Genomic DNA, 57,671 nt, shown 5'->3' with positions numbered 1-57,671 from the left:
GGGGCGCTGCACCACTGGGTACGCGCCGACGGCGAGATCTACGACTGGCTCAAGCCGGACAGCAAGTACGGCTTCACCTATCCGCCCTTCGCGGCGCTGGTGATGCTGCCGCTGGCGTACCTGAGCTGGCCGGTGGCCATGGTGATCAGCGTCATCCTGACCGTGCTGACCAGCGCGGTGCTGATCTGGTGGCTGGTCGACCCGATCGCCCGCCGGACGGGCTGGACCCGGTGGTTCGCCCTGGCCGTCGCGCTCTGCCTGGCGGCGGCTTTCGAGCCGATGCGCGAGACGGTCAACTTCGGCCAGGTGAACATGCTGCTGCTCTTCCTGGTCGGTGCCGACCTGCTCTGGCTGGTCGCCCCGGTGACCCCGTTCGGGCGCCGGCTGCCGCAGCGCTACCGCCGCTTCGCCGGGATCGGTGTCGGGCTGGCCACCGCGATCAAGCTGACCCCGGGCATCTTCATCGTCTATCTGCTGGTCACCGGGCGCTGGCGGGCGGCGCTGGTGGCCAGTGGCACCGCGACCGCGGTCACCCTGCTGGCCGCCGGGATCGCCCCGGACGCGTCCCGGGAGTTCTGGACCACCGCGCTGTGGGACACCGACCGGGTCGGGTCGCTGTCGTTCATCTCGAACCAGTCGTGGCAGGGCGTGGTCGCCCGGCTCGATCCGGACCATCCGAGCACGCTGCTCTGGCTGGTGCTGGTGGCGGCGACGGTGGGGGTCTGGATCTGGCGGGTCCGGGCGACGGCGGCGGTCGGCGACGAGGCGACCGGGCTGGCGCTGACCGGTGTGGTGATGAGCCTGGTCAGCCCGGTGACCTGGGTACACCACCTGGTCTGGCTGATCCCCGCGCTGATCCTGCTGGTCGACAACGCGTACGCCGCTCCGGCCGGCAGCCGGCGGCGGCGCTGGCTGCTGGGGTTCGCGGTCTTCGCGTACCTGGTGCTGATCAGTCGACTGGTCTGGATCTGGGAACGCCGCTTCGACGGCCTGCTCGGCTTCCTGGGCAGCAACGCCTATGTCTGGATCGGGGTCGCGCTGCTGTTCGTGCTACCGGTCCGGGGCCCCGGCCAGCTCGCCGAGTCGGGCGGCGTAGCGGAGTTCGACCAGCCCAAGCGCCGGCCGTCCCCCCGACCGTTGCAGTTCGTAGGTCGACCGCTCACCATCCGCGACTAGTCCGGCCCGTTCGTAGAACCGGCGGGCCCGGAGGTTGTCGGCGAGTACCCAGAGCCGCAGCTCGGTCCAGCCGAGAGAGGTCAGTTCGGCGACCGAGGCGGCCAGCAGTCGCCGCCCCACCCCGGTGCTCCACTGTTCGGGCCGGACGTAGAGGCCGAGGATCTCGGCGTACCGGTGGTCGAGGCGGTCCGGGTCCTGGTCGATCCGGTACGGCCCGACGGTGCAGAAGCCGAGCACGGTCTCGTCGTCGCCGCGGGCCACCAGGGTCCGGAACGGGTGGTCGGGCTCGGCGGTGCCGAGGTCCCGCCGGCGCTGTGCCCAGGCGGCGACGTTCAGCCGTTCCAGCACCTCGGCCGGCATGATCTCGGCGTACCCCGCCTGCCAGCCCCGGACGTGCACCTCGGCGATGGCCAGGGCGTCGTCGGGGACCTCGGGGTCGATGGCTCGCATCACGATGGTTTTATCCCGTTTCGCTGGTCAGGTCCAGGTCCCGCGTGTCGTGTCGGACCCGTCGGCTAGGGTCCGGGGCGATGGCCGTACCTGAATCGTTGTCGCTGTCCCAGGCCCGCCGGGTCGCGCTGGCCGCCCAGGGCTTCGCCGACCCCGCACCCGGCGCCGTGCCGACCCGTCGACACCTGCGCCGGGTGCTCGACCGGCTCGGCCTGCTCCAGATGGACTCGGTCAACGTCCTGCAACGGGCGCACTACCTGCCGCTCTACAGCCGGCTCGGGCCCTATCCGGCCGAGCTGCTCGACCGGGCCGCCTACCGGCGCCCCCGGGACGTCTTCGAATACTGGGGGCACGAGGCGTCGTTGGTCCGGGTCGACCTGCAACCGGCGCTGCGCTGGCGAATGGCCGCCGCGCAGACCGACGCCTGGGGCGGGATGCGCCGGATCGCCGTCGAGCAGCCGGCGCTGGTCGCCCGGGTCCTCGACGAGGTACGCGACAGCGGCCCGATGACCGCCGCCGAGATCGAGCACGACGCGCCCCGGGAGACCGGCAACTGGGGCTGGAACTGGTCGGCCGTCAAACGGGCCTGCGAGTACCTCTTCTGGGCCGGTGAGCTGACCGCCGCCTCCCGGAACAGCTCCTTCGCCCGGGTCTACGACATACCGGAGCGGGTGCTGCCGCCCGACGTACTGGCCACGCCGACCCCGGAGCCGGCGGAGGCATACCGCACGCTGGTCGAGATCGCCGCCCGGGCGCTCGGGGTGGCGGCCGAGCCGGAGCTGCGGGACTACTTCCGGCTGCCGGTCGCCGCCGCCCGCACCGCCCTCGCCGAGCTGGTCGAGGCGGGCGAGCTGCGCCCGGTCACGGTGCAGGGCTGGCGGCTGCCCGGCTATCTGCACCGGGACGCCCGGCTGCCCCGGTGGATCCGGGCCAGCACCCTGGTCAGCCCCTTCGACCCGCTGATCTGGGAACGGTCCCGCACCGAACGCCTCTTCGGGTTCAGCTACCGGATCGAGATCTACGTGCCGGCGCCGCAGCGGGTGCACGGCTACTACGTGCTGCCGTTCCTGCTCGGCGACCGGTTCGTCGCCCGGGTCGACCTGAAGGCCGACCGCAAGGCCGGCACGCTGCTGGTGCCGGCGGCCTGGGCCGAGCCCGGCACCGACCCGGTCGAGACCGCCCAGGCACTCGCCGCCGAGCTGCACCGGCTGGCCGGCTGGCTCGGCCTGGGCGCGGTGGCGGCCCCCGCCGGGGGAGACCTCGCCGGGCCGCTCGCCACCGCACTCGCCGGCATGCTCGCGGTACGGTGAGACGAGCCGGCCGGCGACCGTCGGGCCGGCGGGCGACGCGTCGCGAGCGGTGGCGAGCGACGGCGGGGCCATGGCGGACGCGATCGGCGACGGGTGGGGCGGAATGACGAGCGTTGACGAGAACCGATCCGGCGGACCCGGCCCGACACCGGCCAACGCCTATCCGGGCTATCCGGTGCCGCCCTACCAGGCTCCCGAGCCCGACCGGCTCACCCGGTTCGTCAACCGGATCCAGGCCCGGGCACCGCGCTGGCTCGCCCCGGTGGCGGCGTTGGGCTGCCTGGCCGGCGCGGTCGGCTACACCCTGCTGACCGATCCGACCCGCAGCGCGCCCGACGCGGCACCGTCCTGCATCCTCAAGCTCACCACCGGGCTGGACTGCCCGGGCTGCGGCGGCACCCGCGCGTTCTGGTACCTCCTGCACGGCGACCTGCCGGCGGCGGCCCGGCACCACCTGCTCTTCGTCTTCGCCGTGCCGTTCCTGCTCTACCTCTACGTCGCCTGGGCCGGGCGGCAGGTCTTCGGCTGGCGACTGCCGCAGTTGGAGATCACCCCGAAGATGATCGGCATCTTCCTCGCCGCCTGGGGAGTCTTCTCGGTGCTGCGTAACCTGCCGTGGGCACCCTTCGACCTGTTCTACGTCTGAGGCCCGGTCCTAGGATGTTGCGGTACGGCCGCGACGGCCGCCGCCGGTCAGAGTCCGTCCGGCTACGTCTGCGGGGTCTGGCCCGGGGAGCCGATCCGGTGCAGTGTGCCGTCCGGGTCGACGAAGGTGAACTCGCGCAGGCCGTAGGGGGTGTCCTGCACCTCGCCCAGTCGGCCCTCGACGCCTGATCCCGCCCAGGCGACGTGCAGGGCGTCCGCGTCCGAGACGTAGAGATAGACCGTCGACGCCGTCCGGCCGGGATCGTGCTCGGCCCACTCGGTGACGTGCAGGGACACGCGACCGCGCTCGACGAAGCCGTATCCCTCCGCGCCGGCCACACTGAAGCCCAGCCGTTGGTAGCGGTCGAGCGCGGCACCCAGGTCGCGTACGGGCACCACCGGGGCGACCCGGTCGAAGGTGACTTCCTCGGCCATCCGGTCCTCCACGTCGTCGAGTCGCCATCGTGGGTCGACGGGTGCGACGTCTGGGACCGTACCTCGGCCAGCCGACATGTTCGCTAACCCGCACGCGTCCCGCGGCCCCCGACCTTCCGGACCGGACGCGCCCGGTTCAGGGCATCCGGCTCTGCCGAGGTTACCGGGCAGTTGTCGGGGTGCTCGGTGGCTCCAGCAGGCCGGCACGTTGGGCGAGCATGGCGGCCTGGACCCGGTTCTCACAGCCGAGCTTGGCGAACACCCGGTACACGTGGGTCTTGACGGTTCCTTCGGAGACGAACAGGTGCTGACCGATCTCGGCGTTGGAGAGTCCCTGGGCCAGCAGGATCAGGACGTCGCGTTCCCGGCCGCTGAGCATGCTGACCTTGGCGAGGTCCTCCTCGGGTCGAACGGTCACGGTGGGCAGCCGGTTGAGAACCTGCCGGGTGATCTTCGGCGAGAGGTAGGCGTTGCCCGCCGCGGCGGCGCGGATCGCGTAGGCGAGTTCGTCGGCCGCCGATTCCTTGATCAGGAAACCGGCCGCCCCGGCGGCGAGGGCCTGCGCGACGTAGTCGTCCTGGCCGAAGGTGGTCAGCACCACGGTCTGGACCGCAGGGACAAGGCGACGAATCTCCCGCAGTGCCGCCAGGCCGTCGAGGACCGGCATCTGGATGTCCAGCAACGCGACGTCCGGCCGGTGCCGTACGGCCAGGTCGACCGCGGCCCGTCCGTCGGCGGCCTGCGCGATCAGGTCGATGTCGGCCTCCGGATGCAGGATCGCGTTGATCGCGGTACGGATCAGGGAGTCGTCGTCGGCCAGCAGGACCCGCAGGGGATCGGTCATGGCGTCGTCCTTCGCTGGCGTCGTGGGGTCATGGCCGCCGCTCGTGAATTTCCTGTTTGTCGATCAGGATGCCGTCGCGGAAGCAGAACCGGTAGATGTCGCGGCCGGCACCGGGGTCGGGCCCCACCTGGTCCAGGATCGACGCCGGGTAGTCGACGCAGGTGGCGTCGGGCACCGGTCGGCCGCCGGTGACACCGGTGACCGCGGCGTCGGCGTCGGGCAGCAGGGCGCGTACCTCGTCTTCCGGCTGGCCGATGTGGATGGCGTCGTAGGTGTTCCGGTCCACCACGACGAAGGCCATCATCAGCCAGACCCCGGCCAGGCACAGCGCCAGGAAGCCGGCGATGGACAGCGTGGTGGCCGCGAGGACGAGCCGGGAGCGGCGGCGGTCACGGTCCATCAGGGCCGCGAAGTCAGCCTGGGCCTCGGTGGCCGGCGGTGGGCGATGCTCCGGTGGGCGATGCTCGGCGGTGGACGTGGCGTGTTCGTCGCCCGAACAGGGCAGTGTTGCGGCCAGCCGGAAGCCTCCGTCGGGTGTCGGGCCGTGGTAGAGCACGCCGTTGGCGATCCGGACGCGTTCGGTCAACCCCAGCAGCCCCTGCCCGGACGTGGACCGCACGATGCGTTGCCCGGCGGTGTTGGTCACGCCGGCGACCAACGCGTCCGGTTCGAACCGCAGCAGCAGCACGACCGCGCCGCCGTGGGCGTGCCGCAGCGCGTTGGTCAGGCCCTCCTGAATCACCCGGTACGCCGCGTGTTCGGTCAGCGCCGCCAGCGGCCGTGGCTCCCCCTCCCGGACGACCTCCACCTGGGCGCCGGAGGCACGCGCCTGCTCGGCCAGTTCGTCCAAGCCGGACAGCGGCCGCACCGAGGACTGGCCGTCACCCTCACCGAGAATGCCGAGGATCTGACGCAGCTCGGTCATCGCCGCCGAGGACGTCTGCCGCACCAGGTCGGCGGCCTCGGACCGCCGATCCTCGTCGGCAGTACGCACCATCCCGGCGTACAGGGAGATCAGGGTCAGCTTGTGCCCCAGCGAATCATGCAGGTCCCGCGCGATGCGGGCCCGCTCTCGCGTCTGTGCCTGCCGGGCAACCTCACCCTGCTGACTGTGCAGTTGCACATTGCGTTGGTGCATTGCCGCCAGCAGCGTCCGCCGCCGCCGAACCAGCCTCGCCACGCCGGCCGGTAGCACCGCCAGCAACGCGAACATCGCCGAGAGCACGACGGCCATCTCCACGCTCAGCGGTTCTTCCCAGACGATCGACGCCACGTAGCAGGCCCACGCCACGGCCAGCGCGGCGGTGACCTGCCACCACCGGGCGACGCGGTAACTGAGCGACGCGCTCAACAGCACCAGCAGGAGACTGTTCTGCCCACCGGTGCCCAGGCCGACCAGCGCCGCGGTGAGGTACGCCACCAGCGGGTACGTCAGCCGCAGCGCGATCAGGATCGGCGTGGAGAGCCCGACCAGCCACGGCGCCCACGGATACCAGCCGGCGACGGCCGCCGCGACCACCGCCACGATGGTCACCAGCACCACCAGGCAGATCTCGTGGACCAGACGCCACGCCCCCGCCCGGCGGGCCTGGTCACGCCATCGGGCCGCCCACCTGACCGTCACCACTGGACCCGCCGACCGCCGTCCCGCACTGCCGCAGCGGCGGCAAGGCGGGAAATCTGCCTGAGACCGGCCGTGATCATCGGAGTAGTCCTCACTCTTCAGTGCCATCGCGGGCGATTCGGCTGACCGCTTCGTGCGCCTCCAGCAGCCCAGCACCGGTCCGCTTCCGGTAGATCTTGACCGATGCTATCCAGCCATCCCTGTCGAGGGTGTCCATCACCTCCGCGTGCAGCGCCACCCGCCCCGCCACGCCACGATCTGTCATCCTCAACGCCCGGCGACGCAGATACTGCGCGACGATGAGCATCACGCCTCCGACCACACCGATGACGAGGGCAGTTATCACTGTCATGCCCGACAGTGTGGTTGCGGCCGGGCCAGGTGCGCGTCCGGCGGACGACGGAATCGCGCCGAGGATGCCGTCACACTTTCGTTGACACGTACCCGCACGCGATGCCGCCCGGGTAGCGAACACCCGGGCGGCATGAATCGCGCGAGACGACTTCCACGAGCCGTCGGTGTCACTCGGGAATCGTGATGGCGCTCTTCTCCGCAAGTGCACCGTTGACGAAACAGAACCGCCACAGATCCGGACCGCTGTCCTCGATCGGCTTGATCGTGTAGTAGATGCACGAGGCATCGGCCGGCATGCCGTGCCTGCCAGGATCGCCGCGGTAGAGATCCTTGTCGTTCATGCTGCTCAGCGGCTCGGGCAGTGCGGCACGCACGTCCGCCTCCGGCGTACCCTCCTTTTGCGCGTCGAACTGTTCCCGGGTTACGCCGGCCCCGAGTATCTCCTTACCCAGGGCGAACGTCTGGTAGCCCGCCCATCCGAGGCCACCGCACAGGACGACGACCAGTACGGCGACTACGATTCCAACTTTTCGCATGACACTTCCTTCGTCGTGATGGGAGGTGTTCAGCTTCCCGGTAATCGACGGGTGAGTCGTCAGTGGTCCGTTGGATCGTGGAGTTCACGCGGTACGACGATAGTCAGCGCCAAGGTTCATGCTCACGACAGATGATCCGTGCGGTGTGTAACGAGAGGCTGTCCGGCATGACGACGACGCTTCCCGACGCGCAGACCCCCACCCCGACTGTCGCACCGATTCCCTATCACCGGCTCGCCCGCACCGACCGGCACCGCTGGTGGCGGCCCATTCTCGGCACCTTGCTGATCTTGGCTGGGCTGCCGGTGATGCTGGTGGGCGGGTTCGGGGCGGCAAGCGCGGTCGTGTCGATCCTGGACGGACCGGAGGACTTTCTGGCCGGCGGCCCAGAAGCCGAACTGGCGGTCGCCATGGTCTCGCTCGGCCTGCTGATTCCGCTGACATTGATCGCCGCCTGGTGGGTACAGCGTCGCCCAGCCGGCACGGTGTCATCGGTGGCAGGCCGGTTGCGCTGGCGCTGGCTGGCGATGTGCCTCCTGCTCGCCGTACCGGCGCTGGGGCTGAATCTCGGGGTGTTGAGCCTCCTGCCCGGCGACAGCCCGGAGAGCAACTCGGTGGGCTGGGAGCGACTCGCGCTCGGCCTGGCCGTGGTGGTGCTGCTGGTGCCGCTACAGGCGGCCGGCGAGGAGTATCTGTTCCGTGGATGGCTGATCCAGGCGTTCGGGTCCTGGATCCGGTCGCCCTGGCCAGGGATCGTGGTGTCGGCGGTGTTGTTCGGACTGGCACACGGCTACGGCACCATCTGGGGCATGACCAGCCTGATCTTCCTCGGCGTGGTGACGGCGGTGGTGACGATCCGGACCGGCGGGCTGGAGGCCGCGATCGCGCTACATGTGGTCAACAACGTGGCCGCGATCGGGCTGGCGGTCATCACGGGCACGCTGGAGGCACAGCAGACGGCGACCGACGTGCACGCGCTCACCGCGGTCGTCGACATGTCCATGGTGGCGTTGTACGGAGGTGCGGTGCTGTGGCTGGCCCGCCGCCGCCGCGTCCAGAACGGCTCCGGCGACGATGCGGTCAGGACCGACACCGTGATCGACATCGCCGCCATTCCGCTGTGGCTCCTCGGCGCCTACCTCGCGGTGGTCACGGTCACGCCGGTCATGTCCCCGCTACCGTGCTGCACGGCTTAGGGGCTGTCTCGCGGATCTCTGGCGGGCCGGCCACCGCACCCGTACGCCCGCTAACCGATCTTGTACGCCCGGATCACCGTCTGGGTCACCGTGTTCCCGGCGGTGTCGGTGGCGCTGGCCCGCAGCGAGACGTACCCCGGCTCGGCCGGATGCCGCAGCACCGCCTGCCCCGCCGTCACCTCCGCCGGAGCCCAACTGACCCCGTCGTCGTACGACACCTCCACCACCAGGTTCTCGTTGGCGCCGGCTCCCGACTCCGGCTGGGCCGTGACGGTCACCGGGACGGTGCCGGTCTGCCCGGCCGGGGTGCTGTTGTCGTTGTCCACCCGGGGCGAGAAGCGCACCGTGGAGATCGGCAGCCGGGCCGGCGTCTCCCCGTCGACGTGCTCGGAGCGGAAGGTCCAGGTCACGCCGACCCGGGTGGAGAGCGTCGCCGGCCCGCCCCGTTCCGCCGTCATGGTCAGCCGGTAGTCGCCGGCCTCGGGCGGCAGTTCGGTCGTCCCGTTCACACCGTCGAGTTCGGCCAGTACCTTGCCGTCGCGCTCCAGGGTGATCCGGCCGGTGGCGATCGACGAGAAGCCGGCCCGGCCGACGCCGTCGCCGTACAGCGGGGCCTGGACGGTGAGGGTGTCGCCGAGCCGGGTCACCCACTGGTGCTCGTACGGGGGTGCCGCCACCGTCGGCCCGAAGACCCCGCGACTCCACTGCTCCTGGTACGACTGCCCGGGCCGGTACGTCATCGGTGGCGCCACCAGGCTGGTCAGGTACGCCTGCTCGTCCCCGGAGCCGGTCGTCTCGTCGACCGAACGGAACCACTGCGCCCGGCCGTCGGTGTTGTAGTACTCGGTCCGGGTCGACGGCAGCGGGAACGTCATCGCGTGCGCGAACCCGCCCATCACCGACTCCGGCAGTACCGCCCAGGCGAGTTTCCGGCCGCTGCTGCCGGAGGACTCGTGACCGTGGTCGGCCCGGACCGTCGCCAGGTCGGCGGCGGTCACCTGTCGGCTGAAGCCGCTGCCCATCCGCCCCTCGCCGAGCCAGCACAGCAGGTACGCGTATGACTGGTCCGCCGGGTCGGCCGGGGCGAAGGTGGCGGTGGTCCGGGAGACGAACCCGGCGGTCGCCTGGTCCGGGCCGACCCGACCGGTACGCAGCCGCTCGAAGGTGCCGCCGAGGGTGCCGACCTCGACGGTACGGCCGGCGGCCAGCACGCTGGTGGCCAGTTCGGCGAAGACCTGTCGGGCGCCGCTGTTCGGCACGGTCACCGAGAGCGGTCGACCGAGCCGGGCGTCGAGGACCACGCTCCGGTCGCCGCTGACGTCGAGTTCGGGTTGGGCGAGCACGCTGGTCAGATAGGTGCCGTCCAGCGGGCTGGTGATCGCGGTGAGTGCCGAGTAGCGCCCCTTCGGCACCCGGAGGGTGGCCGTGCCGTCGTCGGTGACCGGCATCGAGATCGAGTGTGCGTTGTCCAACCCGGCCAGCATCGTCAGGTAGCCGGTGGTCGGCTCGCCGGCCTGGCCGAGGTGCGACACCTTGACGTCGTAGCTCTCCACCTCACGGTCGACCGCCAGCGGGGTGGGCACACTGCCGCCACCGGCGACCGTCGCGGTGAGATGCCCGGTGAGCTGCCCCAGCGGGCCACCGCTGCCGGCCGTGTCGGCGGTGACGGTCGCCTCGGCGGTGCCGCCGGCCGGCACGGTGACGCTGGTCGGCGTTACCGCGAACATCCCGGTCGGCACGGCGGTGCCGTCCGGCGCGACGGCCCGTACCCCGAGGTGCAGCGTCACCGCCGCGCCGCCCGCGTTGTGGTAGCTGACCGTACGCCGGACCGGGGTGTCGTCGTCGTGCGGCCAGGACTGGCGGCCGAAGCTCAGGCTCGGCGGGTCGGCGGTGACCCGCTGGTCGAGCGCCCGGGCGACGTCCAGCCGGCCGGCGCCCTGGGCGAAGACGCTGAGGTCGGGGTGGGGCCGGGCGGTGGCCATCAGCGCGGCCTTCAGGGTGGCCGCCGGCAGGTCCGGCTGGCGCTGGGCCAGGATCGCGGCGGCCCCGGCGACGTGCGGGGTGGCCATCGAGGTGCCGGACATGCTGATCCCGCTTCCCGCCGGCACGTCCGGCCCGGAGTCGATGCTCCGGGCGGCGACGATGTCCAGGCCGGGCGCGGTCAGGTCGGGCTTGATGGCGCCGTCACCCAGCCGGGGGCCCTGGCTGGAGAAGCCGGCGAGCCCGTCGGACTTGCTGACCGCGCCGACCGCCAGCGCCGCGTCGGCGGTGGCCGGCGAGCCGACGGTACCGGTACCCGGAATGTTGCCGGCGGCGACCACGAAGAGCGTGTCGTGCGCGTCGGTCAACTCGCCGAGCGCCTGCTCGATCGGGTCCACCACCGGGCTGTCCACGCCGGTCAGGCTCATGTTGACCACCCGGGCGCCGGACTCGGCCGCCCACTGCATGCCGGCGATGATCGCCGACTCGGCGCAGCCGCCGGCCGCGCAGACCTTGCCGTCGAGCAGCCGGGTTCCGGGGGCGACACCCTTGAACCGGGCCGCACCGGTACCGGCCACTGTGGAGGCGACGTGCGTGCCGTGTCCGGCGGTGTCCCGGTCGTCCTCGACGCCGTCGGTGAAGTTGCGCTGGCCGGTCACCTGTCCGGCGAGGTCGGGGTGGGTCTCGTCGATCCCGGTGTCCAGCACCGCGACGGTCACCCCGCTGCCGTCGAAGCCGGCGGCCCAGGCGGCCGGCGCACCGACCTGCGGCACGCTCTCGGCCAGGGCGGGCCGGCGCAGCCCGTCGAGCCAGACGGTGCGGACGGTCGCGGCCATGCTGCGCCGGGTCGGCTCCGTCCCGGTCAGCCCGGTCCAGAACCGGGGCAGCCCGGCCCGGTCCACCGCGACGGCCTGCCCGGCGACCGGGGGCAGGTCCCGGACCAGTCGCGCGCCGGCCCCGACGGCCGCGCGCTCTCCTCCCACCCGGGCGTCGGCACCGGCGTACGTCACCAGCAGCGGCAGCTCTGCCCGCCGGTCGTAGCCGAACTCCAGCAGGGCGGTGACGTCGAAGAGCCGTTCGTCCAGCCGCCCGCTGCGGACCAGTGCGAGGGCGTCGGTTGGAATCACGTGCAGCCGGTCGGCGACCCGACGGGTCAGGAACTCGATGCCGGTCCGGCCGGGTCCCGGCTCGACGCTGGCCTTGAAGTCGGTGCCGACGGTGACCCGGTCACCGGTGACCAGGCTGACCGTCCGGGCACCGCCGCCCGCCGGCGGATCGGATCCGGGCGCACCGGGCGGGGCCGACGATTCGGCCGGTACCGCAGGTCCGGCGAGGCCCGGCGGTCCCGCCATGGCGGCCGTGCCTGCCGGCGGTCCCGGTACGGCGAACGCGAGCAGCAGGGCGAGACCCGTTACTCCCCACGTAAGCCTTTTAACTGGATTCATGGTGTGCCTCCCCTGGATACCGGTCATACCGGCACTCCTGCCCATCGACCGAAACACATCGCCGGAGAGGCGGCAACATAGACGTCCATAGATTGGGATGATCGCTGGCCGGATGGGCTAGTCCAGAGTGGAGCGGCCAGCCCGGGTCGACCGGGCCTGACCTGGGCCGACAGCACGGACGGTCGGTGCTGGCGAGGCAGTGCTGGCGGACTGGTGCTGGCGGGGCAGTGCTGGCGGGTGGTGCGGTCAGGGTGGTGCTGTCAGGGTGGTGCGGTCAGAACGCGAAGCAGTGCGGGCCCGACAGGGCGGTCCGTCGGTCGGCCATCGCGGTCAGCATGATCGCGGCGCCTTTCGCGTCCCGGGCTCGGTGGCGAGTGCCGCGCGGAACCGGCGCAGCACCGGGGACGGGTCGTCGGCCCGCCAGGCGACCCCGGAAGTCACCTGCGGCACCGGCTGGCGGATCGGCAGATAGGCGATCCCGTCGGCGCGCAGCAGCCGGGCGGACTCCTGCACCAGGGCGACGCCGACGCCGGCCGCCGCCAGGGTCAACTGGGTGCCGACGCTACCCGCCTCGTGCACCGGCCGGGGTGTGAAGCCGGCCTGCCGGCAGACCTCCAGCACCATGTCGTACCAGTGTGGACAGAGGTCGCGGGCCAGGAAGGCGAAGGACTCCGCCGCCAGGTCGGCGAGATCGATCTCCGGCTTGCCGGCCAGCCGATGGTCGGCCGGAAGCGCCGCCACGAACGCCTCCCGGGAGAGTTGTCGCAGCGCGACGTCGTCGCCCAGCCAGACGCAGTCGAACTCGCCGAGGGTGACCACGAAGGCGACATCGACGGCATCCCCGCGCAGCGGCTCGGCGATCGCGCCGATCGGCAGCTCCGCGAGGCTCAGGTCGACCTCGGGCGCGTCCCGCTGGAATCCGCCGAGGATGTGCAGGAACTGCTGGGACGATGCGGTGGGGGTGTAGCCGATCCGCAGCCGGCCCAACTCGCCGCGCTGGGCGCGCTCGGCCACCGTCCGCGCCACCCGGGCCTGGTCCAGGGTCCGGCGGGCCTCGACCAGGAAGAGCCGGCCGGCCTCGCTGAGTGCCGTCCGGCGGCGCTGCCGGACCAGCAGGTCCGCCCCGAGCGCGGCCTCCAGCCGGAGGATCTGCTGGGAGAGCGCGGGCTGCGCGACGTGCAGTCGGGCGGCGGCCCGGCCGAAGTGCAACTCCTCGGCCACCGCGACGAACGCCTCCAACTGGCGCAGCTCGAAGTTCATGCACTGACGTTATCAACTCATCAAAACTGAGTCTTTGACCGCTATGAAGTGCCGCTCCTAGCGTCGAGGCATGAGTGATCGCGAACTGAGCGGCAAGGTGGCACTGGTGACCGGCGGCACCGGCGGGATCGGCGCGGCCATCGCCCGGGTACTCGCCGGGGCGGGTGCGGCGGTGACGGTGGTCGGCCGCCGCGCCGACCTGGGTACGGCGGTGGCGGCGGAACTGCCCGACGGACTCTTCGTACCGGCCGACCTGAGCCGGCGGCAGAGCCACGACGAGGTACTCCGGGCCACCGTCGACCGGTTCGGCGGGCTGGACATCCTGGTGAACAACGCCGCCGCGTACACGGCCGGACCGACGCACGAGAGCACCGAGGAGGAGTTCGACCGGGTCGTCGGGCTCAACTACCGGGCGACGTACTTCCTGACCCAGGCCGCGCTGCCGCACCTGCTGCGCTCCGGCGCCGGCCGGATCGTCAACATCAGCTCCATCGGTACGACAAGGAGCTGGGCCGGCTCCTCGATCTACAACTCCTCGAAGGCGGCCCTGGACAACCTCACCCGAACCTGGGCTATCGAGTACGGCCCCCAGGGCCTCCGGGTCAACGGCGTCAACCCCGGCATGGTGCTGGACGGGCCGATGTCGTTTTCGGTGCAGGCGGCGGTGGACGTCGAGGCGCACGTGCTGCCGACGATCCCGGCCCGGCGGCTCTGTACCGCGGCCGACGTGGCGGCGGCGACGCTCTTCCTGGCCGGCCCCGGCGCCGACTACCTCGGCGGGGTGACCATCGCGCTGGACGGCGGACTGACCGCGTGACGGCGGAACTGACCGCGTTCGGCGGACTGACCGCGTGACAGCGGAACTCACCGTGTAACGGCGGAACTGACCGCGTGGCGGCAGGCAGTGCCTGGGCGGCATGCAGTGCCTGGGCGGCGGGCAGCGGTGTGCCGGCGGGCAGCTCGGCGCGGCACGGGGGCTCGCTCGTGCTGCTCAGCGGTGGTTTCCCGGCATGCCGCGCCGGGCGCCCCGGGCGTGCCCGGCGAGCTGCCAGACGACCGCGTTGTCCACCCCGAGCACGGCACCCAGGTCGCGCAACTCTGCCTCGGTGGGCACCCGCCGGGCGGTGAGGATCTCGGCCACCACGGCCGCGGTCAGCCCGGTCCGGATGGCCAGCTCGGTGACGGTGCTGCGGCCGAGTTCGGCGTACGCGCACAGATATTGCGCCAGCGCGCGGTGTGCCAGAGCCGCGGTCGGGTCGATGTGCTGGGAGAGCTGCCCGAGCGGGCTGCGTTGCCGCTGTTCCAGGGCTGCCGACAGTTCGGCGGCCCGGTCCGGATGGGTGCCGGGCTCCCGGATCAGCAGCACCTGCACCGTCAGTCGGGCGCAGTCGGCCCGCAGGTCCGCGATGTCGAGCGCGACGTCCCGACCGGGCCAGCCCCGGCCGGCGCCGCGCCCGTACTGCCCCCGGGGCTGGTTGGCGTCCGGCCGGGCGTCGGCGACCGGCGGGGTGTTCGGAGTACGCCAACGCTGGGCCGTGCCGTGCCGGCCGGGGGCGTTCGGTCGGCGTACCGTCCGAAGGGCCGCCGGATCCCGGACCGGGCGACGGTCGACGGAGGTGTCCGGACCGGTGCCGCTGTCCGGACTGACGTTGTCGGAGCCGATCCGACCCGGGCCCGTCCGGTGGGCGGCCTGTCGGGCGGCGGCCCGGTGCAGGGCGGCGGCCTCGGCCCGGATCCGTTCCCGGGGCGCGTGCTCCGGCAGGCACCGGATGATCATCTCGGCAGTACTCCACGGCGGCCCGTGCCGGTACCGGCCGGAGAGGTGCTCGGAGAGGGTCTGCCGGGTGAAACGCGCCGGCAGGATCTCCCGGGCAGCGGCGGTACGCAGGACTTCCGCCTGCCCACCGGCCAGCTCCGGCCCGCCGACCAGGTGCCGGACGTAGAGCGTGTACGCCACCGCCTCGGGACTGGCGCAGCGGGCGCGGATGGTGTCGTCGTCGATGCCGGGAGGTCCGGGGGGCATGTCGGTCGTCCTTGCCGGGTGGGCGTTACCCGACAGCGGCGGTGCCTGTCGGAAACACGGGGGGTAGGGCGGCGGCGCTCTTTTCCGACAGTCGACCGGCCGGCGAGAGTACCTGCGGTTCCTCGCCGGTCCTCCCGGCCGGCGGGTGGGCCGTGGTCCTTCGTACCGGCCGGCCGGCAAGCCCAGGTCGGTGCGGAGGACCACCAGTCAGGAAGATCACTGATCGTGGAAGGTCGATGACAGAATGCCTCATCGTGCCCGACTGTGGGGAACCGGGTTGCTGCTCCTCGGCACCGCCGTGGCGACCGCGACCGCCCGGGCCTGGCTCCGCCGACGCCGTCCACCAGCGGGCCACCTGCGCTGGCCGGACGATCCGACCCGGGGCGGGCGGCTCGGCCGGCCCCTGCCCCGGCACCGCCGCCGGCCCGGCGCTCCCGGCCCGGTAGGGGGTCGTCGGGGATGACGCCGGAGGAGACTAGAGTCCGAGGAATGCCGGAGATGGTGGTCCCCCAGGTCAAGGTCATCGCGTGGACGCACTTCGAGACACCGGAGGACGTACCGTGGTCGACCGACGCGGACGGCGGCCAGGCGCTGGCCGAGTTCGCCGGCCGGGCCTGCTACCAGTCGTGGCGCAAGCCCAACCCGGCCACCGCGACCAATGCGGGCTACCTCGCGCACATCCTGGAGAGCCAGCACCTCTCCGTACTGGAGCACGGCACCGTCACCTTCTACTTCACCGGCGTGTCCCGCTCGTTCACCCACGAACTCGTACGCCACCGGCACTTCTCCTACTCCCAGCTCTCCCAGCGCTATGTGCCGGAGCGGGAGGCCGCGATGGTGGAGCCCTCGGTGATCGCCGAGGACGCCGAGCTGCACAAGCGGTTCGTGGAGGCGAGCGAGGCGAGCCTGCGGGCGTACAACGACCTGCTGGAGGGGCTGGAGCGGCGCTTCGCCGACGTGGAGAATCCGACACTGCGCCGCAAGCAGGCCCGACAGGCCGCCCGGGCGGTGCTGCCGAACGCCACCGAGACCCGGATCGTGGTCACCGGCAACTACCGCGCCTGGCGGCACTTTGTGGCGATGCGGGCCACCGAGGGTGCCGACGTCGAGATTCGTGAGCTGGCCGTCGAGTGTCTGCGGCAGCTCCAGCGCGTCGCGCCGAACGTCTTCGGCGACTTCACCATCAGCGCGCTGCCGGACGGCACCGAGATCGCCACCAGCCCGTACGCCCAGTTGTCCTGAACCCTTCCCCGCCGGTCGGGCGGCGGCAGTCCGATAGGTTGTTCGCATGACCCACCACCACCCTGCCAACGCCGACCGGGCGGCGCCCCGCCCGTTCGGGCGCCTGCTCACCGCGATGGTGACCCCGTTCACCCCGGACGGCTCGCTGGACCTCGACGGCGCGGCCCGCCTCGCGGCCCACCTGGTGGACGAGCAGGGCAACGACGCGCTGGTCGTGAACGGGACCACCGGCGAGTCGCCGACCACCACGGACGCGGAGAAGGAGCGGCTGATCCGCACGGTGGTCGAGGCGGTGGGCGACCGGGCCCGGGTGGTCGCCGGGGTCGGCACGAACGACACCCGGCACACCGTCGAGCTGGCCGGTGCCGCCGAGAAGGCCGGGGCGCACGGGTTGCTGGTGGTCACGCCGTACTACAACAAGCCGCCGCAGGCCGGGCTGGTCCGGCACTTCACCGAGGTGGCCGACGCCACCGCGCTGCCGGTGATGCTCTACGACATCCCGCACCGCAGCGGCGTGCCGATCGCCACCGAGACCCTGCTGCGACTCGCCGACCACGAGCGGATCGTCGCGGTGAAGGACGCCAAGGGCGACCTGGTCGCCAGCTCGACGGTGACCAGCCGGACCGACCTGGCCTACTACTCCGGCGAGGACGCGTTGACGCTCTCCACGCTCGCGATCGGCGGGGTCGGCCTGGTCGGCACCTCGACCCACCTGACCGGGGCGCTGGCCAAGCAGATGATCGAGGCGTACGACCGGGGTGCCACCGCCGAGGCGCTGGCCCTGCACCGGCGGCTGCTGCCGCTGTTCACCGGGATCTTCCGTACCCAGGGCACCATCCTGGTCAAGGCGGCGCTGGCCGCGCGGGGCCTGCCCGCCGGGCCGGTACGCCCGCCGCTGGTGGAGGCCACCTCCGACGAGATCGCCCAGTTGCGGGCGGACTGCGCCGCCGCCGGGCTGGAACTGCCGTGACGAGAGTCGGGGACCGGACGGGAGTCGGAGAGATCGTGCCGGAGCGGGTTCGTGCCGGCGGACGGGGATGCGAGGCGACGGCATGAGCCAGCCGGGAATTGAGCTGGAGCTGCCGCCGCCGCTGCCCGAGGGCGGGCTCCGGATCGTGCCGCTGGGCGGGCTCGGCGCCATCGGGCGGAACATGACCGTCTTCGAATACGACGGCAAGTTGCTGATCGTCGACTGCGGGGTGCTCTTCCCCGACGTCGAGCAGCCCGGTGTCGACCTGATCCTGCCGGACTTCGCGCCGATCCTGGACCGGCTCGCCGACGTACAGGCGATCGTGCTGACGCACGGGCACGAGGATCACATCGGGGCGGTACCGTACCTGCTCGCCCACAAACCGGACATTCCGCTGGTCGGTTCGCAGTTCACCCTCGCCCTGGTCGAGGCGAAGCTGGCCGAGCGGCGGATCGAGCCGTACACGCTGACGGTGCGGGAGGGCGGTCGGGAGCGGCTGGGCCCGTTCGAGTGCGAGTTCTTCGCGGTCAACCACTCGATCCCGGACGCCCTCGCGGTGGCCGTCCGGACCCCGGCCGGGCTGGTGCTGCACACCGGCGACTTCAAGATGGACCAGCTCCCGCTGGACGGCCGGATCACCGATCTGGCCGGGTTCGCCCGGCTCGGCGCGGAAGGCGTCGACCTGCTGCTCTCCGACTCGACAAACGCCGAGATCCCCGGCTTCGTCAGCTCGGAGCGGGAGATCGGGCCGGTACTCGACTCGATCTTCGCCAAGGCGCGCGGCCGGATCATCGTCGCCTCGTTCGCCTCGCACGTGCACCGGGTGCAGCAGGTGCTGGACTCGGCCGCCGAGCACGGCCGCAAGGTCACCTTCATCGGCCGGTCGATGGTCCGCAACATGGGCATCGCCCGCGACCTCGGGCTGCTCCGCATCGAGCCCGGCCTGGTCGTCGGGCTGGACGAGGCGACCGCGCTGCCGCCGGACCAGATCGTGCTGATGTCGACCGGTTCGCAGGGCGAGCCGATGAGCGCGCTGGGCCGGATGGCCACCGGCGACCACCGGCACATCACGGTCGCCCCGGGCGACACGGTGGTGCTGGCCAGCTCGCTGGTGCCGGGCAACGAGACCTCGGTCTACCGGGTGATCAACCAGCTCTCCCGGGCCGGTGCCACCGTGATCCACAAGGACGTGGCCAAGGTGCACGTCTCCGGGCACGCCCCGGCCGGTGAACTGCTCTACCTGCTCAACGTGGTCCGGCCGAGCAACCTCATGCCGGTACACGGCGAGTGGCGGCACCTGCGCGCGCACGCCCGGCTCGGCATCGAGTCCGGGGTCGCCGCCGACCGGGTGGTGCTCTGCGAGGACGGCGACGTCGTGGACCTGGTCGAGGGGCACGCCCGGGTGGTCGGGCACCTCAAGAGCCGGTACGTCTACGTCGACGGACTCGCCGTCGGTGACGTCGGCGAGTCGCTCCTCACCGAGCGGCGCATCCTCGGCGACGGCGGGTTCATCTCGGCGACCGTGGTGGTCGACTCGGTCACCGGCAAGGTGGTCGGCGGTCCCACCGTCTCCGCCAAGGGCTTCTCCGACGACCCGGACGCGTTCAACCCGGTGATCCCGCTGATCACCGAGGCGCTGGGCCGGGCGGCCACCGAGGGCATCACCGATCCGCACCAGTTGCAGCAGATCGTCCGCCGTACGGTGGGCCGCTGGGTGAACGACGCGTACCGGCGGCGTCCGATGATCGTCCCGACCGTGGTCGAGGTCTGACCCGCGCCGCACAGCGTCGACCAGCAGCTTCGAGTCGTCGGGAGACCAGCGGCTTCGAGTTGTCGGGAGAGTTGTCGGGCCACCAGCAGCTTCGAGTTTGTCGGGCCGGGTCCTTCCGCGCGGAAAACGTGCGGAAGGGCCCTTCCGCACAGTCGTCGCCGTTCCGGGTAATACGGACGAGAGCCGCCTCCGGTTCAGCCGATCGGCTGTGAGATTGCCCATCACCGATCCGTTCATCGTCGGCCGGCCGCCGGCCGTACCTTCCCGCGGGCTGCCCGATGGTGAAGGAGGCGATCGATGGATCGCGGACGCGCGACGCGGAGCCGGCGAGGCACGGTCAGTCGGCGGAGTACGGCACAGCGGCGGGGAATCGCGATCGGCGTGACGGTGGCGACCGTCGCCGGTCTGGCGGCGGTGACCTGGCCGGCACTGGCCGGGGAGGACCCGCCGAGATCGGAGCGGACGCCGTCCGGGCCGTCCCGGCAGATCGTCGACGCACTGGCCCGGGACCTGTCGCTGACCGAGGCCCAGGCGCGGGCCCGGCTGGACCGGGAGCAGTGGGCCCGCGGGACCACGCAGCGGCTGCGTACCGAACTCGGGGCCGGTTACGGCGGCACCTGGCTCGCCGCCGACGGCAACCAGTTGATGGTGGCGGTGACCGACCAGGCGGCTGCCGACCGGGTACGCGCCGCCGGAGCCGAACCGAAGGTGGTCACCCGGAACGCCGGACAGCTCGACACGGTCAAGGCGAGTCTGGACCGGATCGCCGACGAGGCCACCCCGGACGTCGCCGGCTGGTACGTCGACGTGTCGAACAACCGCGTCGTGGTACGCGCCCAGCCCGGTACCGAAGCCGACGTGCGGCGGTTCGTCCGGACCAGTGGTGCCCCGGCGGGCGCGGTCGAGGTGGTCGCCTCGGCGGAGGCCCCGGTGCCGCTGATCGACGTACGCGGCGGTGACCCGTACGTGATCGACGACCGGGCCCGGTGCTCGATCGGCTTCTCGGTCGTCGGCGGATTCGTCACGGCCGGCCACTGTGGAGCGCCGGGTGCCACCACCAGCAGCCCGGACGGGGTCGCCCAGGGTGTCGTCTCGGCCTCCTCGTTCCCCGGCGACGACTGGGGCGTGGTGGAGACCAACGACGACTGGGTACCGCAGCCGGTGGTCAACGACTTCGACGGCGGCACCATCAGCGTCGCCGGTGGGCAGGAGGCACCGGTCGGCAGCTCGATCTGCCGGTTCGGCGCCACCACGGGTGCCCGGTGCGGGGTCGTCGAGGCGCTGAACGCGACGGTCGTCTACCCGGAGGGTACGGTCACCGGGCTGACCCGGACGAACGTCTGCGCCGAGCCGGGCGACTCCGGCGGCTCCTGGATGTCTGGCGACCAGGCCCAGGGGGTCACCTCGGGCGGCTCCGGCGACTGCACCGTCGGCGGCACCACCTTCTTCCAGCCGCTGACCGAGATCCTCGACGTCAACGAGCTCACCCTGGTCACCACGGCGAACGGACCGGGAGCACCCCCGGCCGACCCGCCGGCCGGGACCGAGCCGCCCGCGACCGAACCGCCGGCCGCGACCGAACCGCCCGCGACGGAGCCGCCGGCCGCGACCGAGCCGCCGAGCCCGCCGCCGGGTTCGGAGTGCGCCGAGCACAAGGCGCTGAAGGCCGCCACCCTCGGGGCCGGGAGCCGGCAGGTACAGCCCGCCGGTCGTTACTTCCGGGCCGGGCACGGTCGGCAGGTCGGCTGCCTGGACGGGCCGTCCGGGGCCAACTTCGACCTGGTACTCCAGAAGTGGAGCCGGGGCGGCTGGCGTACCGTCGCTGTCTCCGACGGGCCGACCGCGGACGAGCAGATCTCCTACAGCGGCAGCGCCGGCTTCTACCGCTACCGGGTGGAGGCCCGGCGCGGCTCCGGCGACTACACCCTCGGCTTCTCGGTGCGCTGAGGCAGCCGATCCGAACCGAGGTAGCCGACCTGCACTGAGTAGCCGACCTGGGCTGAGGTAGCCGGGCGCGGCGACGAGTCGAGAGCGCCGGCCGGCGGGCTGAGTATCCGTACCCGGTCCGCCGGCCGCCCGGCTGGGTAGCCTTTGTCCGGGAGGCGGCGATGGGTTACCGGTTGTTGGTCACGCTGGTCCTGACGCTGCACTTCGGCTTCCTGGCCTATCTGGTGCTCGGCGGGTTCCTCGCCTGGCGCTGGCCGAGGACGATCTGGGCGCATCTCGGTGCCGCCGCCTGGGGCGTGCTGGTGACCGCCGCCCAACTGGTCTGCCCGCTGACCTACCTCGAGCACTGGGCGCGGCGTCGGGCCGGCGAATCCGGCGTCGGGCGGGGCTTCATCGACCGCTACATCGAGGGCGTGATCTACCCCGAGCGGTACGCCGCGCTCGCCCAGGCACTGGTCGCCGTGCTGGTCCTGCTCTCCTGGCTCGGCCTGCTCCAGCGACTCAGGCTGCTCCAACGTTTCGGCTTGTTCCAGCGGTTCGGCCTGTTCCAGCGGCTCAGGGCAGGGCGGCCACCGCGGCAGCGTAGGCGGCTCCGCTGGCGAGGGTCGCGTTGACCAGTACGGCGAGTTGACCGGCGGCGACGCCGTGCTCCAGGTCGGTGCTGACGTCGCCGGCCAGCACCAGTTCCCCCGCACCGAGATCGAGGACGTACGCCTTGGGCAGCAGCCGGTCGTGGTTCCAGGCGTTGCAGAACTCGTACGCCTCGGCGAGCCGCTCCGCCGGCAGCCGGCGCCCGGCGGTCACCCGGGCGTGCAGGATCTCGCCCCGCTCACCCAACCGCTGGAACTCGATCAGCGCGTCGCCCCACCGGCCGCCGACCGTGCCCGCCGGACCGAGTACGTGCTGGTCCGCCCGGTCCCGCAGCACGTCCACGATCGCCGCCACGGTCAGCGGCCCGACCACCGCGAGCCCGTCGCCCCGGCCTCGGCACACCAACGGCTCCGGCTCGGCCGCCGTTCGAAAGTCAGCCCTCCTTCGAGGCTCGCTCGCCGGCTCGATCGCGGTCGGCCCGGCCGTCCGCTCCAACTCGACTGCCGTCCTCGGCTCGGCTGGTGGCTTCGCCGTCGTTCTCCGCTCGGTCGCCGTTGTCGGCTTCGCTGTCGCCTTCGCCCCGGCCCCTGGCTCCGGGTTCGCCGCCGGCTCCGGCTCGGTCGCCGGCTCCGGCTCGGTCGCCGGCTCCGGCTCGGTCGCCGGCTCCGGCTCGGAGGCGATTGCTCGCTCCGGCTCGGTCGCCGGCTCCGGCGGTAGGGGTATCGGGCCGGGTAGTGGGCGTTCGGCCAGCCAGGAGGCGATCCGGCCGGACTGGTGGCTCGTCCCGTTGCGGGCGTCGAACCGGCCCGCCAGGTCCTCGGCGCTGGCCGTCAGCTCGCGGCCGAGCGCCGTGACGGTCAGCTCGGCGGCGTGCCGCCCGGCGTACCCGGGTCGGTGGATCGGGTGTCGTGCGAAGCCGGCCGGGCCGGCCAGCCGGCAGAGCAGCGCCCCGGCGGCGGCGAACTCCAGCGCGGACGCCTCGTCGGGTGGGCGGTCCAGCTCGGGCAGGTGCCGGGCGAGGATCTCCAGCCCACGGTCGTGGTGACCGGCGAGCGCGCAGAACCGCAGGTGGTCGGCGAGGAACGGAAAGCCGGCCCGCTCCCGCCGGTGCCGCCGGTAGGCGCGTACGTGTGCGTCGGCGGCCTCGTCGTGACGGCCGAGCCGCAGGTACGCCAACTGGATCGTGCCGAGCGCCCGCTCCGGCTGGTCGGGGCAGCACAGCGTGCCGGCGAGCACCGGCTCGACGATCTCGACCGCCTCGGTCCACCGGCCCCAGCCGGTCAGCAGCCTCGCCTGGTCGGCCGGCTCGCAGGCGAGGCAGCCCCCGAACTCGTCCCGGGGTGCGGCCCGCCACCGCACCAGCCACCGTCGGGCGGTCGACTCGGCACCGACATGATCGGCGATCCGGCAGCGCAGCGCGTACGCCGGCCGCCGGCTCTGCCCGGCCGCCCCGAGTCGCCGCTCCAGGTCGTCGAGGGCGGCACCGGCGCGGGCCAGCCCGATCCGGGAGGTACCGCAGAGCGCGGCCACCGCCTCCCGGTGGTAGCCGGGCAGCCGGGCGGTGTCGGTGGGGTCGAACCTTCCCGGTGCACCGTCGACGACGTCGAGGCACCAGCGCACCGGCGAGAGCATCCGCCACGGTTCGACCTGCCGGTGCACCTCGACCAGGGCCAGCCGGGCCGCGAAGCCGACCCGGACGTCCCGGCCGGCGTCGGCGTACGCGACGATCCGGTCCAGTTCGGCGACCTTGGCCCCGTCGTCCGGCCGGTCCCGGGCGTCCGCCAGCGCGGCGAGCAACTCGTCCCGGGTCACGCGGTCGCCGCGCGGGGTGGGGTCATCGGGTTCCTTCCCGGGGTCGGGGCCGGCTTCCCGGGGCGGGACGGCCGCCGGTGAGTTTACTCAGCGTCGCAGCTCCGCCACGGCGGCACACATCTGCCGGCCGGTCGAGATGCCGCAGTCGAGCAACTGGTCGAGCTGCCGCACCGTGACCCCACGCTCCAGGTCGGTGACCACCTCGCCGCAGACCCGGGCGCTGCCGTCGTCGTTGACCTGCACGAACGCCTTCGGCCAGAGCCGGTCGCGGTTCCAGGCGTTGCAGAACGCGTACAGCGCGGGCACGTCGTCGACCGAGAACCGGCTCGCCGCCATCGCGCGGACCTGGAGTACCTCGCCGGCCTCGCCGAGCCGGAGGAAGTAGAACAGGTTGCCGTCCCAACTGCCGACCAGGTCGCCGTCCGGATCGGTGTAGCAGGTGTGCCCCCGGCCCCCGAGCACGCTGCCGAGAAGTTCCTCGGTCAGCGGTCGCAGTCGCTCCGACCGGCCACCGTCGGGCCGGTCTGCGGCGTCCACGGCATCCGGTACGGGCATGCGGGTCCCTCCTGGACGGCTGGCGGCTCCGCCCGTGATGGTAGGACCACGGCCGCCACTGTCGGGACAGGCCGGGCTGCCGACGGCGGGGATCGCCGGGGGCGTGGACGGTGCCGGTCGGGTGTGATCCGCAAGGTAGCTGGTCAGACACGACGCGCAAAAGCGGGGAATCCTCAACGCGCGCCGCTAACGTGTGAACTTATGGCGGGCCGTGCCTCCTCTCAGGCGAACCGGCGCCGGAGCGGGTCCACGACCCGGTCCGGCGGTACACGGACGAGCAACACCCGGGCGCGGCAGCCGGCCCGGAGCCGGACCGCCGCCACCCGCCGGCCGACCCGGACCACTCCGGCGGCGTACGTCGGCCGGGCGCTCGGGGCGACCTGGATGGGGCTGGCCCACGGCGTCGGCTGGGCGATGCGGGCGGCCGGCCGGCAGGCGGCGACCGCGCGCGACCTCGACCCGGAGCATCGCCGGGACGGCGCCGGTCTGCTCCTGCTCGGCCTGGCGATCCTCAGCGCCGTGGCGGTCTGGTTCTCCTCCGCCGGGCCGCTGGGCGGTCGACTCGCCGACACCATCCGGCTGTTCTTCGGGGCGATCTCGATCGTGCTACCGATCCTGCTGCTGATCGGGTCGGTCAAGCTGATGCGCGTGCCCGCCGAGCCGGAGCACCGGGGCCGGGGGCTGGTCGGCTGGACCGCGCTGATCGTCGGCACGGCGGCGCTGCTGCACATCGGGCAGCATCCGGCGGACAACGTCGAGCGGGACTACGCCGGTGGCCTGATCGGGGCCGGGGTCGGCGGCCCGCTGGAGAGCGCGGTCAGCGCCTGGGTCGCCGTACCGCTGCTGGTGCTGCTGCTGCTCTTCGGGCTGCTGGTGGTGACCGCGACGCCGATCAACAAGGTGCCGGAGCGGCTCGGGCTGCTCGCCGGCGCGGTACTGGGCCGGCCGGAGTCGGAGGAGGACGCCGAGCCCGAGTCGGCCCGGGGCACCCAGGGCCGCCGGCCGCCGCGCCGCCGCCCGTCGCCGCTGCCGGACCCGGCCGACGAAGACGAGCCCGGCTACGAGATCGACACCCCTGCGCAGGGGACCGTGCCGGTGCCGCGCAAGCCGAAGGGGAAGGTACCGGCCGCCCGGAAGGCGCCGGAGCCGCCGGAGCACTCGGCGGCACCCACCCGGGCGGAGCAGTTGGCGATCACCGGGCTGGCCGGCGACTACACGCTGCCGCCGGCCAACCTGCTGCGCCCCGGCGGTGCGGCGAAGACCCGCAGCCGGGCCAACGACGAGGTGATCGCCGCGCTGACCGGGGTCTTCGACCAGTTCGACGTGGACGCGGCGGTGACCGGCTTCACCCGGGGCCCGACCGTCACCAGGTACGAGGTCGAACTCGGGCACGGCGTGAAGGTCGAGCGGATCACCCAGCTCTCCCGCAACATCGCGTACGCGGTCAAGTCCCCGGACGTGCGGATCCTCAGCCCGATCCCGGGCAAGAGCGCGGTCGGTGTGGAGATCCCGAACAGCGATCGGGAGGACGTGGCGCTCGGCGACGTGCTCCGGTCCCGGGCGGCGACCGGCGACCACCATCCGATGCTGGTGGCGCTCGGCAAGGACATCGAGGGCGGCTTCGTGGTCGCCAACCTCGCCAAGATGCCGCACATCCTCATTGCCGGCGCAACCGGTGCCGGCAAGAGCTCATGTCTGAATAGTCTGCTTGTGTCCGTCTTGACCCGGGCGACTCCAGACGAGGTACGGCTGCTGCTGATCGACCCGAAGCGGGTCGAGATGACCAACTACGAGGGGATCCCGCACCTGGTCACACCGATCGTGACCAACCCGAAGAAGGCGGCGGACTCGCTGGACTGGGTGGTCCGCGAGATGGACATGCGCTATGACGACCTGGCCGCCGCCGGGGTACGCCACATCGACGACTACAACCGCAAGGTCCGGACCGGCCAGATCAAGCCGCCACCGGGCAGCGAGCGGGAGATCCGGCCGTACCCGTACCTGCTGGTGGTCGTGGACGAGCTGGCCGACCTGATGATGGTGGCGCCGCGCGACGTCGAGGACTCGGTCGTCCGGATCACCCAGCTCGCGCGGGCCGCCGGCATCCACCTGGTGCTGGCCACCCAGCGCCCGTCGGTCGACGTGGTGACCGGTCTGATCAAGGCGAACGTGCCGTCCCGGCTCGCCTTCGCCACCTCGTCGCTGGCCGACTCCCGGGTCATCCTCGACCAGCCGGGCGCGGAGAAGCTGATCGGCCGGGGCGACGGCCTGTTCCTGCCGATGGGCGCCTCCAAGCCGGTACGCATCCAGGGTGCCTGGGTCACCGAGGGCGAGATCAACGACATCGTCAAGTTCTGCAAGAACCAGCGCGAGCCGGAGTTCCGGTCCGACGTGCTGACCCCGGCGCAGGACACCAAGAAGAAGGTCGACGAGGACATCGGCGACGACCTCGACCTGCTGGTGCAGGCAATCGAGCTGGTGGTCACCTCGCAGTTCGGCTCGACCTCGATGCTCCAGCGCAAGCTGCGGGTCGGCTTCGCCAAGGCGGGCCGGCTGATGGACCTGATGGAGACCCGGGGCATCGTTGGGCCGTCCGAGGGCTCGAAGGCCCGGGACGTGCTGGTCAAGCCGGACGAACTGGAGGAGGCGCTGGCGGCGCTCCGCCCGGAGGACTGATCGGCCCGGTGGACTGATCGGCCCGGTGGACTGATCGGCCCGGACGACTGGTCCGCCCGGTGGACTGATCGGCCCGGAGGCGGCGTTACCGACCGGCGGTTGACCTCAACCACGGTTGAAGTATCAGAATTCGTTGATGACCCAGTTCATCACCGACGCCGAGGTGGCGGCCCGGTTGGACCCCGCGACGGCGGTAAGGGCGATCCGGGACGCCCTGCTGGCGGCGTACCGGGGGCGGCTCGTCGCCCCGCCCCGGGTGGCCGCACCGCTGGCCGGTGGCCGGCTGGTCCTCACCGCTGGGCAGCTCACCGGCGAGTGGTACGGCTTCCGCTCGTACGACACCTTCGGGCATGCCGAGGGTGAGCAGGTGGTGGCGCTGCACGAGGCCGGTACCGGGCGGGTCCGGGCGATCGCGGTCGGCGAGGAGATCGGGTCCCGGCGTACCGGGGCGCTCGGCGGGGTGGCGGTGGACGTGCTCGCCCGGCCGGACGCGGCCACGCTCGGGGTGATCGGTGCCGGTGGCCAGGCGTGGGCACAGGTCTGGGCCATCGCGGCGGTACGCCGGCTGCGCGAGGTGACGGTCTTCTGCCGTACTCCGGCCGGGCGGGAGAAGTTCGCCGCCCGGGTACGGGCCGAACTGGGCATCCCGGCCCGGCCGGTCTCCACCGCCCCGGCGGCGGTACGCGACCGCGACATCGTGGTGCTCGCCACCACCAGCCCCACTCCGGTGATCTCGGCCGCCGACCTGAGCCCCGGCAGTCACCTGAACACGGTCGGGCACAAGCAGGTGGGCCGGGCGGAGTTCGGCCCCGACCTGCTGGACCGGGCGGATCTGCTGGTCACCGACTCGCTGACCCAGGCCGGGGCGTACGACCCGCCGATGCTCGCCACCGTCGGGGCGTACGCCGGGCGGTTGCGGGGGCTGGGCGCGGTGCTGGCCGGCGCGCTTCCGGGCCGGACCACGGCGGACCAGGTGACGGTCTTCTGCGCGGTCGGCCTGGCCGGCAGCGAGGCGTTCCTGCTCGACCGGCTGACCCGGTCGGGGGCCGACGGCTGACCCGGGCGGCGGCCGAGCCGGCCGGTGCGGCGCCGCCGGTTCGGGGTGCCGGGCCGGGGTGACGCGCCCGGCACGGGGGCAGCCGCCATGCCGGGACCGTCCGGCCCTCCCGGTAGGCTCGGATGGTGTCTGCCACTTCCTCCTCCTCGACCGCCGGCCGCCGGGTCGCGCTGCTCACCCTCGGCTGTGCCCGTAACGAGGTCGACTCGGAGGAGTTGGCCGCCCGGCTGGACGCCGACGGCTGGCAGGTGACCACCGACGGCGAGGGTGCCGACGTGGTGCTGGTCAACACCTGCGGTTTCGTGGAGAAGGCCAAGCAGGACTCGATCCAGACGCTGCTGGCCGCCGCCGACACCGGGGCCAAGGTGGTGGCGGCGGGCTGCATGGCCGAGCGGTACGGCCGGGAGCTGGCCGACGGCATGCCCGAGGCCGGCGCGGTACTCAGCTTCGACGACTATCCCGACATCTCGGCCCGGCTGGACGACGTGCTGGCCGGCAAGCAGTTCCCCGCGCACACCCCCCGGGACCGGCGCGAGCTGCTGCCGCTGACCCCGGTGGCCCGGCACGGCGGCGCGGTCGTGGTGCCGGGGCACGGCGAGGCGCCCGCCCGCCCGGCCGGCGGCACGCTGGTGGCCGACGCGCACACCCCGGCGCACCTGCGTCCGGTGCTGCGGCACCGGCTCGACTCCGGCCCGGTCGCCTCGCTGAAGCTGGCCAGCGGCTGCGACCGGCGCTGCGCGTTCTGCGCCATCCCGACCTTCCGCGGCGCCTTCGTCTCGCGTACCCCGGACGACCTGCTCGCCGAGGCGGAGTGGCTGGCCCGCTCGGGCGTCCGGGAGCTGGTGCTGGTCAGCGAGAACTCCACCTCGTACGGCAAGGATCTCGGCGACCCCCGGCTGCTGGAGAAGCTGCTGCCGCAGCTCGCCGCCGTCGACGGCATCGTCCGGGTCCGGGCCAGCTACCTCCAGCCGGCGGAGACCCGTCCCGGGCTGGTCGAGGTGATCGCCAGCACGCCGGGCGTCGCGCCCTACTTCGACCTCTCGTTCCAGCACTCCAGCGAGGCGGTGTTGCGCCGGATGCGCCGGTTCGGCTCGACCGACCGGTTCCTCGAACTGCTCGGGTCGGTCCGGGAGTTCGCCCCCGACGCCGGGGCGCGGAGCAACGTGATCGTCGGCTTCCCCGGCGAGACCCGGGCGGACGTGGCGGAGCTGGAGCGCTTCCTCACCGCCGCCCGGCTGGACGCGATCGGCGTCTTCGACTACAGCGACGAGGACGGCACCGAGGCCGCCACCCTGCCGGGCAAGGTGTCGGCGGCCACCGTCAAGCGGCGCTACGACCGGCTCTCCGCGCTCGCCGACGAACTCTGCTCGCAGCGCGCCGAGGAGCGGCTCGGCGCGGCCGTCGAGGTGCTGGTCGACTCGGTGGACGACGGCGTGGTGGAGGGCCGGGCGGCCCACCAGGCGCCGGAGGTGGACGGCTCGACGACCCTGGTCGCCCCGGTCGGCGGCGGGGTCGACCTGGCCGCGTTACGCCCGGGCGACCTGGTCCGGGCCAGAGTCACCGGCACCGAGGGCGTGGACCTGGTGGCCGTACCGGAGGAGATGGTCTCGGCGGCGCCGCGTGGGGCGGGGTGATCCGGGTGGCAGCGACGGTCCCGTCGAGGGCACCCCACCGGTGCGCCGCTGGCGGCGGGACGCCGTCGTGACCGAGGCGGCGGATGCGGTACCGGCCGGGGCGGGCTCGCCGACGCCGGCCGGCACGGTCGAGCCCGGGGCGGGCCGGAGTGGCGCGGGTGCCGGATCGGGTCGGGCCGCGTCGGCCGTCGAGCCGGCGCCCTCCGGTCGGGTCGGTCCGGTCCCGGTGGTCAACGCGGCCAACGGGCTCACCGCGCTCCGGCTGGCGCTGGTACCCGTCTTCGTCGGGCTGGTGATCAGCTCCGAGATGGTGCACTCCGGCTGGCGGGTGGCCGCCTGCCTGACCTTCGTCGTCGCTGCGGCGACGGATCTGGTCGACGGCTGGATCGCCCGGCGCTGGGCGCTGGTCACCTCGTTCGGCAAGGTGGCCGACCCGATCGCCGACAAGGCGCTGACCGGCACCGCTCTGGTCCTACTGTCCTGGTATGACCGGATCCCCTGGTGGATCACCGTACTCATCCTGGTCCGCGAGTTCGGCATCACGCTGATGCGGTTCTGGGTGATCAGGTACGGCGTCATCGCGGCCAGCCGGGGCGGCAAGGCCAAGACCGCCGTCCAGACCCTGGCCATCGTCTGGTACCTCTGGCCGGTGCCGGAGAGCGTGGCCTGGGTCGGGCCGTGGATCCTCGGTGTCGCCGTGGTGGTGACCGTGCTGACCGGGCTCGACTACGTGGTCCGGGCGCTGCGGCTGCGCCGCGCCGCACCCTGACCGGCGCACCGGCCGAGTAGCACCCCCCGACCGGCCCCGGCCAGGAATCGACGGGCCGCAGAGCGCGGCTGACCGGAGGAGGATCGGATGGACGACCCCGCACGGGCGGCCGACAACGGGGCCGCGGCGGTCGTACACGCGCTGGTCGACCGGGGCGCCACCCTGGCGGTGGTGGAGTCGCTCACCGGTGGCCTGCTGGCCGCGACGATCGTCGACATCGCCGGGGTCAGCAGCGTGTTCCGGGGCGGCCTGGTGGCGTACGCGACCGAGCTGAAGTCGTCGCTGGTGGGCGTACCGGCCGAACTGCTCGCCCAGCGTGGTCCGGTCGATCCGGACGTGGCGGCGGCGCTGGCCGAGGGTGGCCGGGCGCGCTGCGGCGCGGACTGGTGCCTCGCCACCACCGGGGTCGCCGGCCCGGAACCGCAGGACGGCAAGCCGGTCGGACTCGTCTTCGTGGCGGCGGCCGGCCCCTCCGGCACCGTCGTACGCCGACTCGACCTCGACGGCAACCGGCTGCGGATCCGGATCGGTGCGGTGAGCGGCGCCCTGCACCTGCTCGCCGAACGGCTGCACGCCGAGGCCGACGAGCGCCCGGTCGGCGGCCCACGCTGATTCCCGCGCCATCGGCGGGCGGGTGGCGGGAAGATCGGACTGGCGGGGCGGGATGTCGTCGGCGGCCGTACCGGGTACGGTTGCGGGAAGGCTCGGGCAGTCGACGTCGCGGTCACCGCCGCAAGGCGGCCAGATCGACATCGCCGCAGTACGGCCAGATCGACACCGCCGTAGCGCGGGCGGATCGAGACCGCCGTACCACGGCGAGGTCGAGGTCGCCGCAGCGCGGCGGGGTCCAGGTGACGGCGCCGGTCCGACGTCCGGGAGGGTCTGAGCCCGCGACACGGGAGGTGCGATGGTCCTGCTACGCCGGGTGATCGGTGACGCGCTACGGGCGCGTCGGCAGGGGCAGCACCGGACCCTGCGCGAGGTCTCCTCTGCCGCCAACGTCAGCCTGGGCTACCTCTCCGAGATCGAGCGGGGCCAGAAGGAGGCGTCGAGCGAGCTGCTGGCCGCCATCTGCGACGCGCTGGGTGCCCGGCTCTCCGAGCTGCTCCGGGACGTCAGCGACACCGTCGAGGTGGCCGAGGGGCTGCCCGGGGTGCTGGTGCCGGTCCAGGAGAGCCCGCTGTCCGGCGGGCGGGACGGGGCGAGGCGTCCGGAGTCCGGGGGACCGGCCGAGGAGGCTGGGCGGGCCCTGCCGGCGTACCCGGAACCGGCCCGGCAGTCCGGCGCGACCGAGCCGGCCCGTCAGCCGGCCACCGCCGAGCCTGTACGGCAGTCCGGCGCCGCCGAGCCGGCCCGGCAGGCGGCGGCGGCCGAACCGGCCCGTACCGAGCCCGTCGCGCAGTCAGCGCGGGTCGAGGCGTCCCTGGCCGGACCGGCGCTGGCCGACCGGGCCCTGCGTACCCTCACCGAGGGCGGCGTGCACCAGCTCGGCGCCGAGCCGGTACGGCAGATCGCGACCGATGGCACCGTTTCGGTGACGGTACGGCAGGAATCGCCGCTCAAGGCGACCCTGCGGACCACCCGCCGGATCCGCCCGAGCAGCAACCCCGAGCGGGACGTCGTCTGCGTCGGCTGAGCGGCCCGTCAGGGCTCCCGGCGCCGACGAAGGTGTGGCTCGGCGGGGGCCGACCGCGTTACGGTGGGCCCCTAACCGCATATCCGGTGGATATCCCCCTGAGGTCGTATGCCGGGGTGGCGCGATCCTGGGACGATGGAGATCCTGTCGCGCGGGCGCCTTTTCGGGCCGGCCGACACGGCTACTGGACTGATGACACTGAGGGGATACCGGGAGATGGCGAACCCGTTCGTCAAGGGCTGGCGCTACATGATGGCGTTGTTCGGCGCCAAGATCGATGAGTACGCCGATCCCAAGGTGCAGATCCAGCAGGCCGTCGAGGAGGCGCAGCGCCAGCACCAGGCGCTCGTCCAGCAGGCCGCGGCGGTGATCGGCAACCAGCGCCAGTTGGAGATGCGGCTGTCCCGGCAGATGTCCGAGGTCGAGCGGTTGCAGGGGATGGCCCGGCAGGCCCTGGTGCTCGCCGACCGGGCCCGGGCCGCCGGTGACGAGACCGAGGCCACGAAATACGAGCAGAGTGCGCAGACCATCGCCACCCAGCTCGTCGCGGCCGAGCAGTCGACCGAGGATCTCAAGACCCTGCACGACCAGGCGATCGGTGCCGCCGCCCAGGCGCGCCGGGCGGTCGAGAACAACTCGATGATCCTCCAGCAGAAGCTGGCCGAGCGGGCCAAGCTGCTCAGCCAGCTTGAGCAGGCCAAGATGCAGGAGAGCGTGGCCAAGTCGCTGGAGTCGATGTCCGCGCTCGCCGCACCGGGAAACACCCCCTCGCTCGACGAGGTGCGGGACCGGATCGAGCGGCGCTACGCCAACGCGATGGGTCGGGCCGAGCTGGCCGGCAACTCCGTCGAGGGCCGGATGCTGGAGATCCAGAAGTCCACCCTCGACCTGGCCGGCGCGTCCCGGCTGGAGCAGATCCGGTCCAGCATGGCCGGGGAGAAGCTGGCCGGCGGGACCGCCACCCCGGCGGTCGAGCCGGCGGCCCCGGCGGCCGACCCGGCCGGGGTGGCCCGACTGGACGAGATCCGGGCCAGCCTGGGCCGGGACAAGCAGGCCGGCGGCGGCAGTAGCGCCGCAAGCTGAGCCGGCGCGATCCGGCGAACGCGGGATGCCGCCGGTTCCGGCCGGCGACCATAGGGGGAGCGGAGCCGCCGGCCGGGCCGGCGGCCGTCGGGGAGTGAGGTCGAGATGGCGGATCTGCGCACCCGCCACCTGCGCCGGCTGCGGAGCCTGCGCCGGTCGGTCCGGCGCTGGAGCGTGCTCGCGGGCGGCCTCGGCGGTGCGGCGGCGGTCCTCACCCCCTACCAGGGGCTGGGACTGCCGGACGCGGCCTGGGCGGCGGCGGCCGGCGGTTCGGTGATGCTGGCGCTCTGGCGCTGGGCCGACCTGCGGGCGATGGCCGCCGAGCCGGTGCCACCGGCCCCCGAGCCGGTCACCCCGGACCAGGTCCGCGCCCGGCTGGTCGCCGCCGTCGAGCGGTTGCCCGCCGGGCGTCAGGCCCTCGCCGAGGTACGCCGGCAGCGCGCCCGGGTCGCCCTGCGCGGCTCGTCCGCGGCCGAGCCGTGGGCCCGGCTGGACCGGGCCACCACGACGATGGCCGGACTCGCCGGCCGGCTGACCGGTCCCGCCGGCCCGGCGGTGCTGGAGGCGGCGGTGGCGGAGCAGTCCCTGCGAGACCTCGCCGAGCGGGTGGCCAGTGTGGACCGGGCGGTACGGGTGGCCCCGGCCGACGCCCGGGGCGAGTTGGACGCCGCGCACCGGCACCTGGCGACGCAGCTCGACAGCGGTGTTTCGGCGTACGAGCGGCTGGTGGCGGCGGCGGCGAGTTTCGTGGCCGAGGACGGCCGCGAGTACGACGACAACTCCTCGGTGACCCGGCTCGCCGAGGCGACCGACCTGCTCCGGGGCGTGGCGGGTGGCCTGGCGGACCTGCGCTCCCGTACCGGCCCGACCCAGGCGATGTCCTGAGCCGCCCGTCGGCCCGACCCGGTTGTCGTACCACCGGGCCGGGCCGCTGACCGTCAGGCCGGGGTACGGATCGAGACCGAGCGGCTGACCACGGAGGTACCGGCGGCGTTGCCGGCCTGGATGCGGTAGTGGTAGACGGTGTCCCGGGCCAGTCCGGTGTCGGTGAACGAGCGGGCCGCCCCCGGCACCCGCACCGTCGCCACCTCCGTGGTGAAGCCGGAGTTGGTGGCCCGGTGCAGCGTGAAGCCGGCGATCACGCTGGTCAGCGGGACCGCCCAGCTCAGCACCACGCCGGCCCCGTCCTGGCCGGCCACTCCGTCAGGCGTCACCGCGAGGTCGGTCGGCGTCGCCGGCACCGCCGGAGTGACCACTGTGGAGACGTTCGACCAGGGTGACGAGGCACCGAGATAGCCGGTACGCACCCGGTAGTAGTAGGTGGTGTCCGGGGTGACCCGGGGGTCCGGGCAGCTTCCGGTGACCGGGACGGTGCTGGTGACCAGCCCGCTGCTGAAGGTCGGGTTGGTGGCCCGTTGCAGCTCCACGCTGGTGGCGAAGGACCGGTTCACCCAGCCCCGGTTGACCCGCAGCGGCGACCCGCTCGCCACCGTGGCGACCAGCCCGGTCGGCGCCCGCAACTGCACCATCGCGCTGCTGCTGTTCGAGTACGCCGAGTGGGCGACGCTGTTCTCGGCCCGGACCCGGTAGTGGTAGGTGAGCCCGGGGGTGACGGTCGAGTCGACGTACCGGTTGTCGCCGGCCGGGACGGCGAAGGTGTGTACGTCCCGGGTGAAGCCGGCGTCGGTGGCCCGCTGCACCAGGCTGCCGGTGGCCCGCGGCGGTGCGGTACCAGTGCCGGTGCCGGTCGGCGGGCGGGAGTTGTTCGTCCAGGCCAGCACGATCGCCGGGAGTACGGTCGCCGAGCCGGGTTCCGGCCTGGCGGCGAGCCCGGTCGGCGCCGCCGGAGCGAACCGCAGCACCATCGGCCGGGCCATCTGGGCATCGGCGTGGCCGAGCAGTTGACAGTGCCAGACGTACTCCCAGCCGAAGTTGTGCACCCGGTTGGTCACCGCCGCCGGCTCGCCGGTCTCCGGGTTGACCTGGGTGTACCCCTCCGACGTCCCAACCGGCCGGGTGGGGTCGTGCAGCCGGGTACTGTCCGGGACGGTGAACGGCAGCGGCTCGGGCAGCGCCGGCCGGATCGCCACCACCGTCGCCTCGAACGGGTTCATCCGGACGGTGTCCTTCCAGCCGACCTCGTTCGGCTCGGGCGGCTTGATCGCCCCGTCCCGGCCCACCCGGTTGACGAGCTGGACGTTGACGTGGTGGAAGTGGACGGACTGGGTGTCCATCCCGTTGTGGGTGATCCGCCAGAGCTGGGTGTTGTCGCCGGGGGAGCCGACCGGGGCGGCCGGGTCGGAGGGGAGCAGTACCTCGGTCGGCGGGTCGATCCGGGTCAGCGGGATGGTGGTCTGGATCAGCGAGCTGGTCTTCGGCAACTCGGTGCCGAGCAGGAAGTTCATCCGGCCGTACTCGGGGTCGAACTCGGCCACGATCGCCTTGGGACGCAACGGCAGGGTCACCGGGCTGCTGTCGCCGTACGGGGTGAAGGTGATCGAGGTGTCGTCGATCGGGACGTACGTGTTCCGGGGCGTGGCGGTGCCGAACGCCGGGTCGTACGCCTTCTGCGGCACGATCGGCGGGGGCTGGCTCTGCCCGTACGCCCGGGGAAGCGCGACCCGGAGCCGCTCGGTGTCGAACGGCGGCGCCGGCGTGCCGACCACCTGGATCTGCATCAGGGTCCGGGTGTTCGGTCCGTAACCGGGGCGGGTGGTCGGCGGCCCGCCCGACGAGGTCCGGTCCGGGGCGCCGGTGTAGTGGTCGTTGCGCGGGTCGAAGCCCGGCATCGGCGCCGGGCAGTCGTTGTAGAGGATCAGGTTCGAGCCCGGCGGCACGGACGAGAAGTCGACGACCACGTCCGCGCGTTCACCGGGGGCGAGCAGCAGGGCGTGCTCGGTGACGTTGAGCACCGTCACGTCCCGCCGGTTGTACTGGTAGTTGATCGGCTGGCTCGGCAGCACCGCCACCGCCGGCAGCAGCCCGCCCTCGGAACCGATCTGGATCCAGTCCGGGCCGGCGGCGTTCGGGTCCGGCACCCCGCCGCACCGGCCGTCGGTCGGCCAACTCGGCGGGAAGTCCGGGTTCGGCCGGGCCGCGACCATCGGTACCTCACCGGCGTCGCCGTCTCGCAGCGTGCCGTCCGGATGCCACATCGGCGCGTCCGAGGCCGCGTAGTAGAGCTGGAGGTTCAGGCTGCGGTCGTTGCAGGCGTTGAGGATCCGGAACCGGTACGCCGCCGGCCGCAGCCGCAGGTAGGGATAGCCGGCACCGTTGACCAGCGGGGTGTCCAGGAACGCGTCCGGCACCGCCGACGGGGCGGGGGTACCCGGCTGGACCGGCGGCTGCCACGGCCGGGTGGCCGGGTCGTAGTACGGGTTCGGCGCCGCCCCGTGGGTGATCCCGGTGAACGGCGGCCAGAACCAGGGACCGTAGTCCCACCGCCCCATCGGGTTCGTCCCCGACTCGTTGTAGGGGTTCTGGCTCGGCATGTAGACGTGCGGGAACCAGAGGCTGCCCGGGCCGCCCCAGCGGGACACGTCCCAGGTCGGGTCCTGGGCGGCGAGCTGGGTCTCGTCCGGTACGAAGGTCTTGTCCTGGAGCACCAGCACGATCTCCTCGGCCGGCAGCACGCCGTCGTCAACGAGTTGCCGCTGCACCGGGTCGTCCAGCCGGTAGAGGCCGATCTGTCCGGAATAGACGGTGAGCCGGGCGATCCCCTCCGCCTGGTCGTGCAGCCAGAGCAGCCGGCCGCTCTGCTGGTTGGGGTAGTAGGCGGTGGTCGCCCCGGCACCGGGCTCGGGCATGTCCGGCACGCTGGCGTGGCCGGCGCCGCGCGGGTACGAGGTCGGCTCGCCGGCCGGGGTCGTCCACTGGGCCGGTCCACCGTTGCTGATCCACGGGGTACGCCCGCCGTGCAGGTGGACGGCGGAGCGGTTCTGCGGATAGCGCTCGGTGCCGCCGAGTGGACCCGTACCGGCGCCGGGCAGGGTCGGGTCCACCGGCAGGAAGAGCGCGCCCGCGTCGCCGACCGGCAGCCGGTTGACGTACTTGACCCGGACCGGACGGTCCCGCTGGGCCAGGATCAGCGGCCCGAGATGGTACGGCCGGGCCGGCGGGGTCACCGTGTTGTGCCCGGTGGCGTCCGTCCCGTTGTTGAGCTGCCGGTACCCGCGCAGCCGGGTCGGCGGCAGGTCGGCGTGCAGTTGCTGGTGGTATTCCTGCACGCCGATCTCGTAGTAGTCGCAGCCCGGGTAGGTGGTGGTGTCCGGCACCGCGACCGGGATCAGGTTGCCCAGCTCGTTGGGGGTGTCGCCGGCCCGGGGCAGCGAGGTGACGAACTTCCGGAGCCCGGTGCCCGGCGCCACCCGCCCGTCGGCGTCGCAGACCGGCAGCGGACTGTAGGCGAAGTTCGGCACGAATCCGAAGTAGTCCGGCGGGGCGGTCGGGTCCAGGCCGGTCGCCGGCAGCGGATCGGTGCTGGTCCGGGCGGCCGGCACCACCGTACCCCCCGCCCGGCCGGTCCCGGTCTCCCCGCCTGCCCCGCCCTGCCGCCTGGCCTGCTCCGCCCGGGCCGCCCGGCTTGCCACGAACCTCTTGAACATGACCGCACCCCTTCCCCGGGAAGATCAGGGATCGCTCCGCCCGCCAGCGCCCGACGTTCCGGGACAGGTCCGCCCCGACCTGCCCGTGAGCTGCTGACGATCCGTAAGCAGTCAACCGCTTACGGCCAGTGTTGGATACGGTCGCCAGCCAGGTGAAAGCGCCTCGACTTCGGATTGGCACACGGCGGCGCCGCCGACCATGGGAGTGACCGTCAGCGCGTGCGGCGGCCAGGGCCGGCGGGAGGCGCGGATTGGCGCGTGGCGGCGTCCGGCGGGTGAGTGACCTTCAGTGGGTGCGGCGTCCGGGGCCGGCGGGGAGGCGCCGGCCGGGCTCGGGCTGGCAGACCGGGCACCAGTAGGTGACCCGCTCGTCCTGCTCCCGTTTGCGGATCGTCGCGCCGCACCGGCGGCACGGCTCGGCCCGGCGGCCGTAGACGTAGCTGGTCCGGCCCCGGTGCAGCGAGCCGGTCGTACTCTGCGTCCACCGCCCCCGGTTCGCCATCAGTAGCCGGTGCGCCAGCGCCACCATGCCCGGCAGGTCCGGCACCTCCCGGACCGGCGTCCACGGCGACACCCCGCGCAGGAAGAGCAGCTCGGACTTGTAGAAATTGCCGATCCCGGCGAGATTGGCCTGATCGAGCAGCGCCTCGGCGATGCTCCGGCCCGGCTGGGCGGCGAGCCGGCGTACCGCCTCGGCCGAGTCCCAGTCCGCCCCGAGGAGGTCGGGCCCGAGGTGCCCGACCAGCAACGGTTCCTCGGCGGTCGGGACCAGGGCAAGATCGTGCAGGTGATAGCCGACCGCCACCGCGTCGGCGGTACGCAGCACCACCCGGATGGTGTGCGCGGGGCGGGCCGCCCAGCGCTCCCCCGGGGCGTACGCCCGCCAGGCGCCGTCCATCCGCAAGTGGGAGTGCAGGGTGAGCGGTGCCTCGCCGTCCGGGCTGCCGCTCGGTTGCCGTGCGCTGTCCGGGACACGCAGTCGGAGCAGCAGGTGTTTGCCTCGGGCAGCCGATTCGAGGACGGTCGCGCCGGTCAGGTCGGTGGTGGCGAGTTGCGGCACCCGGAAGTCGGTGGCGGTCAGCCGGTCACCGGCCATGGCACGGTGCAGTGCACGGGCGGTGTTCCACACGGTGTCGCCTTCGGGCACCCGTCCATCCTCCTCCCGCCGCATGCCCGCCGGCCGCGTACGCGCCGATCCGGCCGCAGGTCGTGAGCTGGTCGATCGTGCTCGGGCCGCCGCTGGTCGTCCGGAGTCGCTGCGGCGTCATCCGGAACCGGTGAGGAGTCATCCGGAACCGGTGAGGGTGGAAGGAGGCGCTCCCGGTGGGGTGTGGCTGCGGGTGGCCAGTGGTCGACGGTCGTCGTCCGTCAGGTGGACGGCGGCGCGGAGGCGGAGCCCGCGCCCTACCGCCGCCCACCCAGGGTCAGGGCAACTCCTCGGGACGGGGCTGGCGGACCGCTTCCTGGTAACGCGGGTGGCTCGCGCCGTAGATGGCGTAGTTGAGCCGGGCGTCTGACAGGCTCAGGTCACCGTTGGGGCCGCCCCGGGCGGTGCCGGCATTCTGGTCGGTGGAACCGTCGTCGGTCCAGAAGCAGACCGGACAGGTGCCGCCGCCGGTCCGGTGTGCACAACATGGGCAGGCGGCGACATCGATCGTGTGTTTCCCCACGCGGGTAAGCATTTCACAGCAGCCCGGCACGGGCACAGTAGACATATCGCCCTCCCGTTCCGCTCCGTCGGCCGATTCTCGGCGCTGTCCGGTAGCCAGACGAGTCTGTGCGTAGGACGGGCCAGGGGGTCGGCGCGGGCTCTCACTCCAGTCGCAGCACGTCGCCCGAGGTGACGCCGAGGAGTTCGTCCGCGCGGCCCCCGTTGACCGCGACCGCAAGGTGGTCGGCCGAGTCCGGATAGACGACGAGTTCGCCGGTCGGGGCGTCGCCGAAGGTGCCGCCCCGGACCGCCCGCCGCCCGCCGATCCGGAGCACCGGACCGAGCTGCCGCAGTACGGAGCCGGCGGCGGCGAGTTGGACGTTGCCGAAATGGTCGACGGTCAGCACCTCGGCCTCCAGCCAGCCGTCGCCCTGCACGAGCACCGGTTCGGGGAGCCGTACCAGGGTCGCCGGGTCGACCGCCGGGCCGGCGTCGGTCAGGGGTGCGCCGAGCGCGAACCGGGCGGCGGCCGGGGCGAAGACGTCCCGGCCGTGGAAGGTACGGGACGGGTCGGGAAACCATTCCGCGCTGGTCAGCTCCACCGCCTCGGTGATCCCGCCGAGCGCGCTCGCGGCCCGGAGCAGCAGCCCGTTGTCCGGCCCGACCAGCAGGCCGCCGGGGGTACCCAGTGCGACGCCGCGCCGCGCGGTCCCGACGCCCGGGTCGACCACCGCCACGTGTACGGCCGGCGGAAGGTGTCCGACGGTCTGCGCCAGTACGGCGGCGCCCCGGGCGACGTCTCCGGCCGGGACCAGATGGCTGACGTCGATCACCCGGACGGCCGGGGCGATCCGGGCGACCACCCCGTGGCAGGCGGCCACGAACCCGTCGGAGAGGCCGTAGTCGGTGGTCAGGCTGAGCCATGCGTAACCGGGCACAGCCGGAAGGGTAGCCCGGCCGGGCGTGGCGACGTTCCGGCTGCCGGGACAGCTGGCGATCAGCGTCGCCGGGTCCTCCTCCAGGTCCTCGACATCGCCGACCTGGACCACCTGGACGACCCGGACCGGATCGCCGGGGAGGTGGCGCCTCGGCTCTGAGCCGTGGTCGGCGGTCCTGGCCGGGTCGCGGCATGGGCCGCGGTCAGGCCGTGTCGTCCGCCTGCCGACCGGATCGCGGTCACAGCCGCGGGTCAGGCCGCATCGTCCGCCCGGCCGAGTCGCCAGTAGCCCATGAAGGCGACCGACTCGCGGTCGAGGCCGCGCTCGGTGACGAGGTGCCGGCGCAGCGTCCGGATCACCCCGGACTCGCCGGCCAGCCACGCGTAGTGCCCGCCGTTCGACAGGCCGACCGGTACCTCCCACAGTTCGTCGTCCACGGCGTCGTCCGAGGTGTCGGGCGGGGTGTCGTGCGGGGCCGGTCTTTCCGTCGGGAGGAGTCGGTCGGCGGCGGCCCGGACCGCCGGGACCAGCAGGCTGCCGTGCGCCGCACCCGAGCGGGGCAGCCAGGTCACGGTCACCAGCGGCGGGGCCGGCAGGTCGAGCACGTCCGCCGGGTCCGGCACCTCCAGCAGTACCTCGCCCCGGCAGTGTGCCGGCAACCGTTCGACGATCGCGGCGATCGCCGGTACCGCCGTCTCGTCGCCGGCGACCAACAGCGTGCGGGTGGCCAGCGCGGGCTGGAACTCCCGGCCGCCGTGGTCGCCGAGGTAGCCGTGGTCCGGCCCCATGATGACGAGCTGGTCGCCCGGCGCGGCGGCCCTTGCCCAGTGGGCCGCCGGCCCGTGCGCGCCGTACGCCCCGCCGTCGGGGTGCAGCACGATGTCGACGTCGACCTCGCGGACCTCCCGGCGTACCGCCCGGGTGGTGTAGGTGCGGAACGGGTTGCGCAGCTCGGTGGGGAGGGCCCGCCAGCGCGGGTACCAGTCGGTGCTGTCCGGCAGGTGGCGGAAGCCGTGCACCGGGATCGGGAAGACGAGTTTGATCCGCTGGTCGTAGCCGGGGTCGGCGAAGGTGTCGAAGTCGTCGCCGGTGAAGGTCACCCGGAGGAAGGACGGGCTCAGCCGGTGCAGCCGGACGACCTCGGCCGGAAAGAGCCGCCACGGGGCGACGAGCGACGGGGCGGTGGAAAGCTCGGTCATCGGCCAACCTCTCGGTACGCGACGCACCTCTTCGGTACGCGACGCCGACAGGCTCGACGAGTGCGGCGTGTTGTTAGGTTAGCCTAACCTGGCTCGAAAGTCAGCGGGAGCCACTGCGCTCGCCGAGGGAAGGAAGGATCGATGGCTGTCGCGCCTCGGGGTAGGGCCAGCACCACAGAAGCGCGGGACCTAGCACCGCTGACCCAACGGCCGGCACGGCGCAGAGTTCGTCTCATCCGGTTCGACACGTGCCAAGCGGCACGCCCGGTCCTCGGCCGATCGCGGCCGATCGGGCCGGGCGGGTTGACCGTCAGACGGTCTCGGTCAACGGGAAGACAAGCTGGTCCGAGAGACAGGGAAGCGACATGCCCACGACGATCGACAACCCGTCGACCCCGCCCGCCGCCAGCGCACCGGCCGGGCAGCCGGCGGGTCGGGCCCGGGTGCGGCGGCAACTGCGCTGGGCGGTACCGCTGACACTGCTCGCGGTCGCGTTCGTCGCGTACGCGCTGCCGCCGTACCTGACGTTCGATCCGAGCCGGGCACGGCTGCCCGTCCCGGAGGGCTTCCCGCAGTACTACCCGCTGCTGGTGGCGCACATCGTCTTCGGCTCGGTCGCACTGCTCACCGGCTGCTTCCAGGTCTGGCCATGGTTTCGCCAGCGTTACCCGGCCGCGCACCGCTGGATGGGCCGGGCGTACTTCTTCGGCGGAGTCTTCCCGGCGGGGATCGCGGTTCTCGGCGTCACACCGTTCAGCACCACCGGCTTCGTCTCACAGGTCGGCAACACCATGCTGGCGATCCTCTGGCTCGCCACGTCCGTCGCCGGATACCGGATGGCGCGGCAACGCCGGTTCGTCGAGCACCGCAGGTGGATGATCCGCAGCTTCGCGCTGACCGGATCGATCGTGGTGAACCGGGTGTGGGCGACGCTCTTCGTCATCCTGCTGCTGCCTCAGGTCGACACGACGTACGGCGGGGAGGAGAACGCGATGATCCAGGCGGCCGCCGGCGCCAGTGTCTGGATGAGCTGGGTGGTCAATCTGCTCGTCGCCGAGTGGTGGCTGGAACGCGGCGAGGCCCGTCGCCGGGCACGCCGTCGTCGCCGAGGAGTGGCGTAGGCATCAACCGCGCGCGGCAGTTGGATGGCACGTGGCTGTGGATGATCGACCAGCCCAACGTTCTCGGATGGCGACCCGTTCGACCAAATTGGTCCCGGTCAGCCGCGCAGGCGCAGGCCGCGCGGGGTGGTCCGGAAGCCGGCGGCGGTGAGCGCGTCGCGCAGCGGGGACGCGTGCACCGAGGCGCCGTCGGCGCGTTCCACCGTGAGGATGCCGAGCGCACCGGAGAGGTTCGCCGAGCCGAGGGCCTGGGCGGCGGCGGCCAGTGCCCCCGCGTCGTCGGTGAAGGAGAGCAGCGTACGGCCACCACGCTCGACGTACAGCACGAGTTCGCCGCCGACCAGCACCACCAGGGCACCCGCCTTGCGACCCGCCCGGTGTCCGGTGCTCGTACTCGTGGCCGGGTCGATGGTGCCGTCGCCCGAATCGACCACCCGGGCCGGCCAGGGCAGCGCGGCGCCGTACGGGTTGGCCGGGTCGGTGGCGGCCAGCACCCGGGCCCCGCCGGCCCGGCGGCGCAACTCCTCCGGCTCGGCGAGCGCCCGCAGCCGGTCCACCGCGCCGGGGACCGCGAACTGTGCCGCGCCGAGCCCTTCGACGAAGTAGCCGCGGCGGGCCGCCCCGCGTTCCTCCAGTGCGGAGAGCACCGGATAGACCGCGGCGAAGCCGCCGGACACCCCCTCGGCGACCACCGCTCCCCGGGTCACCACCCCGTGCCGTTCCAGCAGCACGTCGGCGAGCGCGGCGGCCCGCCGGGTCGGATCGGTGTCCCGCTCCGGGAGCCGGGACCAGCGGCCGGCGACCGTCGGTGGCCCACCCCGGGCCGGCAGTGCGGGGCGGCCCGGCCGCCGGTAGCGGGTCCGGGGCGCGCCGGTACGCGGCCGGTGCGCGCCCCCACCCCCGAGTACGGCGCGCAGCGGCGCGAGCGTGTCGTTGGTCAACCAGCCGGCCCAGACCAGCTCCCACACCACTCCGACCAGCGTCGTGTCCTCGACCGGCCCGGCAGCCGAACCGGCGAGCCGCTCGTCGGCGGCGACCCGTTCGGCCAGCGACCGGAAGAACAGCGCCTGCCCGTCGGCGAGTGCGGCCAACACCGCCTCGTGCACCGGGGTCAGCGCCAGCGCCTCGTCGGGTACGGGCAGCAGCAGCGGCGCGCTGTCGGCGTACGCCAGGGTGAGCCAGCCGTCGCCCCGGCCGATCGCGCCGGATCCCGCCCACACCACCTCGCCGCTGGCACAGAGCTCGTCGAGATAGGCGGGGGAGTAGTCGGCGACCCGGCTGGGCAGGACCAGACTCTCCAGCGAGGACGCCGGCACCGCCACCCCCTGCAACTGCTCCACCACGGCGGCAACCGCCTCGACACCCCGGGCAGCCGCGCCGATCTGCTGCCAGCGGGGCAGGAAGGTGGCCAGCGCCCGGGCCGGTACCGGCTCGATCTCCCGGCGCAGCGCGGCCAGGGAGCGGCGGCGCAGCAGCCGGAGCACCTCGGCGTCGCACCACTCCGGCCCGGCGCCGGTCGGCGAGAACTCGCCGGAGACCACCCGCCCGTCGGCACCGAGCCGGCGCAGCGTCTGCTCCAGTACGAAGACGCCGAGCCCGAACCGGGCCGCACAGGTGCTCGCGGCGAAGGGGCCGTGCGTCCGGGCGTACCGGGCGACGAGATCGCCGAGCGGGTCGGCCGCCGGTTCGAGGTATGCCCCTGCCACCCCCACCGGCAGGGCCACCCCGAGCGCGTCCCGGTAGCGGCCGGCGTCCTCGACGCCGATCCAGCGCTCCTGCCCGGCGACCCGGATCCGGAGGATCCGTCGAGCCGCCTCCAGCCCGGTCAACCACTCCGGTGCGACCCCGCGCTCGGCCAGCTCGGCGTCGGACAGGTCGCCGAGCAGCCGGAGCAGCTCGACCGCGTCCTCGGCGTCCCGGGGCCGGCGCTGCTCGGTCAGCCAGCGCAACTGCCGCTCGGTCTCGGCCACCACCGTCGGGTCGAGCAGCTCCCGCAGGTCGACCCGGCCGAGCAGCTCGCCGAGCAGGGCCGAGTCGAGCGCCAGCGCGGCGGCCCGCCGTTCGGCCAGCGGGGCGTCACCCTCGTAGAGGAACGCGCCGACGTACCCGAAGAGCAGCGAACGGGCGAACGGCGACGGCCGGGACGTCTCCACCTCGACCAGCCGGACCTTGCGGGCGGCCACCTCGCGCATCAGCGCCACCAGGCCGGGCAGGTCGAAGACGTCCTGGAGACACTCCCGGGCCGCCTCCAGGGTGATCGGGAAATCGGCGTATTCCCGGGCGACGTCGAGCAGTTGGGCGGCCCGCTGGCGCTGCTGCCAGAGTGGCTGGCGGCGGCGCGGGTCGCGGCGGGGCAGCAGCAGGGCGCGGGCGGCACACTCCCGGAACCTGGCGGCGAACAGGGCGGACCCGCCGACCGACTCCTCGACCAGGGTGGCGATCTCGTCGGAATCGAAGGCCACCAGCTCGGCGCCGGGCGGATCGTCGGCGGTGTCGGGCAGCCGGACGACGATGCCGTCGTCGGAGGGGACCACCTGGGCGTCGACGCCGTACCGCTCGGTGAGCCGGCGGGCGATGGCCAGCGCCCAGGGCCCGTTGACCCGGGCCCCGAGCACGCAGTGCACGGCCAGCCGCCAGTCGCCCAGCTCGTCGCGGAAGCGCTCGACCAGCACCGTCCGGTCGTCCGGCACCGACCGGGTGGCGGCCTGCTGCTCGCGCAGGTATGCCACCAGGTTGCCGGCGGCCCAGTCGTCCAACCCGCCGGAACGGAGCGCGGCGCGGGCGGCCTCGTCGTCGGCCCGGACCAGTCCGCGCAGCCGGTTGCCGAGGGCCCGGCCCAACTCGACCGGCCGGCCGAGCTGGTCACCCTTCCAGAACGGCATCCGGGCCGCCTGGCCCGGTGCGGGTGAGACCAGCACCCGGTCCGGGGTGATGTCCTCGATCCGCCAGGACGACGAGCCGAGCAGGAAGACGTCGCCGACCCGGGACTCGTAGACCATCTCCTCGTCCAGCTCGCCCACCCGGGCGGCCCTACGACTACTCCGGCTCGGCGCGTCTGACGCCGCGCCGCGACCCGGAGTAGTCGCCGCACCCGCCAGGAAAACCCCGAACAGCCCCCGGTCGGGGATGGTGCCGCCACTGGTCACCGCCAGCCGCTGCGCGCCTGGTCGACCGGTGAGCAGGTCTGCGGCCCGGTCCCAGACCAGCCGGGGACGCAGCTCGGCGAAGGCGGTGGACGGATAGCGCCCGGAGAGCATGTCGAGTACGGCGTGCAGGGCCGAGTCGGGCAGCTCGGCGAAGGGAGCGGCGCGGCGGATCAGGGCGGTGAGGTCGCCGACCCGCCACTCGTCGAGGGCCACCATCGCGACGATCTGCTGGGCGAGTACGTCCAGCGGGTTGCGCGGATAGTGCAGCTCCTCGATGGCACCGTCGGTCATCCGCTCGGCCACCACCGCGCAGGAGAGCAGGTCGCCCCGGTGCTTCGGGAAGACCACGCCCCGGGAGACCGCGCCGACCTGGTGCCCGGCCCGGCCGACCCGTTGCAGGCCGGCGGCGACGCTCGGCGGCGCCTCGATCTGCACCACCAGGTCGACGGCGCCCATGTCGATGCCAAGCTCCAGGCTGGAGGTGGCGACCACCGCCGGCAACTGGCCGGACTTGAGCGCCTCCTCGATGTGCCGGCGCTCCTCCCGGGAGACGCTGCCGTGGTGCGCCCGGGCGATCACCGGCGCCGCCCCGGTCGCCGCACCGGACTGCGCCATGATCTCCGCCGGCAGCCGAGGCGGCACCGCCGGCCGGATCGGCGCGGCCCGGTCGCCTCCGGCCCGGTCGCCTGCGGTCCGGTCGCCTGCGGTCCGGTCGCCTGCGGTCCGGTCGCCTCCGGTCCGGTCGCCTCCGGTCCGGTCGCCTCTGGCGCGGTCGCCTCCGGCCTGGTCGCCTCCGGTCCGGCTGGCGAAGGGCGGACGGCCGTCCCCGGCACCGTCTGCCGGGCCGAGGGCCGACTCCGCCTCGTCGGCGGCCAGCTCGTTGAGCCGGGCGCAGAGCCGCTCGGCACCGCGTCGGGAGTTGGTGAAGACGATGGTCGACCGGTGCGACCGGACCAGGTCGTAGACCCGCTCCTCGACCGCCGGCCAGATCGACGCCCGGCGCGGGGTGCCGAACTCGTCGTCCGGTGGCGCCTCCTGCTCGTCCAGCCGGGTCATGTCCTCGACCGGCACCTGCACGCTGACCTCGATGGTCTTCGCGGTCTCCGGCTGCACCACGCTCACCGGCCGGGCGCCGCCGAGGAACCGCGCGGTGGCGTCGATCGGGCGCACGGTGGCGGAGAGCCCGATCCGCTGCGCGGGGGCGGGCAGCAGGGCGTCCAGCCGCTCCAGGGAGAGCGCCAGGTGTGCGCCGCGTTTGGTACCGGCGACCGCGTGCACCTCGTCGACGATCACGGTCTGTACGCCGCGCAGCGAGTCCCGGGCGGCGGAGGTGAGCAGCAGGAAGAGCGACTCCGGTGTGGTGATCAGGATGTCCGGCGGGGTACGCGCGAACGCCCGGCGCTCGTCGGCCGGGGTGTCCCCGGTCCGCATCCCGACGGTGATCTCGGGCGGCGGGAGGCCCAGCCGGGCCGCCGCCTGCCGGATGCCGGTGAGCGGGGCGCGTAGGTTGCGCTCGACGTCGACGGCGAGCGCCTTCAACGGGCTGACGTAGACCACCCGGCAGCGCTGCCGGAGGTCGGCCGGGGCCGGCTCGCGGGCCAGCCGGTCCAGCGACCAGAGGAACGCCGCGAGGGTCTTGCCGGAGCCGGTTGGGGCGACCACCAGGGCGTTGTGCCCGGCGCCGACCGCCCGCCACGCCCCGGCCTGGGCGTCGGTGGGCGCGGCGAAGGCGGCGCCGAACCACTCCCGGGTCGCCACGCCGAACGTCGCCAGCACATCGCTCACCGACCCATCGTGCCCGGTAGGTCCGACAGGTTCACCGGAACGGTTGTCCGCATGCCCGCTGATCGTTGTTTTCGCCTGAGATGAGGGCTAAGTCTTACTTAACTGCTTGCGAACGAAGTGCAACATACAGTAACTTCTCCGAAACCCAAGCTCGGCGCAAGGGGGTACGGATGACCGGCGTTCCGCGCGACGTCCCCGCCGCCACGGACGTGTTGACCCGTCGGGTCGAGACCTATCTGACCGTGGCGCGGGCCGGTCTGCGCGGCGCCGACCTCGAACTCGCCGAGCGGCTCGTCGACTGCCTCCGGCAGTTGGTCGCGGCCACCGCCACCGCCAGCGCGGCGGACCGGGCCCGGGTCCGGGCCGCGGTGCACGCCCTGGTGCTGCGCCGCGAGGCGCACGGCCGGGTGCTGCCCCGGCGTTCCCTCGCCGCCGCCCAGCAGGTGATCAACCAGGTCGTCCGGCAACTCGGCCGCCCCGACCTGGTGGTGCCGTCCACACCGGACGCCGCGGACGACACCGCCGCCCGCGCCCTCCTCGACGGTGGCACGGCCCCGGCCCTCCTCGACCAGGATCCGACCCACAGCGTCGACTCGGCCTGCACCGTCGGGTAACACCCCCGACCCGCGAGCCTCGGCCCGCCCGGTAGCCCCGCCCCCCGCCTGCCGCGTCACCCGCCGGCAGCGCCCCCGCGTCACCCGCCGGCCGCGTCACCCGCCGGCAGCGTCACCCGCCGGCAGCGCGACCCGCCGGGCCGGACCGCCGGGCCGGACCGCCGTGCTGAGCCGATCGGCCGGCAGGATCGCTGACCCTGGTCCTCACTCGGGTGGTTTCGGGCTATTCCGCGTGTCGGACCGGACTCTGCCGTGTGATCTGTCTGAGTCCACGTCCTCGGGCCGGGCCGTGCCGACACCTACCTGGAGTACGCATGCTGATGCTGCTGGCGCTGCACCTGGTGGCTGCGGCGCTGGCACCCGCGTTGGTGCACCGGTGGGGGCGCTGGGCCTTCCTGCCGTTGGCGGTCGCCCCGGCCAGCGCGTTCGGCTGGGCGCTCGGGTACGCCGACACCGTCCGGGAGGGGAGGGCGGTCGTCGAGGCGTACCCGTGGGTGCCGGAGTTGGGCATCGAGCTGGCGCTCCGGGTCACCACCCTGTCCTGGCTGCTGGTCCTGCTGGTCGGCGGGATCGGCGCCCTGGTACTGGTCTACTGCGTCCGCTACTTCGACGCCGACGAGCCCGGGTTGGGCCGGTTCGCCGCCGTCTTCGTCGGCTTCGCCGGAGCGATGCTCGGGGTGGTACTCGCCGACGACCTGCTGCTGCTCTACGTCTGCTGGGAGCTGACCAGCGTCTTCTCCTACCTGCTGATCGCGCACCACCCGGAGCAGCAGGCCAGCCGACGGTCGGCGAACCAGGCGCTACTGGTGACCACCCTCGGTGGGCTGGTCATGCTGGTCGGCTTCGTCATGCTCGGCCAGCACGCCGGCACGTACCGCTGGTCGGAGATCGCGGCCCGGCCGCCGCCGCCCGGCGGGTACCTCGGGATCGCGGTGGTGCTGATCCTGGTCGGTGCGCTGAGCAAGTCGGCGATCTTCCCGACCAGCTTCTGGCTGCCGGCCGCGATGGCCGCACCGACCCCGGTCAGCGCCTACCTGCACGCCGCCGCGATGGTGAAGGCCGGCGTCTACCTGGTCGCGCTGCTCGCGCCGGTATACGCGGAGGTGGGCCCGTGGCGTCCGGTGATCTACGTGACCGGGATCGTCACCGTGCTGGCCGGTGGCTGGGCCGCGCTGCGCCAGGTCGACCTGAAGCTGCTGCTGGCGTACGGCACGGTCAGCCAGCTCGGGCTGCTGGTCGTACTCGTCGGCGCAGGCACCCCGGACGCCGCGCTCGCCGGCGTGGCGATGCTGGTCGGGCACGCCCTGTTCAAGGCGGCCCTGTTCCTGGTGGTCGGGATCGTCGACCGGCGGGCCGGTACCCGGGACCTGACCGTGCTCTCCGGGCTGTGGCGGCGGATGCCGCTGGTCTGCGCGACCGCCGTGCTCGCCGCGGCCTCGATGGCCGGGGTCACGCCGCTGCTCGGGTTCGTCGCCAAGGAGGCGATCCTCGGTGCGTTCCGCGGCGACCCGCCGCTGCTCGCCGCGCTGCTGCTCGGCGCCGTGCTGACCACCGCCTACAGCGCCCGGTTCGTCCGGGGGGCGTTCGCCGGCCGGCCACCACCCCGGGAGGCGACGCCGACCCGCCCGGTCGAGACCGTCCTGCTCGCCCCGGCGGCCCTGCTCGCGGTCGCCGGGCTGGTACTGGGGGTCCTGGCCGGGCCGGTCGGCGAGACGCTCGCCGGATATCCCCGGCTGTTCGGGTCGATCGCGCACCCACTCACCTTCGTGCCGGCATCGGGGCTGGTCCTGGGCCTGTCGGCGCTGGCCCAGGTCGGCGGTCTGCTGCTCTTCGCGCTCCGTACTCCGGTCGGCGCGGTGCAGGCCCGGCTGCGGGCGCCGTTCGACGGGGACACCGCCTACCAGGTGCTGAGCCGGGGATTCGACCGGTTCGCCGTGGCGCTCACCGGTGCGACCCAGCGGGGTTCGCTGCCGCAGTACCTCGGCGTCATCCTGTTCGCCCTGGTGCTCGTGCTCGGCGGCGCGCTGCTGCGCGGCCCGTGGCCGGACCGGATCGGCGTGTCGGGAAACCCGCTCCAGGCCGTCGTCGGGGTGGTGCTCGGGGTCGCCGCGGTGCTCACCGTCCGGGCCCGGAGCCGGCTCACCGCGGTGATCCTGGCCGGCGTCACCGGCTACTGCACCGCCGTGCTCTTCGTGCTGCACGGGGCGCCCGACCTGGCGTTGGCCCAGTTCCTGGCGGAGACCGTCACCATCGTGATCTTCGTGTTGGTGCTGCGCCGGCTGCCGGCCCGGTTCTCGGTGCGACCGCTGCGGCGCAGCCGGTGGACCCGGCTCGCCCTCGGGGTGGCGGTCGGGGCCGTGGTCACCGCGATGGCCGTGGCCGCGACCGGGGCCCGGCGGGCACCGCCGGTCTCGGCCGAGTTCCCCGGGCCGGCGCTCTCCTTCGGGTACGGCCGCAACGTCGTCAACGTGACCCTGGTGGACATCCGGGCCTGGGACACCATGGGCGAGATCGCCGTACTGGTGGTGGCGGCGACCGGGGTGGCCAGCCTGATCTTCCAGCGTCGACGTGGCCCGGACCGCCCTCGCCGGGACGACCTGCCGCCACCGCCCGGAGCCGAGCGGGTCTGGCTGCGGGCCGGCCCGACGCTGCGGACCCGGCGCCGCTCGATCGTCTTCGAGGTGGTCGTCCGGCTGATCTTCCACACGGTCGTGCTCTTCTCCATCTTCCTGCTCTTCTCCGGCCACAACGCCCCCGGCGGCGGCTTCGTCGGTGGCCTGGTGGCCGGACTCGCGCTCGCGGTCCGCTACCTCGCCGGAGGCCGGCACGAACTCGACCAGGCTGCCCCGGTCGACGCCGGGATGCTGCTCGGGGTCGGCCTCTTCGTGTCGGTCGGCACCGGTCTGCTGGCCATGTCGACGGGTGGGGAGGTGCTGCGCAGTTCGCTGCTGGAGCCGGAGTTGCCGCTCGTCGGCGAACTGCACCTGGTCACCTCGATCTTCTTCGACATCGGCGTCTACCTGGTCGTGGTCGGCCTGGTGCTGGACATCCTGCGCAGCCTCGGCGCCGAGGTGGACCGGCAGATCGAGGTGGAGGACGAGCCGGGCACCGGGCTGCGTACGGACCGGCCGGCCGGACCGGCACGACAGGCGGCGGCGGGTGCGGGGGCGCCGGACGCCCCGGGCGGCACGGACTCCGAATCGGCCGGCACGGACTCCGAATCGGCCGGTACGGACTCCGGGGTGGCCGGTACGGAGGGCCGGCGATGACTCCGAACCTGGTGCTGGCGCTGGTCGTCGGGGTGCTGTTCGGCAGCGGGGTCATCCTGCTGCTGGAGCGCAGCCTCAGCCGGGTGCTGATCGGCATCATCCTGCTCACCAACGGCACCAACCTGCTGCTCCTGCTCGGCGGCCGGCCCGGTGAGGCGCCGATCCTCGGGGTCACGCCGGACGCGGAGATGAGCGACCCACTGGCCCAGGCGATGGTGCTGACCGCCATCGTGATCACCCTGGGCCTGACCGCGTTCCTGCTGGCGATGGCGTACCGGAGCTGGCAGTTGACCGGGCACGACGAGGTACGCGACGACCCGGAGGACCGCCGGATCGTGCGCCGGGCGAAGCGGCACGAACTCGCCGGTCCGGATGACAACGCCGGCGAGGGGCCCTGGCCGCCGCCCGGCGGGGTGGTGGGCGCCGATCCCGAGCAGGTCGATCCGGAGCCGGCACCGCGCCGACTCGACGACGAGCCGGGCGGCCAGGCATGAGCGAGCGTCGTGAGCGAGTCGGCCAGTTCAGTGCGGTTGTGTCTCGTGTCGGCACGGAGCGCAGCGGAGTGCCGGGCGTGAGCCAGCGTTGCGAGCGAGTCGGCCAGTTCAGTGCGGTTGTGCCTCATGTCAGCGCGGAGCGCAGCGGAGTGCCGGCATGAGCTATCTGGTACCGCTGCCGGTGGTCGTACCGCTGTTCGGCGCGGCGCTGGCGCTGGTGCTGGGCCGCCGGCCGATCGCGCAGCGGGCGATCAGCGTCACCGCCCTGGTGGTCACGCTCGCTGTCGCGGTCCTGCTGCTCTGGCGGGCGCACTGGCACGGCCCGCTGGTGGTGCACATCGGCGGCTGGCGGGCTCCGCTCGGCATCGTGCTGGTCGCCGACCAGTTGGCCGCGCTGATGCTGGTGGTCTCGGCGGCGGTGACGCTCTGCGTGCTGCTCTACTCGATCGGGGAGGAGGAGCGGGCGGATCCGGGCGAGCACACTCCGGTGGTCATCTACCACCCCACCTATCTGGTGATGACCTCCGGGGTGACCAACGCCTTCCTCGCCGGCGACCTGTTCAGCCTCTTCGTCGGCTTCGAGGTGCTGCTGGCGGCCAGCTACGTGCTGCTCACCATCGGCGGCACCGAGGAGCGCATCCGGGCCGGCACCACGTACGTCGTGGTCGGGCTGGTCTCGTCGCTGATCTTCCTCACCGCGATCGGCCTGGTGTACGCCTCCACCGGCACGCTGAACCTCGCCCAGATGGTGGGCCGACTCGACGCCCTCTCGGCCGACCTGCGGCTGGCGCTGCACGGCGTACTCCTGCTCGCCTTTGCCATCAAGGCGGCGGTCTTCCCGCTGGCGGCCTGGCTCCCGGACTCCTATCCGACCGCTCCGGCCCCGGTCACCGCGGTCTTCGCCGGCCTGCTGACCAAGATCGGCATCTACGCGATCATCCGGACCGAGACGCTGCTCTTCCCCGACGGCCGCGCCGCCGACCTGCTGCTGGTGCTGGCCCTGCTGACCATGCTGGTCGGCATCCTGGGCGCGGTCGCGCAGTCCGACATCAAGCGGCTGCTGTCGTTCACCTTGGTCAGCCACATCGGGTATCTGCTCTTTGGGGTGGCGCTGACCTCGGGGCCCGGGCTTGCCGCCGCGATCTTCTACGTGGTGCACCACATCACCGTGCAGACCACCCTGTTCCTGGCGGCCGGGCTGGTCGAGCGGCGGGCCGGCAGCACCAACCTGGACCGGATCGGCGGGCTGGCCCGGGTCGCCCCGCTGCTCGGCGTGCTGTTCCTGGTGCCGGCGCTGAACCTCTCCGGCGTCCCGCCGTTCTCCGGGTTCCTCGGCAAGCTCGGACTGCTCCAGGCCGGGGTGTCGGCCGGCGGGGTGCTGCCCTGGCTGGTGGTGGTCGCCGGCACCCTGACCAGCCTGCTCACCCTCTACGCGACGACGAAGGTGTGGAGCCTGGCGTTCTGGCGCCCGCCCCGGCTGGTCGACCCCGAGGCGCCGGCCCGGCTGCCCCGGCTGATGGTGGGCGCCACCACCGTACTGGTGCTGCTCGGGGTGGGGCTGACGGTGGCCGCCGGCCCGCTCTTCGGGGTCAGCACCGAGGCAGCCGACGACCTGCGACAACGCGTCCCGTACGTGCGGGCGGTCTTCCCCGGCGGCCCGCCGTGACCGGCGACGCCCGGCCCGCCGGCCCGGACCCGTCGCGCCGCTTGGGGTCAGGTCGGCTGACAGACCGGGCTGGGTCGGGCTGGCGGGCGCTGCGGGGCCGACTGCCGGGCCGGCGACGCTGGCGGGACCACCTGATCACGGTCGGCTGGCTGGTCGCGGTCTGGAGTCTGCTCTGGGGCGAGTTCACCGTCGGCAACCTGCTCGGCGGCGTACTGGTGGCCGTGGTGATCCTGGTCTTCCTGCCGCTGCCCCGGGTCACCTTCGGGGGGCGGCTCCGGCCGCTGGTGCTGGCCGGGTTCGTCGGACGGTTCGTCGCCGAACTCGTGGTCGCCAGCGTGCACGTCGGCTGGGTCGCGGTACGCCCCGGCCAGCCCCGGAACGCGATCGTCGCCGTCCGGCTGCGAGTGCGTACCGACCTCAACCTGGCGCTGACCGCCGAGGTGCTGTCGCTGGTCCCCGGCACGCTGATCGTGGAGGCGGACCGGGAGACCGGAACGCTCTACGTGCACGTGCTGGACATCCGCGGCGCCGAGGACCTGGCCCGGAGCCGGGAACGCGTGCTGGCCCTGGAGGCCCGCCTCGTCCGCACCATTGGCTCCGAGGCGGAACTGCGAATGCTCTCGCCGACCACGGGAAACGCCGAACCGGGAGGACCATCGTGACCGTTGCCGTCGTTGTCGTCGCCGTCCTGCTCTCCGCCGCGGCGGCGCTGGCCCTGACCCGCGTCGTACGCGGCCCGGCGCTGTTGGACCGGGTCGTCGCCGCCGAGGTGCTGATCTCGATCATGATCGGCGCGCTCGGTGCCGAGGCAGCCGTGAACCGGCACGCCACCACGCTGCCGATCCTGGTCGTACTCAGCACACTGGGCTTCGTCGGCTCGGTGGCCCTGGTGCGGTTCGCCTCCGGGGAGGAGGCGTGAACGGCGACGTCGTACTCGACGTGCTGGTCGGGATCTTCCTGGTCGCCGGGGGGCTGCTGAGCCTGGTCGCCGGGATCGGGCTGATCCGCTTCCCGGACGTGCTCAGCCGGATGCACTCGGCGACCAAGCCACAGGTGCTCGGCGTACTGCTGATCCTGCTGGCGTTGGCGATGAGCCTGCGCAACGGCGCCGACCTGGGCACGCTGGTGCTGATCGGCGGGTTCCAGCTCAGCACCGCCCCGCTGGCGGCCCAGATGATCGGCCGCGCCGCGTACCGCACCGGGCGGGTGCACCGCGAGTCGCTGGACGTCGACGAGCTGGCCGACCGGTCCGGCACCGCCCATGACCGTGGCGAGTGAGTAACTCCGGTTGCCGGCCCGCGAAGGCACTGCCGAGTTGGCGTACGCCTCAGCCGGCGGTAGGCCGAGGCTCCCGGTAAGGCCGGTCCGGTGCCGGAATCGGGTCAGGTTCGCGTCCGGAATGGGGCAAGGGTGGTACGGATCTGGTCGCCCGCGCCCCAGTCGTCGTCGAACTGGGCCAGCACGGCGAGGTGTTGGCGCAGTTGGACAATTGGCATGCGGGTCTGCCAGTCGCTGTCGAGTGAGGTCAGCTCCGCGTAGACCGCGAAGAACCGTTGTGCCTCGGGCGGGGGCGAGGTGGACCACACATGGGCGAGGTCGACCTCGGCCCACATGTAGGACACCGCCGGGTCGATCAGCGCGGGCTGCCCGTCCGGAGTGGCCAGGACGTTCTGTGCCCACAGGTCGCCGTGTGTCAGGCAGGCCGGGCGGTCCGGCAGCAGGTCGGGCAGCCGGTGACACAGCCGCTCCAACGCCGTCCGGTCTCCGCTGTCGAGTGCCGCCTCGACGCGGGGCTCCCCGAGCCACCGAAGCAGCCGGTGCTGTGCGAAGAATGCAAAGCCGTCGTCTTCCCAGGTATTGGTCTGCCGGCGGCGACCCAGCCAGTTGTCGCGGTGCCATCCAAAGCGCGGATGGGTCGTACTCATATGCAGGTGGGCGAGCATGTGCGCGAACTGCTCCCAAAAGGTCTCGCTGCGCGGCCTCGGCCGCAGCACCGACAACACAAGCAGCTCTCGGTCCGCCAGCATCACCTCGGGTGTCACCACGCCGCCGAGTTCGCGCAGCGCGGCCAGCCCTTCGGCCTCCGCGACGAAGACATCGTCGGCCGGCGCGTCGACGAATGCCTTGACGAACACCGACGGAGCGTCGCGCCGGGTGGCTATGCCCGCGAGCGCCGCGAGCCCACCCGTCGCAGGCTCCACCGTGACGACATCGCGCATCCCGGCCCGGAGCAAGCATTCCCGCAGGAACGGTGCCGAGCGCGTCACGACCGGCTCCTCCTTGTCCGGGTGCTTGTTCGCAAGATCTTAGGTGCGCCTCGGCGGTGGCGGGGAAATTGCGTGGCGTGCGGTGGCTGGGGTGGTTAGGTTGCCGGGCGTGGGCAGGATTGTTTCGGTCAATCTGGCGGTGCCGGAGCCCAACCCGGCCAAGGGCGTTGGCATCACGGGCATCAACAAGCAGCCGGTCGATCACCTGGTCATGGTGCGGGCGCCGGGGCCCAAGACGACCGGGCTGCACAGCGGCCTGGTCGGTGACCAGATCTTCGACATCGCGCACCACGGCGGCGACGACCAGGCCGTTTACGCGTACGCGCGGGAGGACTACGACTGGTGGCAGGCGCGGCTGAGTCGCCGGCTGGTCAACGGGCTCTTCGGCGAGAACCTGACGACCGAGGGAGTCGACGTCAACGGCGCGGTCATCGGCGAGCGGTGGCGCATCGGTCCACGGCTGGTCCTCCAGCCGACATTCGGCCGCATCCCGTGCGTCACGTTCCAGCGCAAGATGGCCGAGCCGCGCTGGGTGAAGACCTTCACCCGGGCGAACCGGACGGGCGCGTACCTGCGGGTGCTGGAGCAGGGCGAGGTGTGGGCCGGTGATCCGGTGACGGTGCAGGACCGTCCGGCGCACGGGGTGACGATCGCGCAGGCGTTTCGGGCGTACATGACCGAGCCGGAGCTGCTGCCGGAGCTGGTCGAGATCGACGGGCTGCCCGAGGATCTGCGCGAGACCCTCGCCGAGCGGCTTCCCCAGCGGCGGTAACTCCTGATCGGGTGGCCGACGCTGTTGACCGGCACGCTCGGGTCGATCAGCGCCCGCAGCCGTACCGTATGGGGCTTGGCCCCCGCGCTCCGACACCGCGCGGTTGAGGGTGACGGGCGATCGCCGACGCGCGGTTACCCCCGTCACGCCGTGTCGTGTCATCCTGACCGGATGCGAGTCACCTCCATTTACACGTACCCGGTGAAGGGGTGTCGCCGGATGGACCGTGACACGGCGCGGGTCGAGCCGTGGGGTCTGGATGGCGACCGGCGTTGGCTGATTGTGGACGAACATGGGCTCGGTCTGTCCCAGCGGCAGCATCGGGAACTGGTGACGATGCGGGCGGTGTCCCGGCCGGGTGGGCTGATCCTGGACGCGCCGGGGATGCCGACGCTCGATCTGGCCGAACCGGCCGGTGGCGAGGCGATCCAGGTTCGGGTGTATCGGGCGCGGCCGCCCGCACCGGTACGCGCTGCCGGTTCGGAGGCGGACGACTGGCTCAAGCGGCTGTTGGGGCGTGCCGTCCGGCTGGTCTGGCTCGGTGACCCCGCTCGGAATCTCGTTCCCTGGCCGGTTCCGGTCGGGGTCGGCGCCGAGGTGAGCTTCGCCGACGGTACTCCGTTGCTGCTGGGCAACACCGCGTCGTTGGATGCGTTCAATGACTGGTTGCGGGAGTCGGGTAGCGCCGAGGGGCCGTTGCCGATGGTCCAGTTCCGCCCCAACGTGGTGATCAGCGGCGCCGCGCCCTGGGCCGAGGCCGAGTGGGTCGGGCGGCGGATCAGGATCGGCGGGGCGGTGTTCCAGGGCGCCGACGAGTGTGGCCGCTGTCTGATCGCGACGATCGACCAGGAGACCGGGCAGCGGGGGCGGGAGCCGCTACGGATGCTCGCCGCACGGCGGAACATCGGCCAGAAGCTCCGCTTCGGGCTCCAGATGACGGTCCGGACCGAACCGGGCGGACCTTCCGACGAAGGTCGGACGGTCAGCGTCGGTGACACCGTGGAGGTACTGGACTGACCGGCAACGATTCGGGGCTGGTCACGGTCCGGGCTGGTCACGGTCCGGGCTGGTCACGGTCCGGGCTGGTCACGGTCCGGGCTGGTCACGGTCCGGGCTGGTCACGG

At 73.0% G+C, this 57,671-nt stretch carries 43 protein-coding genes and 3 pseudogenes (1 of these 46 running past the window's edge); 28 read left to right on the top strand and 18 right to left on the bottom strand.

Going from position 1 to position 57,671, the window contains the following annotated elements; genetic code table 11:
- Positions 1–1,176 carry the 3' portion of a glycosyltransferase 87 family protein gene (locus Pma05_RS16475; RefSeq protein WP_239312483.1) on the top strand. It extends 129 nt beyond the left edge of the window, so only the last 1,176 of its 1,305 coding nucleotides appear in the window; its start codon lies off the left edge, out of view; it ends in the stop codon at positions 1,174–1,176.
- A 9-nt stretch (positions 1,177–1,185) separates the two neighbouring features.
- Here the strand turns inward: Pma05_RS16475 and Pma05_RS42560 are convergent.
- Positions 1,186–1,536 (bottom strand): annotated as a pseudogene (locus Pma05_RS42560) (GNAT family N-acetyltransferase); the annotation flags it as partial.
- A gap of 170 nt (positions 1,537–1,706) precedes the next feature.
- Here Pma05_RS42560 and Pma05_RS16465 point away from each other — a divergent pair.
- Both Pma05_RS16465 and Pma05_RS16460 read left to right on the top strand, forming a co-directional pair.
- Complete coding sequence (locus tag Pma05_RS16465) at positions 1,707–2,936, top strand: winged helix-turn-helix domain-containing protein (RefSeq protein ID WP_203858297.1); 1,230 nt, start codon at positions 1,707–1,709, stop codon at positions 2,934–2,936.
- Between the two features lie 103 nt (positions 2,937–3,039).
- Positions 3,040–3,582, top strand: coding sequence for a DUF2752 domain-containing protein (locus Pma05_RS16460; protein WP_239312482.1), 543 nt, complete (start codon positions 3,040–3,042; stop codon positions 3,580–3,582).
- Between the two features lie 62 nt (positions 3,583–3,644).
- On the opposite strand, the gene Pma05_RS16455 is transcribed toward Pma05_RS16460, so the two are convergent.
- The 5 genes from Pma05_RS16455 to Pma05_RS16435 all read right to left on the bottom strand — a co-directional run bounded on the left by Pma05_RS16455 (position 3,645) and on the right by Pma05_RS16435 (position 7,374).
- Complete coding sequence (locus Pma05_RS16455; protein WP_203858295.1) at positions 3,645–4,016, bottom strand: bleomycin resistance protein; 372 nt, start codon at positions 4,014–4,016, stop codon at positions 3,645–3,647.
- Between the two features lie 160 nt (positions 4,017–4,176).
- The gene (locus Pma05_RS16450; RefSeq protein ID WP_203858294.1) at positions 4,177–4,860 is read right to left on the bottom strand and encodes a response regulator transcription factor; all 684 of its coding nucleotides are present in this window, start codon (positions 4,858–4,860) and stop codon (positions 4,177–4,179) included.
- 28 nt (positions 4,861–4,888) lie between these two features.
- Entirely contained in the window at positions 4,889–6,484 is a 1,596-nt protein-coding gene (locus Pma05_RS16445) for a sensor histidine kinase (protein ID WP_203858293.1), read from the bottom strand.
- Between the two features lie 91 nt (positions 6,485–6,575).
- Complete coding sequence (locus Pma05_RS16440; RefSeq protein WP_203858292.1) at positions 6,576–6,836, bottom strand: hypothetical protein; 261 nt, start codon at positions 6,834–6,836, stop codon at positions 6,576–6,578.
- Positions 6,837–7,005: 169 nt separating this feature from the next.
- Positions 7,006–7,374: a hypothetical protein gene (locus Pma05_RS16435; RefSeq protein ID WP_203858291.1), complete on the bottom strand. Its 369-nt coding sequence runs from the start codon at positions 7,372–7,374 to the stop codon at positions 7,006–7,008.
- 167 nt (positions 7,375–7,541) lie between these two features.
- On the opposite strand from Pma05_RS16435, the gene Pma05_RS16430 reads away from it, so the two are divergent.
- The gene (locus Pma05_RS16430; protein ID WP_203858290.1) at positions 7,542–8,570 is read left to right on the top strand and encodes a CPBP family intramembrane glutamic endopeptidase; all 1,029 of its coding nucleotides are present in this window, start codon (positions 7,542–7,544) and stop codon (positions 8,568–8,570) included.
- A 50-nt stretch (positions 8,571–8,620) separates the two neighbouring features.
- On the opposite strand, the gene Pma05_RS16425 is transcribed toward Pma05_RS16430, so the two are convergent.
- Positions 8,621–11,995 (bottom strand): S8 family serine peptidase, encoded by a 3,375-nt coding sequence (locus tag Pma05_RS16425; RefSeq protein WP_203858289.1) that lies wholly within the window; start codon positions 11,993–11,995, stop codon positions 8,621–8,623.
- A 330-nt stretch (positions 11,996–12,325) separates the two neighbouring features.
- A complete protein-coding gene (locus Pma05_RS16420) occupies positions 12,326–13,255 on the bottom strand; it encodes a LysR family transcriptional regulator (RefSeq protein WP_203858288.1) in 930 nt (309 codons plus the stop codon).
- 70 nt (positions 13,256–13,325) lie between these two features.
- Between Pma05_RS16420 and Pma05_RS16415 the strand changes: the two genes are divergently transcribed.
- Complete coding sequence (locus Pma05_RS16415; protein WP_203858287.1) at positions 13,326–14,072, top strand: SDR family NAD(P)-dependent oxidoreductase; 747 nt, start codon at positions 13,326–13,328, stop codon at positions 14,070–14,072.
- A 174-nt stretch (positions 14,073–14,246) separates the two neighbouring features.
- Here the strand turns inward: Pma05_RS16415 and Pma05_RS16410 are convergent, their stop codons facing one another.
- Positions 14,247–15,278 (bottom strand): helix-turn-helix domain-containing protein, encoded by a 1,032-nt coding sequence (locus Pma05_RS16410; RefSeq protein WP_203858286.1) that lies wholly within the window; start codon positions 15,276–15,278, stop codon positions 14,247–14,249.
- Between the two features lie 498 nt (positions 15,279–15,776).
- Here Pma05_RS16410 and thyX point away from each other — a divergent pair, with 498 nt between their 5' ends.
- The 5 genes from thyX (at position 15,777) to Pma05_RS16385 (ending at position 21,822) form a co-directional block, all read left to right on the top strand.
- Positions 15,777–16,520: an FAD-dependent thymidylate synthase gene (thyX, locus tag Pma05_RS16405; RefSeq protein ID WP_203858697.1), complete on the top strand. Its 744-nt coding sequence runs from the start codon at positions 15,777–15,779 to the stop codon at positions 16,518–16,520.
- Between the two features lie 46 nt (positions 16,521–16,566).
- Positions 16,567–17,490 (top strand): 4-hydroxy-tetrahydrodipicolinate synthase, encoded by a 924-nt coding sequence (gene dapA, locus Pma05_RS16400; protein WP_203858285.1) that lies wholly within the window; start codon positions 16,567–16,569, stop codon positions 17,488–17,490.
- A gap of 82 nt (positions 17,491–17,572) precedes the next feature.
- Positions 17,573–19,261, top strand: coding sequence for a ribonuclease J (locus Pma05_RS16395; protein ID WP_203858284.1), 1,689 nt, complete (start codon positions 17,573–17,575; stop codon positions 19,259–19,261).
- 297 nt (positions 19,262–19,558) lie between these two features.
- A complete protein-coding gene (locus Pma05_RS16390) occupies positions 19,559–21,208 on the top strand; it encodes a S1 family peptidase (RefSeq protein ID WP_203858283.1) in 1,650 nt (549 codons plus the stop codon).
- A 161-nt stretch (positions 21,209–21,369) separates the two neighbouring features.
- Positions 21,370–21,822, top strand: coding sequence for a DUF2784 domain-containing protein (locus Pma05_RS16385; RefSeq protein ID WP_203858282.1), 453 nt, complete (start codon positions 21,370–21,372; stop codon positions 21,820–21,822).
- Here the strand turns inward: Pma05_RS16385 and Pma05_RS43770 are convergent.
- Positions 21,764–23,611: a type III secretion system chaperone family protein gene (locus tag Pma05_RS43770; RefSeq protein WP_307836856.1), complete on the bottom strand. Its 1,848-nt coding sequence runs from the start codon at positions 23,609–23,611 to the stop codon at positions 21,764–21,766. The genes Pma05_RS16385 and Pma05_RS43770 overlap by 59 nt on opposite strands.
- An 87-nt stretch (positions 23,612–23,698) precedes the next feature.
- Complete coding sequence (locus Pma05_RS16375) at positions 23,699–24,166, bottom strand: YbjN domain-containing protein (protein WP_203858281.1); 468 nt, start codon at positions 24,164–24,166, stop codon at positions 23,699–23,701.
- Positions 24,167–24,367: 201 nt separating this feature from the next.
- Here Pma05_RS16375 and Pma05_RS16370 point away from each other — a divergent pair, with 201 nt between their 5' ends.
- From Pma05_RS16370 to pspM, 8 genes and pseudogenes are all read left to right on the top strand, one after another.
- Positions 24,368–26,842 carry a DNA translocase FtsK gene (locus Pma05_RS16370; protein WP_203858280.1) on the top strand — a complete coding sequence of 825 codons (2,475 nt, stop codon included), beginning with the start codon at positions 24,368–24,370 and terminating at the stop codon, positions 26,840–26,842.
- Between the two features lie 136 nt (positions 26,843–26,978).
- Complete coding sequence (locus Pma05_RS16365) at positions 26,979–27,899, top strand: ornithine cyclodeaminase family protein (protein ID WP_203858279.1); 921 nt, start codon at positions 26,979–26,981, stop codon at positions 27,897–27,899.
- Between the two features lie 122 nt (positions 27,900–28,021).
- Positions 28,022–29,533 carry a 30S ribosomal protein S12 methylthiotransferase RimO gene (gene rimO, locus Pma05_RS16360; RefSeq protein ID WP_203858278.1) on the top strand — a complete coding sequence of 504 codons (1,512 nt, stop codon included), beginning with the start codon at positions 28,022–28,024 and terminating at the stop codon, positions 29,531–29,533.
- Positions 29,534–29,759: 226 nt separating this feature from the next.
- A complete protein-coding gene (gene pgsA / locus Pma05_RS16355; RefSeq protein ID WP_239312577.1) occupies positions 29,760–30,302 on the top strand; it encodes a CDP-diacylglycerol--glycerol-3-phosphate 3-phosphatidyltransferase in 543 nt (180 codons plus the stop codon).
- An 87-nt stretch (positions 30,303–30,389) separates the two neighbouring features.
- The gene (locus Pma05_RS16350; protein WP_203858277.1) at positions 30,390–30,914 is read left to right on the top strand and encodes a CinA family protein; all 525 of its coding nucleotides are present in this window, start codon (positions 30,390–30,392) and stop codon (positions 30,912–30,914) included.
- Between the two features lie 295 nt (positions 30,915–31,209).
- A pseudogene (locus Pma05_RS16345) lies at positions 31,210–31,554 on the top strand (helix-turn-helix domain-containing protein); the annotation flags it as partial.
- A gap of 600 nt (positions 31,555–32,154) precedes the next feature.
- Positions 32,155–33,021 (top strand): PspA/IM30 family protein, encoded by an 867-nt coding sequence (locus tag Pma05_RS16335; RefSeq protein WP_203858694.1) that lies wholly within the window; start codon positions 32,155–32,157, stop codon positions 33,019–33,021.
- 105 nt (positions 33,022–33,126) lie between these two features.
- Positions 33,127–33,906, top strand: a complete 780-nt coding sequence (gene pspM, locus Pma05_RS16330) for a phage shock envelope stress response protein PspM (RefSeq protein WP_203858276.1) — start codon at positions 33,127–33,129, stop codon at positions 33,904–33,906.
- Between the two features lie 53 nt (positions 33,907–33,959).
- Here the strand turns inward: pspM and Pma05_RS16325 are convergent, their stop codons facing one another.
- The 5 genes from Pma05_RS16325 to Pma05_RS16305 form a co-directional block, all read right to left on the bottom strand.
- The gene (locus Pma05_RS16325) at positions 33,960–37,625 is read right to left on the bottom strand and encodes a multicopper oxidase domain-containing protein (protein ID WP_203858275.1); all 3,666 of its coding nucleotides are present in this window, start codon (positions 37,623–37,625) and stop codon (positions 33,960–33,962) included.
- A 286-nt stretch (positions 37,626–37,911) separates the two neighbouring features.
- Positions 37,912–38,772, bottom strand: a complete 861-nt coding sequence (locus tag Pma05_RS16320) for a DNA-formamidopyrimidine glycosylase family protein (RefSeq protein WP_203858274.1) — start codon at positions 38,770–38,772, stop codon at positions 37,912–37,914.
- Positions 38,773–39,049: 277 nt separating this feature from the next.
- Complete coding sequence (locus Pma05_RS16315) at positions 39,050–39,295, bottom strand: CPCC family cysteine-rich protein (RefSeq protein ID WP_239312481.1); 246 nt, start codon at positions 39,293–39,295, stop codon at positions 39,050–39,052.
- 142 nt (positions 39,296–39,437) lie between these two features.
- Positions 39,438–40,214, bottom strand: coding sequence for an SAM hydrolase/SAM-dependent halogenase family protein (locus tag Pma05_RS16310; protein WP_203858273.1), 777 nt, complete (start codon positions 40,212–40,214; stop codon positions 39,438–39,440).
- Positions 40,215–40,465: 251 nt separating this feature from the next.
- A complete protein-coding gene (locus Pma05_RS16305; protein WP_203858272.1) occupies positions 40,466–41,413 on the bottom strand; it encodes a siderophore-interacting protein in 948 nt (315 codons plus the stop codon).
- A gap of 365 nt (positions 41,414–41,778) precedes the next feature.
- Here Pma05_RS16305 and Pma05_RS16300 point away from each other — a divergent pair, with 365 nt between their 5' ends.
- Positions 41,779–42,534 carry a DUF2306 domain-containing protein gene (locus tag Pma05_RS16300; protein ID WP_203858271.1) on the top strand — a complete coding sequence of 252 codons (756 nt, stop codon included), beginning with the start codon at positions 41,779–41,781 and terminating at the stop codon, positions 42,532–42,534.
- 98 nt (positions 42,535–42,632) lie between these two features.
- Here the strand turns inward: Pma05_RS16300 and Pma05_RS16295 are convergent, their stop codons facing one another.
- Positions 42,633–47,465 carry an Lhr family helicase gene (locus Pma05_RS16295; RefSeq protein ID WP_372441488.1) on the bottom strand — a complete coding sequence of 1,611 codons (4,833 nt, stop codon included), beginning with the start codon at positions 47,463–47,465 and terminating at the stop codon, positions 42,633–42,635.
- Between the two features lie 170 nt (positions 47,466–47,635).
- Here Pma05_RS16295 and Pma05_RS16290 point away from each other — a divergent pair.
- From Pma05_RS16290 to mnhG, 7 genes and pseudogenes are all read left to right on the top strand, one after another.
- Positions 47,636–47,971 (top strand): annotated as a pseudogene (locus Pma05_RS16290) (hypothetical protein); the annotation flags it as partial.
- Positions 47,972–48,393: 422 nt separating this feature from the next.
- Positions 48,394–51,348, top strand: a complete 2,955-nt coding sequence (locus Pma05_RS16285) for a Na+/H+ antiporter subunit A (protein WP_203858270.1) — start codon at positions 48,394–48,396, stop codon at positions 51,346–51,348.
- Positions 51,345–51,842: a Na(+)/H(+) antiporter subunit C gene (locus Pma05_RS16280; RefSeq protein WP_203858269.1), complete on the top strand. Its 498-nt coding sequence runs from the start codon at positions 51,345–51,347 to the stop codon at positions 51,840–51,842. Before Pma05_RS16285 ends, Pma05_RS16280 begins: the two co-directional genes overlap by 4 nt.
- 157 nt (positions 51,843–51,999) lie before the next feature.
- Positions 52,000–53,508 (top strand): Na+/H+ antiporter subunit D, encoded by a 1,509-nt coding sequence (locus tag Pma05_RS16275; RefSeq protein ID WP_203858268.1) that lies wholly within the window; start codon positions 52,000–52,002, stop codon positions 53,506–53,508.
- Positions 53,505–54,170 carry a Na+/H+ antiporter subunit E gene (locus Pma05_RS16270; protein WP_307836855.1) on the top strand — a complete coding sequence of 222 codons (666 nt, stop codon included), beginning with the start codon at positions 53,505–53,507 and terminating at the stop codon, positions 54,168–54,170. Before Pma05_RS16275 ends, Pma05_RS16270 begins: the two co-directional genes overlap by 4 nt.
- A complete protein-coding gene (locus Pma05_RS16265) occupies positions 54,167–54,427 on the top strand; it encodes an MrpF/PhaF family protein (protein WP_203858267.1) in 261 nt (86 codons plus the stop codon). Before Pma05_RS16270 ends, Pma05_RS16265 begins: the two co-directional genes overlap by 4 nt.
- Entirely contained in the window at positions 54,424–54,786 is a 363-nt protein-coding gene (gene mnhG / locus Pma05_RS16260) for a monovalent cation/H(+) antiporter subunit G (RefSeq protein ID WP_203858266.1), read from the top strand. Before Pma05_RS16265 ends, mnhG begins: the two co-directional genes overlap by 4 nt.
- 104 nt (positions 54,787–54,890) lie before the next feature.
- Here the strand turns inward: mnhG and Pma05_RS16255 are convergent, their stop codons facing one another.
- Positions 54,891–55,775 carry a fructosamine kinase family protein gene (locus tag Pma05_RS16255; RefSeq protein WP_203858265.1) on the bottom strand — a complete coding sequence of 295 codons (885 nt, stop codon included), beginning with the start codon at positions 55,773–55,775 and terminating at the stop codon, positions 54,891–54,893.
- Between the two features lie 109 nt (positions 55,776–55,884).
- On the opposite strand from Pma05_RS16255, the gene Pma05_RS16250 reads away from it, so the two are divergent.
- A complete protein-coding gene (locus tag Pma05_RS16250; protein ID WP_203858264.1) occupies positions 55,885–56,547 on the top strand; it encodes an MOSC domain-containing protein in 663 nt (220 codons plus the stop codon).
- Positions 56,548–56,718: 171 nt separating this feature from the next.
- Positions 56,719–57,564 (top strand): MOSC domain-containing protein, encoded by an 846-nt coding sequence (locus Pma05_RS16245; RefSeq protein WP_203858263.1) that lies wholly within the window; start codon positions 56,719–56,721, stop codon positions 57,562–57,564.
- The last annotated feature ends 107 nt before the right edge of the window (positions 57,565–57,671 follow it).

This window comes from Plantactinospora mayteni, from assembly GCF_016862935.1.
GTDB classification, from domain to species: domain Bacteria; phylum Actinomycetota; class Actinomycetes; order Mycobacteriales; family Micromonosporaceae; genus Plantactinospora; species Plantactinospora mayteni.
Note: the sequence above shows the minus strand (reverse complement) of the source record. Positions and strands in the feature narration are given on the sequence as shown.

Excerpts from the sequence above, each read along its gene's own strand:
- Pma05_RS16410 (WP_203858286.1), bottom strand. The coding sequence starts at position 15,278 with ATGCCCCCCGGACCTCCCGGCATCGACGACGACACCATCCGCGCCCGC.
- Pma05_RS16375 (WP_203858281.1), bottom strand. The coding sequence starts at position 24,166 with ATGCCCGTACCGGATGCCGTGGACGCCGCAGACCGGCCCGACGGTGGC.
- Pma05_RS16435 (WP_203858291.1), bottom strand. The coding sequence starts at position 7,374 with ATGCGAAAAGTTGGAATCGTAGTCGCCGTACTGGTCGTCGTCCTGTGC.
- Pma05_RS16440 (WP_203858292.1), bottom strand. The coding sequence starts at position 6,836 with ATGACAGTGATAACTGCCCTCGTCATCGGTGTGGTCGGAGGCGTGATG.
- Pma05_RS16305 (WP_203858272.1), bottom strand. The coding sequence starts at position 41,413 with ATGACCGAGCTTTCCACCGCCCCGTCGCTCGTCGCCCCGTGGCGGCTC.
- dapA (WP_203858285.1), top strand. The coding sequence starts at position 16,567 with ATGACCCACCACCACCCTGCCAACGCCGACCGGGCGGCGCCCCGCCCG.
- Pma05_RS16275 (WP_203858268.1), top strand. The coding sequence starts at position 52,000 with ATGAGCTATCTGGTACCGCTGCCGGTGGTCGTACCGCTGTTCGGCGCG.
- Pma05_RS16425 (WP_203858289.1), bottom strand. The coding sequence starts at position 11,995 with ATGAATCCAGTTAAAAGGCTTACGTGGGGAGTAACGGGTCTCGCCCTG.
- Pma05_RS16395 (WP_203858284.1), top strand. The coding sequence starts at position 17,573 with ATGAGCCAGCCGGGAATTGAGCTGGAGCTGCCGCCGCCGCTGCCCGAG.
- Pma05_RS16415 (WP_203858287.1), top strand. The coding sequence starts at position 13,326 with ATGAGTGATCGCGAACTGAGCGGCAAGGTGGCACTGGTGACCGGCGGC.
- Pma05_RS16245 (WP_203858263.1), top strand. The coding sequence starts at position 56,719 with ATGCGAGTCACCTCCATTTACACGTACCCGGTGAAGGGGTGTCGCCGG.
- Pma05_RS16280 (WP_203858269.1), top strand. The coding sequence starts at position 51,345 with ATGACTCCGAACCTGGTGCTGGCGCTGGTCGTCGGGGTGCTGTTCGGC.
- Pma05_RS16335 (WP_203858694.1), top strand. The coding sequence starts at position 32,155 with ATGGCGAACCCGTTCGTCAAGGGCTGGCGCTACATGATGGCGTTGTTC.
- Pma05_RS16420 (WP_203858288.1), bottom strand. The coding sequence starts at position 13,255 with ATGAACTTCGAGCTGCGCCAGTTGGAGGCGTTCGTCGCGGTGGCCGAG.
- Pma05_RS16325 (WP_203858275.1), bottom strand. The coding sequence starts at position 37,625 with ATGTTCAAGAGGTTCGTGGCAAGCCGGGCGGCCCGGGCGGAGCAGGCC.
- Pma05_RS16450 (WP_203858294.1), bottom strand. The coding sequence starts at position 4,860 with ATGACCGATCCCCTGCGGGTCCTGCTGGCCGACGACGACTCCCTGATC.
- Pma05_RS16430 (WP_203858290.1), top strand. The coding sequence starts at position 7,542 with ATGACGACGACGCTTCCCGACGCGCAGACCCCCACCCCGACTGTCGCA.
- thyX (WP_203858697.1), top strand. The coding sequence starts at position 15,777 with ATGGTGGTCCCCCAGGTCAAGGTCATCGCGTGGACGCACTTCGAGACA.
- Pma05_RS16285 (WP_203858270.1), top strand. The coding sequence starts at position 48,394 with ATGCTGATGCTGCTGGCGCTGCACCTGGTGGCTGCGGCGCTGGCACCC.
- Pma05_RS16300 (WP_203858271.1), top strand. The coding sequence starts at position 41,779 with ATGCCCACGACGATCGACAACCCGTCGACCCCGCCCGCCGCCAGCGCA.
- pspM (WP_203858276.1), top strand. The coding sequence starts at position 33,127 with ATGGCGGATCTGCGCACCCGCCACCTGCGCCGGCTGCGGAGCCTGCGC.
- Pma05_RS16460 (WP_239312482.1), top strand. The coding sequence starts at position 3,040 with ATGACGAGCGTTGACGAGAACCGATCCGGCGGACCCGGCCCGACACCG.
- Pma05_RS16390 (WP_203858283.1), top strand. The coding sequence starts at position 19,559 with ATGGATCGCGGACGCGCGACGCGGAGCCGGCGAGGCACGGTCAGTCGG.
- rimO (WP_203858278.1), top strand. The coding sequence starts at position 28,022 with ATGGTGTCTGCCACTTCCTCCTCCTCGACCGCCGGCCGCCGGGTCGCG.
- Pma05_RS16370 (WP_203858280.1), top strand. The coding sequence starts at position 24,368 with ATGGCGGGCCGTGCCTCCTCTCAGGCGAACCGGCGCCGGAGCGGGTCC.
- Pma05_RS16350 (WP_203858277.1), top strand. The coding sequence starts at position 30,390 with ATGGACGACCCCGCACGGGCGGCCGACAACGGGGCCGCGGCGGTCGTA.
- Pma05_RS16455 (WP_203858295.1), bottom strand. The coding sequence starts at position 4,016 with ATGGCCGAGGAAGTCACCTTCGACCGGGTCGCCCCGGTGGTGCCCGTA.
- Pma05_RS16465 (WP_203858297.1), top strand. The coding sequence starts at position 1,707 with ATGGCCGTACCTGAATCGTTGTCGCTGTCCCAGGCCCGCCGGGTCGCG.
- Pma05_RS16385 (WP_203858282.1), top strand. The coding sequence starts at position 21,370 with ATGGGTTACCGGTTGTTGGTCACGCTGGTCCTGACGCTGCACTTCGGC.
- Pma05_RS16365 (WP_203858279.1), top strand. The coding sequence starts at position 26,979 with ATGACCCAGTTCATCACCGACGCCGAGGTGGCGGCCCGGTTGGACCCC.